Source organism: Blautia sp. MSK.20.85 (assembly GCF_013317245.1).
Lineage (GTDB): Bacteria > Bacillota > Clostridia > Lachnospirales > Lachnospiraceae > Blautia_A.
This window is the reverse complement of record NZ_JAAIUN010000007.1, coordinates 57,672-115,342: the sequence shown is the minus strand read 5'-3', so window position 1 is coordinate 115,342 and position 57,671 is coordinate 57,672. Positions and strand designations below refer to the sequence as shown.

The window sequence follows — 57,671 nt, the reverse complement described above, 5'->3', positions numbered from 1 at the left end:
CTGTTTTTATAACGGCCATATTATCATATCCTTTCTCTGCTCTTATACAAAAATAGCCCCACCATATCATCAGGTGAGACTATTTTTATCTTCATTCTCAGATCTTCGCTGCCTTACGTCCACAGCACTGTTTGTATTTCTTGCCGCTTCCGCATGGGCACGGATCGTTTGGATATACTTTATCTTCTTTTCGCTGAACCGGTTTCTTCGGGCCGGCGCTGTCATCTTTGTTTGTACCGGTTACTTTTGCAACCTGCTCACGCTCGATCTTCTGCTCTACATGAACATGATACAGCATACGTACGGTATCTTCCTGAATGGAAGTGATCATGTTGTTGAACATCTCAAATGCGTTCATCTTGTACTCAACAACCGGATCTCTCTGGCCGTATGCCATCAGGCCGATACCCTGACGGAGCATCTCCATGTCGTCGATGTGATCCATCCACTTGCTGTCGATACATTTCAGAAGAACTACTCGCTCAAGCTCACGAAGCTGCTCCGGTTCCGGGAACTCAGCCTCTTTCGCTTCATAAAGCTTCACAGCCTCTTCCTTCACGATATGTTTGATCTCGTCTTTTTTATGGCCTTTTACCTTCTCTGCAGTCAGAGGATGGATCGGAATGATCGGAGTGATCGCGGTATTGAACTCATCAAGATCCCACTCAGAAGAATCCATATCATCGGAGAAACACATGTCTGTCATGCTGTCTACGATATCTGTGATCATCTTGTAGATGGCATCACGCATGTTCTCACCGTCAAGTACCTGACGACGCTCCTCGTAGATGATCTCTCTCTGCTCATTGTTAACCTGGTCATAGTCGAGAAGATTTTTACGGATTCCGAAGTTGTTGAACTCAATCTTCTCCTGCGCTTTCTCGATGGCGTTGGAGAGCATCTTATGCTCGATCTGCTCATTCTCCTCAACACCAAGAGATGTGAACACTTTCATCAGTCTCTCGGAACCGAACAGACGCATCAGGTCATCCTCAAGGGAAATGTAGAAACGGGATTCACCCGGATCTCCCTGTCGTCCGGAACGTCCACGGAGCTGGTTATCAATACGTCTTGACTCATGACGCTCAGTACCGATAATCTTCAGACCGCCGGCCTCTCTTGCCACATCGTCAAGCTTGATATCGGTACCACGGCCTGCCATGTTGGTTGCGATGGTAACGGCATCTGCCTGTCCTGCCTGTGCTACGATCTCAGCCTCAAGCTCATGGAACTTGGCATTCAGTACGTTATGCGGGATTCCCTCTCTCTTCAGCATTCTGCTGAGAAGTTCGGAAGTTTCGATGGTAATCGTACCAACCAGTACCGGTTGATGTTTTGCGTGAGCTTCCTTAACTGCCTCTACAACGGCATTGAATTTCTCTTTCTTTGTCATGTAAACGGCATCATCAAGGTCTTTACGCTGTACCACACGGTTGGTCGGAATCTCTACAACGTCCATGCCGTAGATATCACGGAACTCTTTCTCCTCGGTAAGGGCCGTACCGGTCATACCGCCTTTTTTGTCATATTTGTTGAAGAAGTTCTGGAAGGTGATGGTTGCAAGAGTCTTACTCTCTCTTTTAACCTTAACATGCTCTTTCGCCTCAATCGCCTGATGAAGACCATCGGAATAACGACGGCCCGGCATGATACGTCCGGTAAATTCATCGACGATCAGGATCTCGTCATCTTTTACAACGTAATCCTGATCTTTGTGCATCAGGTTATGTGCACGAAGCGCAAGGATAATGTTGTGCTGGATCTCCAGATTCTCCGGATCTGCCAGGTTCTCGATATTAAAGAATTTCTCAACCTTCTTGATACCCTGCTCGGTAAGGTTGACGATCTTATCTTTCTCATTTACAACGAAGTCACCGGTCTCGATAACTTCCTCGCCCATGATGGCTGCCATCTTGGTCATCTCATGGCTGGCCTCACCACGCTCCAGCTGCTGTGCAAGGATATCGCACACCTCATAAAGCTTGGTGGACTTGCCGCTCTGTCCGGAAATGATCAGAGGTGTACGTGCCTCATCGATCAGGACGGAGTCGATCTCATCGATGATACAGTAGTGAAGATCTCTCTGAACAAGCTGTTCTTTATAGATAACCATGTTATCACGAAGGTAATCGAATCCAAGTTCGTTGTTGGTAACGTATGTGATGTCACATCCATATGCCGCACGGCGTTCTTCCGGCTTCATGTCGTTAAGTACCACGCCTACAGTCAGGCCAAGGAACTCATGGACTTTACCCATCCACTCGGCATCTCGTTTAGCCAGGTAGTCGTTGACAGTTACGATGTGGACACCTTTTCCCTCAAGGGCATTCAGGTATGCAGGAAGTGTGGAAACAAGAGTTTTACCTTCACCTGTTTTCATCTCGGCGATACGGCCCTGGTGAAGGATGATACCACCGATGATCTGTACACGGTAATGCTCCATTCCAAGCACACGCTTGGCAGCCTCACGTACGGTGGCAAATGCCTCAGGAAGAAGATCATCCAGTGTTTCGCCTTCTGCAAGACGTTTCTTATATTCTCTGGTTTTGTCCCGTAACTGCTCGTCGGTAAGCTGCTGCATCTGGGACTGATAGCTCTCGGTTTTCTCAACCAGCGGCATGATACGCTTTACCTCACGCTGGCTGCGGGTTCCAAATACTTTTGAAAAAACATTCATGTTTCTGCTCCAATCATTTTATTCGAAATAGGACATTTAAGTCTCTTATCTATCCGATTCAGGATCATTCCAGGACACTGTTCGTTCCAATCATCATAATCATTCCAGTTCTCTGTTGATATCCAGATCACATATGGTATATATTCTACCACTTTCCAGTTATAAAAACAATGAACAATTAATTAACAAATCGTGTCCGGAGCTGTTCTTCTGCCCTGAAAAAAAGCTCCGGGAATCTGCAGATTTTCCACGCAGATTCCCGGAGCTTTTCTCAGTCGTTCAATATTCAGTTTTTATAAAAGATCATTCACCCATGATCTCCTACAGAGACTTCTGCCTAAAACTCCGGCTCGATCAGTCCGTAAGTATTACCTTTACGTTTGTAAACTACGTTCACCTGCTCTGTCTCAGCATTGAAGAATACAAAGAAATTATGTCCAAGAAGCTCCATCTGTACGCATGCATCTTCCGGATACATTGGTTTGATTCCGAATTTCTTGGTACGGATGATCTTAACTTCCTCATCCTCTTCATAATCCTTATCAAGGTATGCTTTCTGGAAGTTTGTGGATTCCTGCTGCTTGTCAACGATCTTGTTCTTGTATTTACGAAGCTGACGCTCAATTACCTCTTCAACCAGATCGATGGATACATACATATCATTGCTTACCTGCTCGGAACGGATAATGTTACCTTTCACAGGGATTGTTACCTCGATCTTCTGGCGATCCTTCTCAACGCTTAAGGTTACTGAAATCTCAGTTTCAGGAGTAAAATACCTTTCAAGTTTACCAAGCTTGTCCTCAACAGCTGTTTTAAGTCCTTCTGTTACTGCTATATTCTTTCCACTAATAATAAATTTCATGACTTCCATCCCCTTTGCTGTTTTATGTTGCTATTATAACACATTAAGTTGAATTTTAACATCACTTTTCAAAAATTTTACAAATTTTTTCTAAATTTATTCAATATATTCCTGCAAAAGGATTTTTTTGTCATGAATATGCAACTATTCTACTTCATCTCTGCCAGAACTTCAAACGGTATGCTTCCGCCAAAAATATCCAGTGCACTGCCAACAGTCACGTCCAGTCTTCCCTGTCCTGCCCTTCGAAGTTCCTCAATATCTGCCATGGAGCCGACACCGCCTGCATAAGTTACCGGATGAGCTGTATACTGTCCCAGAAGTTCCGCAAGTTCTGTCTCAACACCATGAGCCTTTCCCTCCACATCCACTGCATGGACCAGAAATTCATCACAGTAACTTCCAAGCTTTTCCATCAGTTCCAGTGTCACGATCTCTTCTGTAAATTTCTGCCAGCGGTCTGTGACAATATAATAGTTACCGTCTTTTTTGCGGCAGCTTAAGTCCAGCACAAGATGTTCTTTTCCTGCTGCATTCCGGATCTTCTCCAGATTTTCCCAGGAGATCACTCCGTTTTTAAACACATAGGAGGTTACGATCACATGGCTGGCACCAGCCTCCAGATACTCTGACGCATTCTCCGGGCAGATACCGCCTCCGATCTGAAGTCCTCTGGGATATCTTTTCAGGGCAAGAAGCGCCTGGGCTTTCGTCGCTTCATAGTTGGGAGAATCTTTTCCGTTCAAAAGGATCACATGACCGCCCTTTAATCCCGCCTTCTTATAAAACTCTGCATAAAAAGCCGCATCCTGCTCTGACACAAAATTTTCTGCCGCCTGATCACCCTGATCTTTCAGGCTTCCTCCTACGATCTGTTTTACTTTTCCGTTATGTATATCAATGCATGGTCTGAATTTCATAATCCTGTCCTCCGTTTTCTTTCCATGCACTGATAATAGCATCAGAAGCAGTTTTATGCAATGCTGTGGTAAAATATCTGTAGCACCAGGTTACCTTACAGTTGCTGACCACGAAATAAACAGCAACTCTATCTGCCCTCTACCGCATTTCCTACTGCATTGCCAATATCATCCACCGCATTTCCTACGCCGTCGCCCAGGTCCTTCACACTGTCACCCAGCTCACCGGATACCGTTCCGTCATTTCCGGTTCCGTTGGCATCTGTAGTTCCAGGCGCTGCTGTTGTATTATTTCCATTTCCCGCAGGAGTCACGGTAATATTTCCACCGGCCATCTCATTGTTATCTGTGCCAGAATCTTCAATGATCCCGCCGTTGTCCATCACACCGTCATTATCTGTTTCATCTTCCATAATTCCATTTTCTGTGGCAGTATTTTCGTTTGTATTTTTTTTCTTATTTCTCTCATCATTATTTTTCTCGTCCACAGTTTCATCCGCATTATTTACCTCTGTACCACAGGCTGTAAATGTACACAGAGACAGAGTGAGCAAAGTGCCAAAAAGAATCGCCTTCCATTTTTTCATATGATCTTCTCCTTTTTCTGAAAAATTCTGTATTCCTAATATGGCACTTTTTCCAGTATTCTATCCTGGCAAAAATTTCAAAAATATTCTTTGCTATAAGGCCATATAGCGGACATTCGCATTCCGTTCCACTACATGCTCATGAATGAAATCGCTTCGCAATTTCATTCAAAAAAACGGGCTCCGCTTTTACACGAAACCCGTTTTTATTACCTGTATCATTCTGTTACGGATTAAACTGTCAACCTGTCAGGATCAGCCGATCACGTCACTCATATCGTAACGTCCTGCCGGTTTACCTGCAAGGAATTTGGCTGCTTCTACAGCACCTTTTCCAAAAATAGCCTTGGAATATGCGGTATGCTTAAACTCGATCACTTCGTCCTGGCCTGCAAAAATGATCTCATGCTCACCTACGATGGTTCCACCGCGGACTGCGGAAATACCGATCTCCTTGTCATCACGTTTTTCACGTTTCTGGCTGCGGTCATATACATAATGATACTTGTTGTCCATAGCTTCATTAATGCTGTCTGCCAGTGCAAGTGCAGTACCACTTGGTGCGTCAACTTTCAGGCGGTGATGTTTCTCAACGATCTCCATGTCAAATCCTGCAGTTGCAAGAACCTTGGCAGCATCCTGAACGAGTTTCAGAAGTGTATTGATACCAAGAGACATGTTCGCAGATTTCAGCACTGCTACTTTTTTGGATGTTTCTTCTACTTTTGCAAGCTGCTCCTCACTTAAGCCTGTGCTGCAGAGAACAACCGGAATCTGGCGTGCGGCACTGTACTCAAGAAGCTTGTCTGTTGCTTTTGCAGAAGAAAAATCAATGATCGCATCTGCCTCTACCTGGCATGCGTCAATATCAGTAAATACCGGATAGCTGTTTTTTCCCTGATCTGCAATGTCGATGCCTGCCACGATCTCTGCATCCGGATCTTTCTCCACAATGCCACTGATCACCTGACCCATATGTCCGTTGCAGCCATGCATGATGATTTTTACCATAGTATATTCTCCTTTACCTTCCGCTTACAGTCTGATTATTTTGCAAGCTTAAGGCCGAATTTCTCGATCTCTTTTGCAAGAGCTGCCTTTGTGTCTTCTTCCATCTCGCAAAGTGGCATACGAAGCGGTCCTACGTTCATTCCCATAAGGTTCATAGCTGTCTTAACAGGAATCGGGTTTACTTCGCTGAACAGTGCGTTGATCAGCGGAAGAGCTTTCAGCTGATCCTCTGTTGCTCCCTTGGTATCACCGTCGAAATATTTCATGACCATGTCATGTGTAAACTTCGGTGCAACATTGGAAAGTACGGAAATAACACCAAGTCCGCCAAGAGAAAGAATCGGAAGTACCTGATCATCGTTTCCGGAGTAAAGCTCAAGCTGTCCGTCTGCCAGAGACATCATTTTGGCGATCTGGGAAAGATCTCCGGTTGCTTCCTTGATTCCGACAATGTTCTTTACATTCTTTGCAAGGTAAGCTGCTGTAGCCGGCTGGATGTTGCAGCCTGTACGGCTCGGTACATTGTACATGATGAGCGGAGTTTCCGGAACTGCATTGGCAATTGCTGTGTAATGAGCGATAAGTCCCTTCTGTGTAGCCTTGTTATAATAAGGTGTTACAATAAGAAGAGCGTCTGCACCATAGGAAGCTGCTTCCTTGGACATCATGATTGCTGTCTCTGTACAATTGGAACCTGTTCCTGCGATTACAGGCACACGTTTGTTAACTTTGTCAATTGTGAACTTGATTGTCTGAAGGTGCTCTCCGTGTGTCAGAGTAGAAGATTCTCCTGTTGTTCCGCAGATAACGATGGCGTCTGTGCTGTTCGCGATCTGATCCTCAAGGATCTCCTCAAGTTTCTCATAATTTACCTTACCGTCTTCGTGCATAGGTGTTACGATTGCAACGCCTGTTCCTTTAAAAATTGCCATTTGTCTTCCTCCTTCTTTCTTCTGTGAACTGTTGCTTATTCCCGTTCCTGTCCGGTCAGCTCTGTTGTCATTGTGGTAACACTGTCCACATATGGCTTCAATGCTTCCGGAAGCCAGCGTCCGGTCATAACTATGTGCATACTTTCATCCTTCTGCTTAAGCATATCGATGATCGTCTCAACTGGAGCGATTCCTTTATCCATAAGCCCGAGGATTTCATCCAGCAGCAGAAAATCACACTCTCCGGTAGCAATTACCTTCCGTGCAAAATTAAGGCCGTTGAGAATATTGGTTCTCTCTTCTGTCTTTTCCTGCTCACTCAGGTCATTATAGCAGGTGTCCATTTTTTCGAAACGGAAAATCTTGAAATCAAGATTATCCAGATCCTCAAGAAAATCCAGTTCTCTGCGTTCCCTGCCCTTGAGAAACTGTATGATGATCACACTTTTTCCCTGCGCGGCAAAGCGCAAAGCCTGGCCGACAGCCAGTGTCGTCTTTCCTTTCCCGTTCCCGCAATAAACCTCTGTTATTTCTTTTTCCATGATTCTTCCTCTTACTGTTTAGTGAAACCGGTAATTCCCCATTCTTTTAATTTTTCTTATATTACCGCAGATTGGCTGGAAATGCAAGTGTTACCTTAATGTTCCCACCAATATTCCATAACCTGTCCAATGTTACTCAACATATTCCAATTTGCTCACCGAAACTTCATAGGCTATCCTTTTTTCTGTCTCATTTTCACTGATTCGTTTCATATATTCCCTGCTCTGAATTCTGCCCCAGATCAGCACATGTCCGCCTACTTCAAAAGCCGAAGCATATCTGGCATTTCTTCCCCAGCATATACATGGTATGTAATCGGATTTTCCGTAAGGACGGTTGACTGCCATCAGAAGATCCGCAATCTCCCTTCCAAGCGGAGTTTTTCTGTATACAGGCGGTTTGCAGATATACCCGTCCAGAAAAATCTGATTGACCGGTATGGATTCCTCTCCCTCTTCCACAAATTTCACTTCCCTGGCAAATACCGAAAGCACAAGTCTATTTCTCTTTTCCTCATGACGGTTATAGGACCGGAACTGTCCGTGGATTTCAATATACTCCCCAACATAGTCCTGGGTGATATCAATCAGACGCTCGGACACCATCACCGGAATCCTGTCCTCAGAATCGCTGAGACGTTTTACCAGAATATCCATCATATAAAAACCTTCTCCAAAAACCTGATGGCTGAAGGTAAATCCGGTGGCAATGCGCCCCATAACCGATACCTGATTGTTTTCAATAATTTTATCTGCCATAATAAGTAGCTCTCCTTCCTCTTCGTGTATTTCGTCTATACCAATGTATGTGCATTTGAGGTATAATATGTCTGGAAAATGAAAAACTAAAAATATTTTTTTATATCTTGTAATCTCACGAAAATGTGATAAACTGTAAATTTGGACATCATTTTTAACAAAAAGATTACTTATATATGGAAAGAAAGGATTTGGATTATATGAAGACCAAGCGTGAAGATGTTCGTAACGTGGCCATTATCGCCCATGTCGATCACGGTAAAACAACACTTGTTGACGAGCTTTTGAAACAGAGCGGTGTTTTCCGTGAGAACCAGGAAGTCCAGGAACGTGTCATGGACTCCAACGATATTGAGCGTGAGCGCGGCATTACGATTCTCTCCAAAAACACCGCAGTTCATTACAAGGGTGTAAAAATCAATATCATCGACACTCCAGGCCATGCGGACTTCGGCGGCGAGGTAGAGCGTGTGCTGAAGATGGTAGACGGCGTTATTCTTCTTGTGGACGCCTTCGAGGGTGCCATGCCTCAGACTAAATTTGTACTTCGTAAAGCTCTCGAACTGAACCTGCATGTTATTGTCTGCATCAACAAGATCGACCGTCCGGAAGCACGTCCGGAGGAAGTTGTTGACGAAGTTCTGGAACTTCTCATGGATCTGGACGCATCTGACGAGCAGCTGGACTGCCCGTTCCTGTATGCCTCCGCAAAAGCCGGCTATGCAGTTCGTAACCTTGAGGACAAGCCTGAGAATATGGCTCCGCTTTTTGAGACCATCCTTGATGCAATTCCTGCTCCGGAGGGAGATCCGGACGGAGATACACAGGTTCTTATCAGCACCATCGACTACAATGAATATGTAGGCCGTATCGGTGTCGGTAAAGTTGAGCGCGGAACCATTTCCGTGAACCAGGAGCTGATGCTTCTGAACCATCATGACCCGGACAAACACGAGCGCGTAAAGATCAGCAAGCTCTACGAATTTGACGGCCTGAACAAGGTTGAAGTCAAGAGTGCTACCATCGGAGCCATCGTTGCGATCTCCGGTATTGCAGATATCCACATTGGAGATACACTCTGTGCAGGAGATAACCCGGAGTCCATTCCGTTCCAGAAGATTTCCGAGCCTACCATCTCCATGAACTTCCTTGTAAACGACAGCCCGCTTGCAGGACAGGAAGGTAAATTTATCACTTCCCGTCACCTTCGTGACCGCCTCTACCGTGAGCTGAATACAGACGTCAGCCTTCGTGTGGAAGACACAGATACAACTGAGTGCTTCAAGGTTTCCGGCCGTGGTGAGCTTCACCTTTCCGTTCTTATTGAGAACATGCGCCGTGAAGGATATGAATTTGCAGTCAGCAAACCGGAGGTTCTCTATCATACAGACGAGCGCGGACGCAAACTGGAGCCGATCGAGATCGCATATGTTGATGTTCCGGAGGAATTTTCCGGTACCATCATCCAGAAACTCAGCGAGCGTAAAGGTGAACTTCAGGGTATGAGCACAGCAAGCGACGGAACTGTACGTCTTGAGTTCTCCATCCCTTCCCGTGGACTGATCGGATTCCGTAACGAATTCCTTACCTCCACCAAGGGTACCGGTATCCTGAACACCATGTTTGACGGATATGCACCATACAAGGGAGACTTCCCGTATCGTAAACAGGGTTCCCTCATCGCTTTCGAGGCAGGCGAGACTGTAACTTACGGTCTTTTCTCCGCTCAGGAGCGTGGTACTCTCTTCGTCGGACCTGGCGAGAAGGTTTACAGCGGTATGGTTATCGGACAGAATGGTAAGGCTGAGGATATCGAGCTGAATGTCTGCAAGACCAAGCACCTCACCAACACCCGTTCTTCTTCGGCAGACGATGCGCTGAAGCTTGTTCCGCCTAAGGTATTAAGCCTTGAGCAGGCAATCGAGTTCATCGACCAGGATGAGCTTCTTGAGGTAACTCCTAAGAGCCTTCGTATCCGTAAACGTATCCTGGATTCCAGAGATCGAAAACGTGCTGCATTCCGCAAGAGCTGATAGAATTTTGACGATTATTTATTGTTTACTGGATTCTGGCAGTGTTTTGCAGTTATAAAGGATTCGGATATATCTTTAACACGATTTACACAACTGTCATACGGGAATCATTTCCTGTATGGCAGTTTTTTTCTGGAATCATTTCCTGCATGACCGTTTCTTTCTGCAGGAAGAATCCAGGCTGCAGGATTCTCTGCCTGTGGCGAATTTCCTTGAACAACATCGGGCTTTCCTGCTCGCAGGATTCTGGCAGTTATCTCCTGCCCTGTTTTTTATTTTCAGACAAATCTATCCATTTCTTTCTGCATTCCTGAAAAAATTCTCCATATATTTTGCTTAATTGTTCTGAAAGCTCAAATAATTTCAAGTTTTTTTATCAATTATGGTTTGACGCTTTACCGTGACATGATATTTTTGTGAATTATTTATCAAAATTCTTCGTTATTTTCGTTAATTATTTATCACATTCGCTATTGACGTCTGGAATCTGTTAAATTATAATGTGTTCATGATTGATTGACAAAAGTTTAACGTTAATGTTTTAACTGCATGATACGTTTTGTCTTTTGCCAGCCCCTCATATGTGTGCATGTTTTTTGTCAGTGCTGACAAATATTTAACATGTTTTTTGTGCACAGTGCTGAATTTAAAGATTTTTTTTAAAGGATTTTTCAATAATTCAGCGTTCTGCGGAGTGAAATTTACAGTATTTTCCCCTGATTTTCTGTTCGTCATTTTGCACATAGCTGCAAAATTCAGAATTTGCGTTTTTTTCTGAATTTTGATACTATATAATCATCGAAACAGAAAATTCAATCAGATTGAATCAACCAAGCAACGCAGCGCGGGGACTTACAAAAACTCTGCAGCATCTGCCGGCATAAAAAACAGGCCCGCAGAACCACAGATCATTATCATATGAAAACAGGAGGATTCCACATGGCAAAGAAAGAAACTATCCCTACCATCATCGACACTCCAGAAGCCCTGACCGCGAAAATGGCTGCAATGAAAGAAGCACAGAAGATCTTCGCTACCTACACACAGGAGCAGGTTGACAAGATCTTTAAGGCAGCTGCTACTGCCGCCGACAAAATGCGTATCCCACTTGCCAAAATGGCCGTTGAAGAAACAGGCATGGGTATCATGGAAGATAAGGTTATCAAGAACCATTACGCAGCAGAGTATGTTTATAATGCATACAAGAACACACAGACATGTGGTGTTGTAGAAGAAGACAAGGCATACGGAATCAAGAAGATCCTGGAGCCTGTAGGACTGGTTGCCGCAGTTATCCCGACTACCAACCCGACTTCCACAGCAATCTTTAAATCTCTTATTTCTCTGAAAACACGTAACGCAATCATCATCAGCCCGCATCCGCGTGCCAAGAAGTCTACCATTGAAGCAGCGAAAGTTGTTCTGGATGCAGCTGTTGCCGCTGGTGCACCGGAAGGAATCATCGGATGGATCGATATCCCGAGCCTTGAGCTGACCAACATGGTTATGCAGAACGCAGATATCATCCTTGCAACCGGTGGTCCTGGAATGGTTAAGGCAGCTTACTCCTCCGGTAAACCTGCTGTTGGTGTTGGACCTGGAAATACACCTGCCATCATTGATGACAGTGCAGATATCCGTCTTGCAGTTAACTCCATTATCCACTCCAAGACATTTGACAATGGTATGATCTGTGCTTCCGAACAGTCCGTAACTGTTCTGGAGAGCATTTATAAAGAAGTAAAAGAAGAGTTCCTTTACAGAGGATGCTACTTCCTTAAAAAAGACGAGATCGAGAAAGTCAGAAAGACAATCCTCATCAACGGCGCTCTGAATGCCAAGATCGTAGGCCAGAAGGCAGCTACCATCGCCGAGATGGCAGGCGTTACCGTACCGGCTGAGACCAAGATCCTTATCGGTGAGGTTGAGTCCGTTGATATCAGCGAGGAATTCGCACACGAGAAACTTTCCCCTGTACTTGCCATGTACAAGGCTAAGAATTTTGACGATGCTATCGCAAAAGCTGAGCGTCTTGTTGCTGACGGCGGCTACGGCCATACATCTTCCCTCTACATCAACGTGAATGAGACAGAGAAGATGGATAAATTCGAGGCAGCTATGAAGACCTGCCGTATCCTTATCAATACGCCTTCTTCTCAGGGTGGTATCGGTGACCTTTACAACTTCAAACTTGCTCCATCCCTCACTCTTGGCTGCGGTTCCTGGGGCGGTAACTCCGTATCCGAGAACGTTGGTGTCAAGCACCTTCTGAATATCAAGACCGTTGCTGAAAGGAGAGAGAATATGCTCTGGATGAGAACACCGGAAAAGGTTTACTTTAAGAAAGGCTGTATGCCGGTTGCTCTTGACGAGCTCGGTACTGTTATGGGCAAGAAACGCTGCTTCATCGTAACAGACTCCTTCCTCTACAAGAACGGTTACACCAAACCAATCGAAGATAAACTGGATCAGATGGGCATCGTTCATACATGCTTCTCTGATGTAGCACCAGATCCATCTCTCGCTTCCGCAAAAGCCGGAGCCAAGGCTATGACAGCATTTGAGCCTGACTGCATCATCGCTCTTGGTGGTGGTTCCGCAATGGATGCCGGCAAGGTTATGTGGATGCTTTATGAGAATCCGGACGCTGACTTCTCCGATATGTCCATGGACTTCCTGGATATCCGTAAGAGAGTTTACACCTTCCCGAAGATGGGTAAAAAAGCTTACTTCGTAGCAATCCCGACATCTTCCGGTACAGGTTCCGAGGTTACACCTTTCGCCATCATCACAGATCAGGATACCGGCGTTAAATGGCCGCTGGCTGACTATGAGCTTCTTCCGGATATGGCGATCGTAGATACCAACAACATGATGAGCGCACCGAAGGGACTGACCCGTGCTTCCGGTATCGACGTTATGACACATGCAATCGAGGCTTATGTTTCCATGATGGCTTCCGATTACACAGACGGTCTTGCACTGAAAGCGATCAAACTGGTATTTGAGTATCTGCCACGTGCATATAAAGACGGCAACGATGTAGAGGCAAGAGACCATATGGCTAACGCTTCCTGCATGGCAGGTCTTGCATTCGCCAATGCATTCCTCGGTGTTAACCACTCTCTCGCTCACAAACTTGGTGCTTTCCATCACCTGCCACACGGTATCGCAAACGCAGTTGTTCTTCTGGATGTTATGCGTTACAACAGTGCTGAGGTTCCGACCAAGATGGGTACCTTCCCACAGTACCAGTATCCAAAGACACTTGCCCGCTATGCTGAGATCGGCCGTTCTGTAGGTCTTACAGGCAAGAACGATGCAGAAGTATTCGAAAAACTTCTCGCCAAACTGGATGACCTGATGAGAACAATCGAGATCATGCCTACAATCCGTGACTACGGCGTAGATGAGAAATACTTCCTGGAGACTCTGGATGAGATGTCCGAGCAGGCCTTCAATGACCAGTGCACCGGCGCTAACCCGAGATATCCACTTGTATCCGAGCTGAAAGATATCTATCTGAAGGCATACTACGGAGAAATGCCAAAGAAAGAAGAGAAAAAAGCCAAATAAATGTGGAACACCCTTCTAAGGGAAACACGGCCGGGAGTTTATTCGCTCCCGGCTGCGTTTCCTTTGCTTATTTCCCTCTTGCAAAAGATCCCCGATACAGTTCTGTATGAACAGGCTGTACCGGGGATCTCTTATATAATCGCTTTATAATTATCGTTTATTCTCGTTAATTTATTTCAGGCCATACTCTGCTGCAAGTTTCTTAAACTCCGGAAGAGAATTTACAATGGTATCATAAGATACACAGTATGCCAGTCTCACATAACCAGGGCATGCGAAGGAGCTTCCCGGTACCATGAGGATGTTATATTTCTTGCCGGCCTCGCAGAAGGCTTTTTCATCAGCTACCGGAGATTTTACGAAGAGATAGAACGCACCCTGTGGTTTGATGCACTCAAAGCCGCATTCTTTCAGGCCATTGTAAAGTGCCTGACGGTTTTTATCGTAAGCTGCAAGATCTGTCTTTGCATCTACACATTTCGCAACTACTTTCTGGATCAGGGATGGTGCATTTACGCAGCCAAGTGTACGGTTTGCGATGGTTGCAGCTGAGATCAGTTCTTCACTTCCGTCCGCCTCATCCGGGATCACCAGATATCCGATACGCTCTCCCGGAAGGGAAAGAGATTTGCTGTAAGAATATCCCACAACTGTATTGTCATAATATTTCGTCAGGTACGGAACTTCCACGCCATCGTAAGCCAGTTCACGGTATGGCTCATCGGAGATCAGGTAGATCACGGTTCCGAACTCTTTTTGTTTTGCTTCCAAAATTGCGGAAAGTTTCCTGATTGTTTCTTCTGAATATACAACTCCGGTCGGATTGTGCGGAGTATTTACGATAACTGCTTTTGTCTTCGGTGTGATCTTCTGCTCAAATTCAGCGAGATTTGGCTGGAAGGTTGTGGTATCCGAAGAGATTTCCACAAGGACACCGTCATAATTGCGGACATATGCACCGTATTCCAGAAAATATGGTGCAAAAACGATCACCTCTTCTCCCGGGTTCAGGATCGTCTTCAGAATTACGTTCAGGCCGCTTGCAGCGCCTACTGTCATGATCAGGTTCTTTGCAGAAAATTTTGTATCAAAACGTCTGTTTAAAGATTCTGCGATAGTCTGGCGTACATCTTCAAAACCTGCGTTGCTCATATATCCGTGAAGGACGGTCGGGTCCGTATTATTTACAAGATCGATAATGGCTTCACGAACACTGTCCGGCGCCGGTACACTTGGATTTCCAAGGCTGAAATCAAAAACCTTATCTGCGCCGTATTTTGCACGGAGGCGGTTTCCTTCCTCAAACATCATACGGATGGCAGAATTGTTTTTTACGTAGGGTTTCATTTTTTCTGATATCATTTCGTGTTCTCTCCTTTTATTCTGAGCAGGCTTGCTCCTCCTGATACAAGCAAGTCCCCACCCATTGCTTATTGCTTTTCACAACCCCACAGGGCTCTTCCCTGATCTGGTTTAATTTCTACATCATCATTTTCACCGTTTCCTGACAATCTTGTTTATAATTGTACCCCGTTTCCGTCTGGCGTGTCAATACTTTATCAAATTAAAGTGTATATAAAAAAATCCCTGGGAAAGTGACACACATTCCCAGGGAACTTCCTTTATTTGGTTAAACCCACATTATATACTTCTATTTCTCAACATCTGTTATCAAACTTATTGATTTCCCAGCTTCGTCCTCACACCCCACACAGCCAGCGAGCTTCCCACCAGCGCAACAACGAACCCGGCAAGGACATCTGTAGGATAATGGACACCAAGATATAATCTGGAAAATGCCACCAGCGCTGCCAGGACTACTGCCGGGATTCCGATTTTCTTGGGGAGCATCCGAAGCATTACCAGGGCAACGGCAAAGGATGCTGTGGTGTGGCCTGACGGAAAGGAGAAATCCGTTGGTTTGGCGATCAGCGGGATCAGAGCTTCGATTTCCGCAAAAGGCCTTGGCCTTGCTACTATGTTTTTGAGAAGCAGATTCGTAACGATCACTCCGAAAATCAGGGACAAAACTGCCGCATAGCCTGTTTTTCTTGTCTTTGGAACAGCAAGAAGAACAACTGCACAGAGGATCCAGAACCATCCTCCGTTTCCCAGAAATGTAACGATTTTCATAAATGGTGTCAGCATATCCGTTCTTAAATGCTGCTGGATCTGGAGAAGGATTTCTCCGTCCAGATTCTGTACTGACTGTAAAAAAGTATTCATATGTATTCCCTTCTCTTTCTGCTGCGACAGGTAGATAAAATACCCGGGCTTGTCTTCCGCCGCACATTCTTTACTGTTGATCATTATACCGTACATCTCTTGATTTTCTGAAAACGAAAACTAAATATTTTATAAATAAAACGCCCCTGCACTGTTCAAACCATCGCACAGCACAGAGGCGTCTCCTTCCCGTTACTCAAAACTTTCTATATCAACTTTTCTTTTTCTTTGCAGGATGCCTGCGCTTTGTATTTTATGCTTTACGCTCCGCGCTCTGCCTCCCGCTCCTTGTAATGATGTGCCTCCTCCAGCATCATATCTTTCACCTTCATCAGCCGGATCTGGGTACTTCTCTCGTTCTCGTCCAGCTTCATGGTGATGTATTTGATGTTTGCCTGTGCTTCCGGTATGATGACATGCTCCAGGGCGTTTACACGACGCCTTGTTTTTTCGATCTCAGAAGCCATCAGCTGACAGGCTTTTTCCACTTCTGCCAGTCGGAGCATATCCGGCAGGATATCTGCCAGAGATTTTACCGCTCCGTCCAGATCACTGGAGGTAAAAGCAAAACCATAGGAATAGATATCGTTGGCATCCGGGGTTCTTGTTTTGTATTCAAAAACAGGAATATCCACACTCATGACATTCTTTTTGCCGGTTTCCAGATAGACTTCCTGCTTGGGAGCCATCAGAGCGGTGTTCAGAGTCTCCTCCGACATTCCGGCTTTTGCAATGACAAAATTGGTGTTGGCACTTCGGATACCAGCCTCTACTTTTTTACGCAGCTCCATGTTCTCGCGCACCAGATCCAGGAACTGTCGCATCAGCTCGTCCCGCTTATCCTTCAGAAGCTTATGGCCACGGACTGCAGTCACCAGCTTCTTTTTCTGCTTCGTAAGCTCCATACGGGTAGGATTCACCTGTGTTGATGCCACAAATCATCCCCCCTTTATACTTTTCCGTAATACTGGTCAAGGAATTTGTCATCGATACGTTTCAGCTCGCTTCTCGGAAGAATGGAAAGCAGCTTCCAGCCGATGGCCAGGGTTTCCTCGATATCACGGTTTGCCTGATAGCCCTGGGAAACATATTCCTTCTCAAAAGCATCCGCAAATTTCGCATAGATCAGGTCAATGTCAGAGAGGGCAGCCTCACCAAGAATGGTCATCAGCTCTTTGGCCTCTTTACCACGGGCATATGCGGCAAACAGCTGGTTCATGGTGTTGGCATGGTCTGCTCTTGTCTTACCCTCACCGATACCTTTATCTTTCAGTCGTGACAGAGACGGAAGAACATCAATGGGCGGTGTGATTCCTTTACGGTAAAGCTCACGGCTCAGAATGATCTGTCCCTCTGTGATGTAACCGGTAAGGTCAGGGATCGGATGGGTCTTGTCATCCTCAGGCATGGTCAGGATCGGAACCATGGTGATACTTCCTGCTTTTCCTTTCTGACGGCCTGCACGCTCGTAGAGAGAAGCAAGGTCTGTATACATGTATCCGGGATATCCACGACGGCCCGGAACCTCTTTACGTGCTGCAGAAACCTCACGGAGAGCATCCGCATAGTTTGTGATATCTGTAAGGATTACAAGAACGTGCATGTCTTTTTCGAAGGCAAGATACTCTGCTGCTGTCAGTGCCATTCGCGGAGTAGCGATACGCTCAACAGCCGGGTCATTTGCCAGGTTTACAAAAAGAACAGTACGGTCTATAGCCCCAGTTTCCTTAAAGCTCTCTACGAAGAAGTTTGACTCCTCAAAAGTGATACCCATGGCAGCAAATACAACGGCGAACTGCTCGTCTTTTCCGCGAACCTTCGCCTGTCTCGCGATCTGTGCCGCAAGCTGTGCATGAGGAAGACCGGATGCGGAGAAGATCGGAAGTTTCTGCCCACGTACCAGGGTGTTCAGTCCGTCAATAGCGGATACACCGGTCTGGATAAACTCCTCCGGATAACTTCTGGCTGCCGGATTCATCGGCAGGCCATTGATATCTCTTCTCTCTTCCGGAAGGATCTCCGGACCGTCATCAATGGGACGGCCCAGTCCGTCAAAGACACGGCCCAGCATATCGCCGGATACACCAAGCTCCATGCTTCGTCCCAGAAAACGTACTTTACTGTTGGAAAGGTTGATACCTGTGGAACTCTCAAACAACTGTACCAGCGCATTGCTTCCGTCAATCTCCAGAACACGGCATCTTCTTGTTTCGCCATCGGCAAGCTCAATCTCACCCAGCTCGTCAAATGCCACATCTTCAACGCCTCGTACCAGCATCAAAGGGCCGGCAACTTCCTGTATGGTCCTATATTCTTTTGGCATTTTACAGGCCCTCCTTTCCCAGAAGTTCCGCAGTCTCTGCTGCAAGCTGGCGGGTTACCTTCTCATATTCCGCTGCCAGCTGATCTTCTTTTGTATATTTGTAACGGCCGATCTGCTCACGTACCGGCAGTTTTACGATATCATTGATATCTGCACCCTGTTTCAGCGCATCCAGGCCTGCATCATAGAATGCAAGTACCAGGCGCATCATGTTGTGCTGTTTTTCCAGAGATGTATAGGTATCGATCTCATGGAAAGAGTTCTGATGAAGGAAGTCCTCGCGGATGGAACGGGCTGCTTCCATTTTCAGGCGGTCGCCCGGAGAAAGTGCATCCATACCTACCATCTTTACGATCTCTTCCAACTCTGCCTCTTCCTGGAGAAGGGTCATCATTCTCTGACGGAGCTCCATCCAGTCCGGCGCCACATTTTCATCAAACCATCCACCTACACTGTCCAGATACAGGGAATAACTGGTCAGCCAGTTGATTGCCGGGAAGTGACGTTTGTATGCAAGGTTTGCATCCAGTCCCCAGAATACCTTCACGATTCGAAGTGTTGCCTGGGAAACAGGCTCGGAAATATCACCACCTGGAGGAGATACCGCACCGATAGCTGTCAGGGCACCTTCTCTTCCGTCTTTTCCATTACAGATCACGTGTCCGGCACGCTCGTAGAACTGTGCAAGACGGGAACCCAGATACGCCGGGTAACCTTCCTCACCTGGCATCTCCTCCAGTCGTCCGGACATCTCACGGAGAGCCTCGGCCCATCTGGAAGTGGAATCTGCCATCAGTGCTACAGAGTAACCCATATCACGGAAATACTCCGCAATGGTGATACCTGTGTAAATAGAAGCCTCACGTGCCGCAACCGGCATATCTGAGGTGTTTGCGATCAGAACAGTTCTCTCCATCAGAGACTGTCCGGTTTTCGGGTCTTTCAACTCCGGAAACTCGTTCAGAACGTCTGTCATCTCGTTTCCACGCTCACCGCAGCCGATATAAACTACGATATCTGCCTCTGCCCATTTTGCAAGCTGATGCTGGATAACGGTCTTGCCGCTTCCGAACGGGCCAGGAACTGCTGCCACACCACCCTTGGCGATTGGGAACATGGTATCAATAACACGCTGGCCTGTTACCAGAGGTTTTGCCGGCGGAAGTTTTTTCTTGTATGGACGGCCACGTCGTACCGGCCAGTGCTGCATCAGTGTCAGTTCTTTATCTCCGTCTGCCGTGGAAAGAACTGCAACGGTCTCATCTACGGTAAACTCACCGGATCTGATCTCTTTCAGAGTACCTTTCATATTGGGTGGTACCATGATCTTCTGTGTAACAACGATGGTCTCCTGAACGGTTCCGAGAACATCGCCGCCTTCCAGCTCATCTCCCACTTTTGCAACCGGGACGAAATTCCATTTTTTATCCCGCTTCAGTGCAGGTACCTCAACACCTCGTTTCAGGTTGTTGCTGCCTGCTACTTTCATAATGTCATCCAGCGGACGTTGGATTCCATCGTAAATACTTGTGATAAGGCCAGGTCCCAGTTCCACGGAAAGGGGAACTTCCATAGACTCTACCGGTTCTCCCGGGCGAAGTCCTGAAGTCTCCTCATATACCTGTATGGAAGCCTCATCTTCATGCATCTCAATAATCTCACCGATCAGACGCTGGCTGCTTACACGAACCACGTCATACATATTCGCATCTCGCATACCTTTGGCAATTACCAGCGGTCCTGCTACCTTCTTAATGGTTCCTCTGCTCATCTGAACCAATCACCTGCTTTCTTGTCACTCATTGCTGAAAAGAATATCGGAGCCAACTGCCGTCTCCACAGATTTCTTTACATTTTCAATTCCTGCGCCTGTATTTCCGGCAATTCCCGGTATCTGAATGATCGCCGGCATCAGCGCTTCACTGTATTTACTGATCTCAGCGGAAAGCTGGGCTGCCAGCTGTTCCGTAATATAAATAACCGCATATTCACCGGCTGCCAGACGGTTTAGCTTCTCTTTTCCCTCTGCGGGATCTTCCACCGGAAAGGTATCAAGGCCAAGCGCCGCAAACCCGTAAATGCTGTTATAATCACCCAAAACCGCGATCTTATACATACATTTCCCTTGCCCTTTCCCGGATAAACTCTTCCGGAAGGCCGCTGCGCTTTCCGGTGAGAATGATCCGCACCGTCTTGATCTCATTCTCACGGGCGAGCACATAGGCTACCAGCGGTCCCAGTGAAAATGAATTGTACAGCTGAGGTCGGATAGTCTCCATGATCTGGTTGTCACACCATCTCTCAAAAGCGGAAGCCGATTCCGCCAGTGCCAGAGCTCCGTCCCCGTATTTCGTTTCTGCCAGATAACTCATGATCTGATCCATTCCGCTGACTGCAACGTGGATCAGTCTTTCCTTATCCAGTGTGTCACATTCTGCCATAGCTTTTTTCATGAAGTCCGAACTTTTTCCTGTTTTGCAGGCACGGACTGCGATTCGGATATCTGCTACCGCAACTGTAGATTCCGCATACTGCCGGACGATCTCTTCTTTCGATCTCTCCCCGGCCGCTCTTATGGCATCCAGTGCCGCCCGGTCTACGATAATATCCGCAAGCTGTCCATCTCTTGTGTGCAAAAAGGTCTCATAGGCTTCTCTTGCCGCTTCCCGCATATCTTCCGGAAAACGGTCGTATTCTTTATCCTTCAGGAATTTCACCATATCCTCGCCGTCAATGGCACAGTCGCTGAAAAAAATATTCGGCGTTGTCCCATCCAGGATGCTGGCCTTCACAGCCGCTTTCAGGTTATGGAAAAGATCCTGATAAGAGAGAACGGAAAAAACAGATCGGTCCGCTACCAGCGAATCCATGATCTCCCAGATCTTTTCTCGCTCCCTGGAAAGAATGGCGTCCGCACCGGCTGCAGGATCACCGTTTCCCCAGCCCTTCTCTGTAAGGATCTGAAGGCACTGCTGCTCATCCTGACATGCCAGAAGCTGTTCGATCGCCGCCTGATTCAGAAGTCCGGTCTCCAGAACACGTATCCGCGCCACCGCATAGGCATAATCTTCACCAAACATATTTCACGCCCTCCTTTTTGCGATGGTGTTTTACGCAAACAAAATCTTTCTTACCTGATCCAGAAGTTCATCCCGTTTCTCTGCAAACATGGCATCAATGGAACAGTTTTCCTCAATGCCGCCGTATACCAGGATAAAACCTCCGTCTATATTTCTGGCTTCACCGGAAATCTCCAGTGTGCCGCCTTTTTTCTGTGCCAGGCCTTTAATCTCCTCACGGAAATTCGCCGGCATACGTTCCAGATCCTTCTTTGAAAAACAGATCTCTCCTTCTCTTGGAAGCAGATATTTCTCTGCCATACTCTTAAGGATCTCAAAATATTTTCCTTCATCCAGATTCTTCACACGGTCACAGGCATCCGCAATCACCTTCCCGATCAGCTCCTGCTTGGCTGCAAGAACTGCGGTACGTTTCTTCATATCTGCGGCGGAAGCTGTCCGCTCTTCATAGCTTTTCACCTTTGCCCTGGACTGTTCTTCCCTCTGCTGCCGGATCTTATCAGCTTTTTCTCCGGCTTCCCCGAGGATCTCCGCGGCTTTTTTCTCCGCGTCACTGATCATAACGGCTGCAGAAGCATCGGCTTCTTCAAGAATCTGGCTTACCATCTTCTCTAATCCTGTCATGATCTGCCCCTCCTGATGAATCAAACCTGAATTCCGCTGACTGCAAGAATGGAGATCAGAAGAGCCAGAATCGCATATGTCTCAACCATTGCCGGGAAAAGCATGGCTTTACCGAACTGCTCCGGCTTCTTGGCTACGATGCCGATGGAAGCTACGGAAGTTTTTCCCTGATGGATCGCGGAAAGAAGGCCTGCAATGGCGATCGGGAGACATGCCACAAAGATCATAAGTCCGGTTTCCAGAGAAATATCGGCAACACCGCCGCCCAGGATCCCGACCTTGGAAAGTGCAAGGAATGCTACCAGCAGTCCGTAAATACCCTGGGTACCAGGAAGAAGCTGAAGAAGCAGAACCTTGGCAAATTTGTCCGGATCTTCTGTTACAACACCTGCTGCTGCACGGCCGGCTGTACCAACGCCGATAGCGGAACCTATACCTGCAAGAGCTACGGAAATTGCTGCTCCCAATAATGCCCAAACGATACCACTCATAATATTAATCCTCCTTAATATCTACATATTTTGTATTTTCGCGGAAGGGGTGGAACTCTTTTCCTCCGCCCTCAAAGAATTTGCCGAAGAACTCTACGTACTGTAATCGGCAGGTGTGCACGTATGCACCCAGAAGATTGATCAGAAGGTTAAATGTATGACCAATCACAAATACAAGAATAAATACGATCCATCCAAAAATGCTGTCTCCCAGCATACTGCCCATCTGGTTCATAACTGATGCGATAACACCGGTAGCCAGTCCCAGAGCAAGAAGTCTGGAATAGGAAAGGATATCACTGACCCATCCTGTGATGTTATAAAGGTCGTAAGCTCCAAGCGCCAGACGGAGGAGCGGATTCTTCTTATCTCTTCCTGACATGAAGAGAATTCCCACTGCTCCGATAATAGCCATCCATTTGCCCACCTGTATCACTGCTGACGGAAGGTTCAGGTTCATCTGAGAAATAGAACGAAACATGCTGCTCGGGATAAAGATAAGGATCAGTCCCATAAGGAGCATGAACCAGAGTACTACATCGCAGAAAAAGTCGAGATATTTTTTGTCACGGATCAGCATGTAGCCCTTAAGTCCCATTCCAAGGAACATATGAATCAGGCCAAACAGCATGGAGAACACCAGAAGTCTCATAGGCTCATTCAACGGTGCAAACCATACCGGCTTCACAGTGACCGGTTTATGCAGATATACTCTTGAGAATACATCGATAAAATCTCCGAAATATCCGCCAAACATTACGCCCCAGAACAAAGTGGACAGTCCACAGTACATGAACAGCCGGATGGATTTCTGCATTCCGCTTTCCATTCTGGGGAATTTCAGAAGCACTCCCAGACAGACCGCAAACACGATCAGTCCGTAGGCTGCATCTGATAGCATCAGTCCGAAAAGGAATACATAGCAGGCTGTCATAATGGTGGACGGATCGATCTCTCCCTTTCCGGGAAGACCAAACGCTGCAAGAACTCCTTCTCCTGCCGCTCCGAATCTGCTGTTCTGAAGGGCAACCGGAACATTTTCTCCATCAGCATCTTCTGCTTCAAAAACAATATCGTACTTCTCCGTAAGCCGTTTCTCCATTGCGGGAACCTGTTTCTTCGGAAGATATCCTGTCACAAAAAAAGTGCTCTCTGACTGGCGGAGCTGACCTAAAACTTCATATTTCTGTGCACGGATCCGGAAGTAATCGGATACAAGCTGAAGGGAATTCTTCCTGTCATGAAGATCACGGATCTGCTCCCGGATCTGTTCGGATTCTTCCTGGATGCGCACCACTTCATTCTTAAGGTTCTCCAGTTCCTGTGCCGGAACCTCTGATACCAGCTGTGCCGGTCTTGCGAATCCCTGCATGCGGAGTGCTTCTTCCATCTCCTGTGCCTGTGTCTTCAGACAGACAACCACCAGGCTCAGCTTACCGGCATCATTTGAGATTTCCTGGATGTCAAAAGCTTCAAGCTGTGGTGCGTCCACTGCCAGCTGACTGTATACCTGGTCCAGAGTTACATTCCCGTCAATACTTCCCACAAGTACTGCAGTTTTCGCTGTTCCCTGCGAATTCATGGGGATATCCAGATCCAGCCATGGAGCAAGCGCTGCTTCCTGCTGTTCGATCTTAACTACCGCTGCGCTGTTCTCTGTGAGTTTTTTCCGATATCCCTGGATCTCTCTGGCTGTCCTCAGGATCTCTTCCTGATCCCGGATGGCTTCTTCCTCCTGCTTTCTTCCGATCAGAGGCTTTCCTGCCAGGGATGCCAGCATAGATCCCTTCTCCTTCGAAAATTCATCCAGAATCTCGATTGCCTGATCGCACAGGGATGCGTTCTTTTCGAAGATCAGTCTGGCATTCATGGTATCCATGGTCTTAAGTTCCGGGTCCAGTTCCGCCGCATCGATCTCCAATACTCCAAGTGACTGCAGTTCTTCCAATATGGCCTTACGGTTCTTCTTCATTGCGCAGATACTGATTCGCTGCATCTGCAATACTGCCATTTTCGCATTCCCCCTCTCAGAACAAACTGTCCATTACTGTCTGGATGGCCTGCTCATGCTTCGACTCCGCTTTCTTTTTCAAAGCTGCAAGCTCCTCCTCTGCCTGTCCAACGACAGTGTTCTCTGTACTGTGTGCACGTTCTTCGGCTGCTTTCATATCAGATGCCGCCTGTTCACCTGCGGTTATTTCCGCTTTTCTGATAATCTCCTCCGCCTCTTTCTCAGCTTCGCTGATGATGTTCTGTGCACGGACGGATGCGTCTTTTATTTTCTGCTGTGCTTTTGCCTCCGCCTCTTTCACTGCCTTGATCGTTTCCTGGATCATCTGATCACCGCCTCTCTGCATATCCAAATTGTACCACAACTTTTTATCTAAAACAATGTTTATTATGCAATTTAACGAAAAATATATTCTTTTTGCGTCAAAAAATCGTCAAATTCGTTATATTTTTACCATTTTTTCGCAAACTTTTTATTTGTTTATTCTGTTCATATTTTTTGTTTTTATTCACAAAAAATGTTCCACACAACACAAAAAAGCCATCTGCCAGATGAAATCACTTTTTACGTTTTCATCTGGTAAATGGCTTTTGATCTTCTGGCTTTTGATTCTCTTTACATTTGTTGCCTGTCAGTTATATATATAATTTGCGTAATCTTCGCTTCCAAGGTTTTCTGCGTCGATCCATGCAGGGTCAAGTAAAACTTTTTTCTCAATTTTTGTTTCTTTCTTCGGTGCGGTGGACTGAATGGCTGCCCACATGGTCTGATATCCCATTGCATACGGATTCTGTGAAAGAACTCCAAGCTCCTGTCCGTTTTTGATTGCTTCCTGCTGTTTGCTGGTGGCATCCACACCTACCATGGCAACTTTATTCTCACCGTTGTCTTTATTTACTTCCAGAAACATCTCGGAAACATTGGCATTGGTGCAGAAAACTCCATCCAGTGCAGGATATTTATCCAGAACTTCTTTCATCGCTTCTTTCATATCATCAACCTGATCAGAATATACAGTTTCTACAACTTTAATGTCTGTATAATTTGCGATATTATCCAGAAATCCCTTTACACGCTCCTGTGAACTCTGGGTCTTCTCCTGTGCGGAAAAAATTGCTACATTTCCCATTTTTCCAATGGCGCTTCCAAGCTTATATGCAGCGTACTTACCAATCTGTGTATTGTCTGTTCCCCGAAAAGCTCTGACCAGTTTCGTATCGCTGACATTAGAATCAAATGCGATCACAGGAATGCCGTTTTCTTTGGCAGCTTCCAGCTGTGCCTGGCAGGAATCCATGTCTCCGGCAGAAAGGCATACTACAGATGGATTCTCGGCAATTACCGCATCAAGAGTATTGATCTGACTTTCTACATCTTCCTCGTTATCCGGTCCTTCGAAAGTCATTGTGATCTGCTTGTCTTTCTTGAAGCCGTATGCCTCATTCACATCTTTGACAGCAGCTTCCATTCCTTCTTTCACTTTATCCCAGAATTCGCCTTTTTTGCATTTGCTGACAACAGCTATTCTGGCACCTTCTTCAATAGAAAGGTTATCGTCGATCTCCGGGATGAGTGGACTCTTTTTCTCTTCTGCTTTCTTGGCTTCCGGGGTTTCCTGGGCATCTGCTACAAGCGGTGCAACAAGCTTCTCTGCTTCTTCTTTCTGGCATCCTGTCAGCAGGGTTACCGTAGCCAACAAGGCTACCGACGCTACTGCAGCTCTTCTCATTTTAATCTCCTCTTCCTCGCTGGTTACTGTTCTTCATCGTCTGCATTATCCGTCTACAGTAACTTATACTTTACAAAACTCTTACATTTGGTTACTCGCTTTTTACATTATACACTTTTTCGCTTTTCCGTCCAGAGTTTTTACAGTTTTTTCACAAAATCCAGAAATGCGCTGCCCTGAGGCTCTGTCTGGAATTTCATTGGCTTTCCTGTTTTGGGATGTCTGAATTCCAGGCTGCAGGAGCAAAGGCCAAGGGATGTTCCTTTTTCACCGGCAGGATTGTATTTCCGGTCTCCAAGAAGAGGAATTCCTGCCTGAGAAAGCTGTACCCGGATCTGGTGATGACGTCCTGTTTCCAGCTTGATTCTCAGAAGCGTGCGTTTCTTTCCGTTTATTTCTTTCTGGTCAAGGACTTTATAATGGAGAATTGCCTTTTTTGCACCAGGTGTATTTTCCGGTACTGCCTGGGACATGTTCGCTCTTCCGTTTTTTTTCAGATAACTGATAAGGGTTCCTTCCTGGTCTTTCGGTGCTCCTTCGGTTACTGCCAGATAATATTTTCCGGCGCCGCCTGCCATCATCTGTTTGCTTAAGTTTCCGGCTGCTCCCGGAGTTTTTGCAAATACAAGTACACCTTCTACCGGCTGGTCAAGACGGTGAACCACTGCCAGGTATGGCATTTTTCCGGGTGCTTTCTGCGCCAGGTAATTTTTGAGGGCGCTTTCCAGGTCCATAGTTCCGATTCCTGCTGCCTGTACCGGCATTCCCGACGGTTTCCTGCATACAAGAATTTCTTTATCTTCATATAAAATATTTTCGTTGATCTGATTGTTCCACATATGTTTTCACCACTGCTGTTATTTTTGGGTTTCCTTTCTTCATGAAGTATAACGGAAGATATCGATACTGGCAACTGGTAAATATAACAATTAACATAACAGAAAATGAGACGGTCATCACTTTTTACTTTAATAATTTCAAAAATGATGACCGTCTCAACACTCTTCGTTATTCAATTTTTCTTCCTCTTTGTTTTTTGAATAATGTTTTCTGGTTATATGATTTTCTGTCAACCGAAATTTCTGATTTTATATGATTATAAAATAATTTCGATTCTCTTTATTCAATTTTATACACTTTTCTTTTTCTACGTTCTCTCTTCTTTTTTATTTCCTGCTCATAAGCGATTGATATATGTAAGTATATCTTTTCGATTATTTAGAAAGTTGTATAGGATTGAAATCGTTTTTTCCGAAGTTCGATTTCCTTTTTTGAAGAATTTCGGTGGTTATACTTCTTTCTGTTTCCTCAACAATTCTGGACTTAACTTCTTAAATTCAAAACCGTTTGTCATCTCTGTACTTCGTGATCTGCTGATTCAAATCGACCTATTGGGATTTTCTCCTCTGCAGTTCTTTAAAGTATCCTGAAAAAAGTTCCTGCCCGTTTCTTCGATCTTAATATCCTATCAGATATTCTTCTGATGCAAAGCTTCAATCCATATCCTGATGAATCTGATATGCATTTCAAAGTATCGTTCTCATCTTCACTTCTGTTCCTGGAATCTCTTCTTTCCAACGAACCGGTGAGCTGAGGGTTTTACTCTTTCGGGAAATATTTCTTTACATATTTCCTGAAATCTTTGTCTCAGGTGTGTGACAGTTGTTCAATATGAGTTACCGATTCTATATTACCTGAAATACTGATTTCCTTAACTTTCTTATTTCTCTCATCTTAACTTCAGTTAAAATATAAGTAAGATTTAAGAGGTTCTTATTTATATCTTATGAGAGAAATGATTGTGTTCTTAAGGGTTATCATTATGTGATATGTATCAGGTCTTTCTTGCAGGAAATCCGGTTCCTGTCACTCTCATATTGATGGATGTGATTGTTATGTTCCCACTGGAATCACCTTTTCCTTTCTTCATCCTTTCATGTGCATCTATGCTATGAATTGAATGAATTTCTGATTTTTTAATTTCTTTGTTTTGTTTTTTCTCTTGTTCTTTTTGATGGTCTTATAATACCATCGTTAGTTCGTTTTGTCAATACATTTTTAAATTTTTTCTTTAATATTTTTGTCATTCTTCGTTTTATGTGTATATATTTTATTATTTATTTATATTTTTTATTATTTTCTGTAAATTCTTTTTTTATCAGCCTACAGACGGTTTTTTGTGGTCTGTAACTTCCCAGTAGCCATTTTGTGTTATCTGTCATTATCCTCCCCTCTGATCCTGTCGTAAATTTCCTGGTTTGATTTAACAGAGCGCTTACCGGTAGTCTGTTTATAGGATAGCACATGTCCGATAACTGGCTTTAACTTAATCTTTTCGATAAAAATCCCCAGGCAGGTTATTGTCTGAATGACATTTCTCCTGACTGGGGATTTGTTTTTTATTTTCTACATTTATTACATTAACTTTAAGTCAAATTGCCTGAAGCAACTTACTTCCATCAAGAACAGCCACCGGTGATAATAAAAGTACCGGAAAACACCGTCCCTATTGAAGTTTAATCAGAAACGTATACTTCTCGCCTGCCTGGAGCTGGAAAGAATCTTCTGCGCAGGTCAGATCACCGTCATCTGAAACATAGTAAATCTTCTCAATTCCTTTATCGCAGTTCATAGCATAACGACCGGAAACATCCGGAACAGACTGAACCATCATCCACTTTTTTCTGCCCTCCAGCATTACGGTAGTCATATCCTCCGTCTTTATCTCAACCGGATCCTTTCTTCCGATTTCGACACTTTCCGTATCTTCAAACACCGCTCCGGTTGCCAGTTCTTTTACCACAACATGATAAGTTCTTCGAACGGTCCCTTCTGCATCCTCTTCATCCGCATGCTCTGCAGAGCATTCATAGCGCCCATCCTCTTTATCCAGCATTTTTTCCGAACCATCCGCATAGACAAGCGTCACAGAGCAGACATCCAGATCACTTAAATACTCCAAAAATGCGACCGGTACAGTCTCCAGCTCCGAATCTGGCTTCAAAATCACAGAAGTAAGAGCAACTTCTGTTGCTGCTTTGTTTTCCGTCTCTTCTTCCCCGGTCTCAGATGGTTCAGTCTGCTGCTGTGCAGCAGCAATCGACGCAGTATACCCCAGTTCCTTATATTTCTCCGCATTTGAAATCACAAGAACATAATCTGAGGAATCCTTTGTATTCAGTACAAGAGTCCTATTATTTTCATCAAAGCTCATTACATCCTATACCGAATCAGCATCCACTACTTTATTTTCTTCTGAATCAAAACGATATAAGCACACATCCTTCTGTTCCAGGGCCTGATTAAAAAAAATGGAATATTGCATTTCTGAATCGTCCCTGATATGAACAAGATAAACCTCATCATGAGAAATGAGCGAAAGCAATTCTTCCCGCTCCTGAACAGGAAGAAATTCTGAAACCGGTATAAAAACGTTTTTCTGCGGAAGAACAATTTCTACCTGAGGATTCGATGTATCCGATGCATCTGCACTGTCCGGCTGTTCCACGCTGGTCTCCCCATCATTCAGAATCTCCTCTGCTTCCTGACTGCCCACATCTTCTCCATCACTTATGTCTTCCGGTGCGATCTCGCTTACTTCTCCTACGGCACCTGCTGCCATACGGACTTTCGTTGTATGGCGGCCTGTGTTATATACATACCACGCATACGTTGCGGAAACGACCGCAAGAAGAGCGATCAGAAGGGCAAACGTACCTGTGGTGAGTCTGTTTTTTAATTTTTTTCTGCTGGAAATCTCTGACTTGTTATTCTCATCAGAAATAATAATCGGCACCTCCATTTCATTCACCTGATAATTGTGTATATTTTACAGAATTTTACATTTTTATATATTATCATACCATATTCCCGTATTTTCAGCAATTTTTCCATGACACAGTTTTTTAATTTTTTATTACATTTTGTCGAAAAAGGCCGACGATCTTCGCATCGTCGGCCTTTCGAAAAATATTCTGTATTTTATTTACGGTTGTAATTGATCAGACAGCCTTTGAGAATGATCTCTCTCTCATCGTCCGTAAGCTCGCCAAGTGTTACCTCGAACTCTTTCAGGTTGTCTCCGTCAACGGTGTAGCCTTTGATCACGTCTGCTTTTTCCTCAACTGCTTTACGGATTCCCGGGAAGAACAGGAAGTCTCCGTTCTTAAACGGAAGGTCTCCGGCAGGGATCAAAAATGGAAGCATACCCCAGTTGATCAGGTTGGAACGATATCTCTTGGTTGCATACTCATTGGCAATGTTTGCCCAGCCGCCAAGTACCTTCTGGCAGGATGCTGCCTGCTCTCTGGCAGAACCGTCGCCAGGTTTCACTGCAAAAATAGTGCTTCCTACACCAAGGTTGGTCTTGTCTACATCCGGATATGTCTTGTTGATGGTCTGGATCACCGGTTTCAGTTCCGGAACAGCTTCTGCCGGACAGTTGCCTGCCTGGATCGCCTTCTGTGCTGCCTGGATCGCCTTCGCACGGCCAACGTACTCCGGATCTTTTCTGGAGAGTGTGAACTCTGCAAGTCCGAGCGGATTGGAACGGTAAGAAGATGTCTCACCAGATGGGATCAGCTCGTCGGTTGTGGTAACCGGATCATGGATCTCGGAAACAACTTTCAGGATCAGATTGTCTGCAAGTGCAGCCATTTCCGGCCAGTCTTTGATGTTCGGTCCAAACTGGATCTCTACGCTCGGATCTGCTACGCCCTTGCTGTCAAATACACGGTTCTCATAAATAGATTTGTCAAAGTAATATTTATGCTCGGAATAGCTTCCGTCAAACTCCTCTGCAGATGTAAGGAATCCCTTGTTTGCTGCTGTAGCTGCAATGGAACGTGCATCCATAAGTGCAACAGAGGAAATCTGGCCGTTCTGGATCTTGGAGCCTTCACGGTTCGGGAAGTTTCTGGTTGTGTGACGGATACTGAACGCATTGTTTGCAGGTGTATCGCCGGCACCGAAGCATGGTCCGCAGAATGCGGTTTTGACAACTGCACCTGTTCCGATAAGTTCTGCAAGGACACCATTCTTAGCCAGCTCCATGTAGATCGGGGTACTTGCCGGATATACACTTAAGGTAAAGGCATCGTGGCCAATGTTTTTGCCTTTGAGGATGTCTGCTGCTGCACAGATGTTCTCGAATCCACCACCGGCACAGCCGGCGATGATTCCCTGCTCAACATAAAGCTTGCCATCAACTACCTTGTCTCTTAATGTGAACGGAACTTTTCCATCCAGGCTTACCTGTGCTCTCTTCTCCACGTCTGCGAGAATGTCGTCCAGGTTCGCTTTCAGTTCGTCGATGGTGTAGGTGTTGCTCGGGTGGAACGGCATTGCGATCATTGGTTTGATCTCACTGAGGTCGATCTCCACGCAGCCGTCATAGTATGCAACATTGCCTGGTTTCAGTTCTTTGTAATCTTCCGGTCTTCCGTGGATCGCATAGAACTCCTCGATCTTCGCGTCTGTCTGCCAGATGGAGGAAAGGCAGGTGGTCTCTGTTGTCATAACGTCGATTCCGATACGGAAATCTGCGCTTAAGTTGGCAACGCCTGGTCCTACGAACTCCATAACTTTGTTCTTCACATAACCATTGGCAAAAACTTCTCCAATGATGGCCAGTGCAACGTCCTGCGGTCCTACGCCCGGGCGTGGTGTGCCTTTCAGATAGATAGCTACAACGCCTGGCATATTGATGTCATAAGTCTGACAGAGAAGCTGTTTAACAAGCTCCGGTCCGCCCTCTCCCATAGCCATGGTTCCAAGTGCTCCGTATCTTGTATGGCTGTCGGAACCGAGGATCATCTTTCCGCCGCCTGCAAGCATTTCTCTTGCAAACTGATGGATAACTGCCTGATGAGGCGGTACGTAAACTCCGCCGTACTTCTTGGCACAGGTGAGTCCAAACATATGGTCATCTTCATTGATGGTTCCGCCTACTGCACAGAGAGAGTTGTGGCAGTTGGTCAGTACATATGGTACCGGGAATTTCTCAAGTCCTGAAGCTCTTGCAGTCTGGATAATTCCTACAAATGTGATATCATGGGAAGTCAGTTTGTCGAATTTGATCTGAAGTTTCTCCATGTTATCCGATTTATTGTGAGCCTTGAGAATAGAATATGCGATGGTATTCCTGGCAGCCTCTTCTTTCGCTACAGGCAGGTTCGCCTGGTTCTCAGGAATGATTTCCTGGCCGTTCTGAAGATAGACACCGGTATCGTAAAGTTTCATTTCGGTTCCTCCAATCTATTATAATTCTTTTTTCACAATTTCGTTTATTATAGAGGATTTTTACACATTAGTCAATAAAAGTGAAGCGGCCCGGTGCATTGTTTTATGTACAAAACAGGAATCCGCCCTGAACTTTACTTTCCCTGCAAAATCCGCTATACTGAAGGGCATGTCAGACGATCGATCCAAAAACTTCTGCCGGCCTGGGCAGTTACGATACGGAGGTAATATTTATGTTTCGTTTATGGGGAAAAATATGGAAAGATAATCATATGCTGCAGGACACGGTAGTCTGTGATGACAGCGATGATACCAGAACACACAAGATTTTTCACGGACTTGAGGAAATCTGCTATCAGATGGATCTGGGAAACCCGATCTGGCTGGATGCCACGGTGCGGGATTTCAAGAAACATGACAAGGCACGTTTTTATCAGGATAATTTCATTGAACATATTGAATTTGATTATCTGGAGATCCAGGTGATCGAGGAAGATTGAAGCAAACGCAGGAAAGCTACAAATGCTTATCCTGCGTTTGCTTTTTTCAGAAGTTTCCGATCTGGGAAGTATATTCATCAATGCGCTCCAGAAGCTCCTGATTGGAGTAATTCGTTTCCCTGCATATATAGGCGCAGAGCATTTCTGCGGCAAACATTCCTGCAACATAGGAATTATAGAATTCACTGCTGTCACCTCTGGCAGTCAGTACCACATCCGCGAACTTGGCTGCTTCGCAGGTAGGTTTGTCTGTCAGAAGGATAATGGAAGCCCCCTGCTTATGTACCATCTCCGCAGTGAGATACATCAGCCTGGAATACCGGGAATAGGTGATAAAAACCGCCGCATCGCCTTTCCCCAGGTCGCTGGCAAAGTCAAACATGTTCTGCCCGTGGCTTCCGTAATTGTATACGTGGGGAAGCGTCTGCCGCAGGATCGTATTCAGAAATTCCCCCACACAGGTAGATCCTCTTGAAGAAAAAATGTATTTCACCCCACTGTTGATGAGAATACTGCTGGCCTTACGGTACTGTTCTTCGGTATTACTGGCAATGGTGCTCTGTATATTGCTGAGGGTATAGGCGCATACCGTATCCTGGACTGTTGCCTTGTGCTCTTTTTTCTTGATCGCCTCAATGCGCTCCGCGGGGATGAGAATTCCGGTGTCCACATCTCTGGACTGTTCTGCATAAGTTTCCCGCAAAAAATTCTGAAAATCCGGATATCCGGTAAATCCCAGCGTCTTGGTAAGCCGGATCACGGAGGAATAACTCACATTCAATTCTCCGGCCAGCTCTGTTGATGTCATAAAACAGCATTTCTGCAGATTCTCAAGGACGTAATCCGCAACCTCTTTTTCCTTTGGTGTCAGCTGTGCTGAAATGATCAGATTCTGTAACCGATTCTCCATGAAATATCCTCCCCGTCATAATTATCACTGGTCACAGCAGTTTGGGAAACCTGCATGTTTCAGTTTTTTTATTTTATCACAGGCTTATGTGAAAACGCCCAAAAAGATATAAATATTTTTGTATATATTTTTATGAATAAAATTATTTACTTTTCAGATATAGCATGATATACTCACCTCATCAGATGAATAATATTATTCTTAAATCAAAGAGAAAAAATATTTATTTTCAAAGGAGTGGTAACAATGGCAGATAAAAAGTATAATCCTTATGACAATATGCTCTCTGTCCTGAAGCAGTCTGCAGAGGCTCTTGGTCTCAGCTACGAAGATTACGCAACACTTTGCTACCCGGAACGTGAACTTAAGGTTTCTATCCCGATCCGTATGGATGACGGCTCCATTAAGGTATTCGAGGGATACCGTGTTCAGCATTCCAGCGCACGTGGACCGTGCAAGGGCGGCATCCGTTACCATCAGAATTCCGATATGGACGAAGTAAAAGCGCTTGCAGCCTGGATGTCCTTTAAATGTGCGGTTGTAAATATTCCTTACGGCGGTGCCAAGGGTGGAATCAAAGTTGATCCGTCCAAGCTTTCCAGAGCGGAGCTTATACGTCTTACCCGTCGTTATACCACACGTATCCTTCCGATCATCGGACCAGATAAGGATATTCCTGCACCGGATGTTAATACAAATGGTGAGGTTATGGCATGGATCATGGACACTTACAGCATGTTTACCGGCCATACGGTTCCAGGTGTTGTTACCGGAAAACCCATCGAGATCGGCGGCTCCGTAGGCCGTGTGGAAGCTACCGGACGTGGCGTTACCATCATTGCCTACCAGTGCATGGAAAAAAACCACATTGATCCGGCAAAAGCATCCATCGCTGTTCAGGGTATGGGAAATGTCGGCGGAACTGCCGCTGAGATCTTTTATAAGAATGGACAGAAAGTTGTTGCGGTCAGTGATTACACCGGCGGTCTTTACTGTGAGGACGGACTTGATATTCCGGCGATCCGTAAATTTATTTCCGAAGGAAATACTCTCGATAAATACGAGGCAGAGGGCGTTTCCCATATTACCAATGACGGCCTGATCACATGCAAATGCGACGTTCTGATCCCGGCCGCCCTTGAGAACCAGATCACAGAAGATAACGCAGGACGCATCCAGGCTAAACTTATCATCGAGGCAGCCAACGGACCGACTTCTGTTGAGGCAGATGAGATCCTGAATTCCAGAGGAATCATCGTATGCCCGGATATCCTTTCCAATGCAGGCGGTGTTGTTGTCTCCTACTTCGAGTGGGTTCAGAACATCCAGAACCTTACCTGGGATCTTGATGAAGTTAACAAGATGCTTCAGAAGATCATGCTTACCGCATTTAACGAAGTTTATGCTCTCAGCCAGGAGAAGAACGTAACGCTCCGTATGGCTGCATACATGGTTGCCATCAAGAGAATCACCACTGCAGGCAAACTCCGCGGCGGCCCGATCTCCATGGGCTGATAACCAGTCCGCAGAGTCAGACAGCCAAAGAATCCTTATCTTACACAAATACACAAAAAAATCTCCGGCAGGATACCAGGAACCGTATCTGCCGGAGATTTTTTCATCATATTATATATCACACCGTAATTCCGGTATCGCCGTGTGTCATTCTCTGAACTTCCGGCGTCCACTTCTACTCCTTCATAAATTCTCTTATGATCTCCCTCATGATCTCTTCCTCCTCCGGAGAAAGCATCTTGCTGAAATGGCTTCCTGTTGCCGCAGTCTGACGGATGCTCCTTGTGATCCGATCCACGATCTCTTCCTGCAAAACGGGATCTGTCTTCTGGGGAACTGGAATTTCTTCCACCCAGGTCCGTACCTGTTCCACGTAATCTGCAAGGGAAGCCATCACAAGTTCTTCTTTGTAGGAAAAATCCAGTCCCTGTCTCAGAAGCAGCAATGTCACAGGCACAGCTGCACCAATATACAGATAAAGCATAGGCAAACCTTCCCCAGGTTCCAGCCTGCTGTTAAGGATCACAGAAAGGACCAGAAGAAACGTACATAGCAGAGACGGATACCACACAAAACGGTTCATTCTGTGCCAGAGCCTGTCTCTTGACTTCCACAGGTTCAGCCATTTTTCTTTGAGATTCTGTAATCGCTGTGTATTTCGGATCATTCTTCTGTAGGTAAGGTTTGTTGCCAGCATCCCAAGGCCACCGATACATCCCATGGATGTCATGACGTAAAGCGGAATGTTCAGCTTCATGATCATCTCCAGCATAAGCCCCTCCCTTTTCACTGCCCGCAGTACCCACACGTCATTCTGTTTTGCTTTACAACGCACCGGATACCGGTTCCGGACGCACTGCTCATTGCTTTAGGAATATTATACTTCTATATCGCCTGGCTGGAAAGAATTTTCGTTCGTCAAATGATCGCCTGGTTTTCGGTCTTTTTACATTTCCTGCAGTGCTTTGACTACATTTTCAAATTTCATGAAATGAGAAGCTTTTACAAGGATGGTGTCTCCTTTTTTTACATAGGTGTTCAGATTTTTAAGAAGGCTTTCCAGATCGTTTTCCTGGATAACTGTCAGGTCCGGATTGGTCTCGGATGCCTTTTTCGCAATGTGTGCCGCAAGCGGTCCAACACAGATGCAGGCGTCGATCTTACAGTGACCTGCATGAACGCCAACGCCTTCATGAAGTGCAACTTCGTCGGTTCCAAGCTCGCCCATATCTCCAAGAATGGCAACTCTTCTTCCAAGTCCGTCCTGCAGAACATCCAGAGATGCCTTCATGGACATGGGGTTTGCGTTGTAGCAGTCATCTACGATCAGGAACTTGTCGGTCTCGATCATATTGAATCTTCCGCTGACCGGCTCCAGGCTTTCGATACCCTTTTTGATCTGCTCTACATTCAGTCCGTAAAGTCTGCCGATGGCTGCTGCTGCCAGCGCATTGGAAACCATATGGCGTCCTGGCATTGGGATATCTACATGGAATTTCTGGAACTCTCCGTTCTCTGCCATTTTTCCCTTCAGACAGATGTCACAGCTCATTCCTTTCAATCCACGGCTCTCCACATTTTCACAGGTGACAGAAGCATTTTCTCCGTTTCCAAAAAATACCGGCCGGATACCGTTGTATTCTTTTACTGTGGAAAGCTTATCATCATCACCATTGAGTACGATATTTTTCTTCACATATTTAAAGATCTCTGTTTTTGCTTTCAGGACACCGTCTCTGTCTCCAAGATTTTCCAGATGGCAGGTTCCGATGTTTGTGATCACGCAGGTATCCGGTTTCGCGATCTTTGCAAGGCGGGTCATCTCGCCGAAGTCACTGATTCCCATTTCCAGAACCGCAATCTCATCCTCGTCACGGAGACGGAATACAGTCAGCGGAAGTCCCAGTTCATTGTTGAAATTCCCCTGGGTTTTCAGGGTGCGGTATTTCTCTTTCAGTACAGAGGCGATCACCTCTTTTGTGCTGGTTTTTCCAACACTTCCTGTGATTCCCACAACCGGAATATCAAGCTGCTCCAGATAAAACTCCGCAATGTCCTTCACTGCCTGAAGGGAAGATTCTACCTGAATGTACGGATAGTCAGCACCTTCAAGGACCCTCTCGGATAAGGTTGCAAGTGCACCTGCTTCCATCACCTGGGGAATAAAGCGGTGGGCATCCACACGCTCTCCTACTACCGGAACAAAAAGACCGCCTTTTTCTACTTTACGGCTGTCTGTTGTGATGGCAGTCACTTCTTCCTGAAGTTTTTCCTGCGGGCCATGGTAAGTACCATTGCAGACTTTTGTGATATTTTCCAATGTAAGATTTTTCATGAATAAAATCCTTTCTTTTGCCAGAAACTCCTCCTGTTGTATTTACAGCATTTCAGAGATCAACATGTTCTGAAACTGCTTCGGTCAACAGGAGGAGTTATGGTCAGATATTTTATTTGCTGTATTTTTTAAGAGAAATGCGGATCAGCTCTTCACAGAGATCCGGGTAATCAATTCCCAGAACTTTTGCTTCCTGCGGGATCAGGCTGGTCGGTGTCATTCCCGGAAGTGTGTTTGCTTCCAGGCAGTACATGTCGCCGTTTTCCTTCATCATGAAGTCAAAACGTGCGTAGCCTTCGATGCAGAGAGCTTTTGCACCGGCCTCCGCATAGTGCTGCATCTTCTCTGTCAGTTCCGGAGAAATCTCAGCCGGACAGGTCTCTACTGTGGAACCTGCCTGATATTTGTTCTTATAATCGTAGAAGCCCTGCTTCGGTGCGATCTCGATAATTGGATAAGCTTTGCCATCTACAACTGCAACAGAAAACTCCCGGCCTTTGATGTATTCCTCAACAACGACTTCATCCTCATAAGAATAGGCACCGTCAATGGCATCCTCATATTCTTTCTGGTTGTTTACAATATAAACACCTACACTGGAACCACCGCAACATGTTTTTACAACAACAGGAAATTCCATGCCAAGATCCTGGATATTTCTTGTACAGTTTTCTTTCAGCATGGAAACACCCTTGGGTGTCGGTACCTGGTCCATAAGAAAGATCTTCTTGGTGAGGCCTTTATCCATGGCAAGGGCACTGCTTAAGTATCCGGTTCCTGTGTAGCGGATTCCCAGAAGATCGAAAGTTGCCTGAACCTTTCCGTCTTCTCCGTTAGAGCCATGAAGACCCATGAATACAATGTCAGCAGCCTGACACAGTTCCAGGACATTCGGTCCGAAAAAGCTTCTTCTTGTTCGTTTGATCTCTTCGATATCATCGTCAAAGCTTCTCATATATTCCGCTGCGGAATCTACTTCATAATCTTTATCTCCGAAAGGTTCATCCCAGTCTACCGGCTCCAGGCCACAGAAAATATCTACGAGAATGGCATTGTGTCCTTTCTGACGAAGTGCCTTGCATACACCGGTTCCGGTTACGATGGAGATTTCTCTCTCTGTACTGGTTCCACCTGCCAATACAACGATATTCATACTTTCATCTCCCTTGATAATTTTATGTTTTCTTTCTTCGTATCCTTTTAATATTTCTTTTAGTCTCTTATTCATAAACTACGATCGGTACTCCTACGCTAATATTATTGTAAATGATTGCAGCCTGATCCTTCGGGGTATTTACGCACCCATGAGAACCATTGGTTATATAGATCTGTCCGCCATACTGTGAACGCCAGCTTGCATCATGGATTCCAACTCCCCCGGAAAACGGCATCCAGTATGTAACCGGCGACGCATATCCAGGTCCTTTGAGGACCGCCGGTGAACGCATGGCATCCAGCGCAAAGCATCCGGTTGGTGTGGCATGTCCCTTTCGCACACAGCCGGTAACTACCGGTGTGTCTACCAGAAGCTGTCCATCTTTATAAAATACCATTCTCTGGTTGGTCAGGTCAATTTCTACATAGGTATTTCCAATATCATTGGTATCTCTGCAAAGGCCACTGTAAGCATAAGCAGGCTGTCTTACTTCTGTAGTTCCCGCAAGGATTGCATTATAAAGCCATTCCGTCTCTGTTGTCTGGTCGATAGCCCAACCATAATCACCGCCCTGGATGGTCTTCTGACGGCCATCGTAAGTAGTAAATGTCCTGGTGCATCCAAACGTATCATATTTATAACCCAGGCTGTTTACATATGCCGCAACCTGATTTTTATCTACAGAATAATCTCCGTTTGCGTCTTTAACAAGCCAGTCCTTAATAGTATTCCGGTCAAGCTGCTCGGAACGGTCTGAAAAATCATATGTGATCACACAGCTGGTAAGCTTGTTCATCTGGTCACATTCTTTTTTCAGGGTTTTGTCGTCTTTATATACGGATGGTTTTTTATAGCAGTTGTTTTTTTCCAGGCTGACTGTTACATCTCCGGCAGAAACTGCTTTTCGGATCACTTTCTGCACTTTCTTGGTGTCCAGTGTGGTTCCTTCTTTTTCCGGCTGGATCTCATAAGACTCACCAGTGTCTTTAATGCATGCATCTACAGGTTTCTCCATCTTGTCTTTCTGCATACATTTCAGTTTTTTTACGTTTTCTGTCAGCTTGTTCTGATCTTCATAAGTGGTATCTGTTGCCAGTGTATATTTTTTCTTCTGATTAAATGCAAGGAACCATTTATAACGGTCCTGCTTTTTGATCAGTTTCCTGGCTCCGCCATCCGGTTTGTAGACCAAACCTGCTTCTTTTGCGGTAATGCTCTCTTTTCCGTTGTTTCTTGTTTCCACAGTAAGGACATATGCCTGCACTTCTTTTGCAAGAAGTTTCTCAGTTTCGTCTGCAGTTTTATAGGAGCAGTTAAAACCGTTTACCTGTGATCCCGGTAAGAAATGATCTGTAAAATAATGCACACCGTATCCATAAGCTGCTGCTGTAAAGATCAGCAGGATTATGATCAGTGCAATGATCACCTTTTTGCCGGTTTTCATTTTTTCTTTTTCCTCACCCATGATCTCTCTCCGATAGTTATGACTGCCCGGTATTACGTACGCTGAAATACCGGGCAGTCTGATGTGATCGATTTATTTCTCCAGAAGTTTTTCCACACTTACAAGTTTCACACAGAGAACAAATACCTCTGCTGCCTTGCCAAGTTCCTCAACGCTTGGATAGCTTGGTGCAATACGGATGTTGCTGTCTTTCGGATCCTTTCCATATGGATAGGTTGCTCCGGCGCCAGTCATGACAACACCTGCTTCTTTTGCTTTGGCAACAATGGCTTTCGCACAGCCTTCCATTGCATCAAAGGAAATGAAATATCCACCGTGAGGTTTCGTCCACTCACCGATTCCAAGTCCGTTAAGTTCTTTATCCAGTGTTGCAAGAACAAGCTCGAATTTCGGACGGAGAATATCTGCGTGTTTTCTCATATGCTCATGCAGTCCGTTGATATCTTTGAAGAAGCGAACGTGACGGAGCTGGTTCAGCTTGTCGTGTCCGATAGTCTGTACAGTCATATATTTGCGGAAGTCATCCAGGTTCGCTTTGGATGCAGCAACTGCTGCGATACCGGAACCAGGGAAGCTTACCTTGGAGGTAGAAGTAAATTTATAAACAATATCCGGATTGCCTGCTTTCGCACACTCATCAAGGATCTCAAGAAGGAAATCCTGATTGTCATCATAGAGATGATGAATGCTGTAAGCGTTATCCCAGTAAATACGGAAGTCCGGTGCTGCTGGTTTCAGATGTGCAAAACGCTTAACTGTTTCCTCTGAATAGGTATAACCCTGTGGATTGGAGTATTTCGGAACACACCAGATACCTTTTACTGCCGGATCTTCATTGACGTATTTCTCAACCATATCCATATCCGGGCCTTCCGGAGTCATCGGAATGTTGATCATCTCAATACCGAAGAATTCTGTAATACGGAAATGACGGTCATATCCAGGTACAGGACAGAGGAATTTCACTTTATCAAGTTTACACCACGGTGTATTTCCCATAACTCCGTGAGAATAGGAACGTGCAATGGTATCGAACATTACGTTCAGGCTGGAGTTACCATAAATGATGATGTTCTCAGGCTCTACCTCAGACATCTCGCCGAGAAGTCTCTTGGCTTCCGGGATTCCGTCGATGACACCATAGTTACGGCAGTCCACACCGGTCTCACATTTCAGATCTGCATCGCCCGCAAGTACTTCCATCATTTTCATGGAAAGATCAAGCTGATCCGGTGCCGGTTTACCACGGGACATATCCAGTGCCAGACCTTCGGCTTTGATCTCGGCGAACTCACGGTCGAGTTCTTTCTTTAAATCGAGTAGCTCTTCCCTGCTCATCTCACAATATTTTTTCATAAGTTTGCTTCTCCTCTTTTTGTGCACAGTTTCATATCTGCGGTTGCTGTGTTTCTTCTGTTAAAGACTTCTGTCTGTCAGGAATTCTCTGCAAAATCTCTTCCGCAAAAAACAGCCACAGTTTCACGGAAGCGGGAAGCCTCTGCCCCGGCAGAAAATCTCTGCGTACATTTTAGTATGTAAAAGCGCTGTTGTCAAATCTTTCGTGGAAAATTCTGCACTTCTCTTGCACAGCATCCATTTTTCCTCTATACTGGAAAAAACATTATTATGGTGTTTTATGGATTCATGTCCCGATCAGCCGGATCTGGTACAGTAATCTCCGGAAATGCTATATAAAAATGCTATATATATCTTATAAATTTACTATTATGAAAGAGGTATTGATCATCATGTGGATTGCAGATGGATGGAAAGAATATGAAGTTATTGATACATCAAAAGGAGAAAAGCTGGAGCGCTGGGGGGATTATCTTCTGGTTCGTCCGGACCCGCAGGTAATCTGGGATACTCCCCGCAAAAACCGTGGCTGGAAGCATATGAACGGACATTATCACAGAAGCAGCCGTGGCGGCGGTGAGTGGGAGTTCTTTGATCTGCCTCATCAGTGGGAGCTTCATTACAAGGACCTTACTTTTAATCTGAAGCCTTTCAGCTTCAAGCATACAGGACTTTTCCCGGAGCAGGCTGTGAACTGGGACTGGTTCGGTGAAAAGATCCGCAATGCAGGACGCCCGATCAAGGTGCTGAATCTTTTTGCCTATACCGGCGGCGCTACTCTGGCTGCAGCTGCAGCCGGCGCTTCCGTTACTCACGTGGACGCTTCCAAGGGTATGGTGAACTGGGCAAAAGAGAATGCTGCTGCTTCCGGACTTTCCGGTGCGCCGATCCGCTGGCTTGTGGATGACTGCGTGAAGTTCGTAGAGCGTGAGATCCGCAGAGGAAATCATTATGATGCGATCATTATGGACCCGCCTTCTTACGGCCGCGGACCGAAAGGGGAAATCTGGAAGATCGAGGATGCTATTCATCCGCTGATCAAACTTTGTACTAAGATCTTAAGTGATGATCCGTTATTCTTCCTTGTGAATTCTTATACTACGGGTCTTGCTCCGGCGGTGCTGACTTATATGCTGGCTACAGAACTGAAACCGTGGAAAGGTAGTGTGGAGTCACAGGAGATTGGACTTCCTGTGACAGAGAGTGGACTGGTGCTGCCTTGCGGGGCTTCTGGCAGGTGGTGTTCCTCCCGGTAGGATAAGGATTTGGGGCATCCTTATTAGCCTGCACCTTTTTTCCCTTTCTGGGACGCATTTTGTTGGGGGGCGATGGGTTTTCCCTTTCTGGGGGACACTTTGGCGTGGGCAGGTTTGCGAGAAGGGGAAGCACTCGGAGTTAGCGAAGGCCGTCTCCCCTTCTCGCGCTCTTCCCCTCCTGGCCACGCAGTTGTTCTGCGTTTTGGTTGGTGTGGGGTTGCTGGCGGGGTGATGGATTCTGCTGTGTTGGTTGTGGAGCGTTGTGCCGATTCTGAGGTTGGTGGACGGGAAGGCGGCCCTCTTGCGGGCCTGTTCCCTGGTTGGTCTATCTTTGTAGAACTTTATATTTGTTTTGGAAATATTCTGTGGAGCAGGTAGGTCTGTTCCCTGGCAGGTAATGATTCGCTACTTATTGTTTTTTGCAATTCTGCAGGGGATTTCCTTGATTCAGTTGATATTTTTATTATGAATTATGACTGATTTTTGTTGGGTATCTTTTGATGTTTTCTGATTATTTGTATTGAAACGTTTTTTTGTTGGGTCTATAATGTAGAAAAAAGGAGCGTGATTTTATGAGTACGGAAACTGCAAAAGATACCCTTCCTTTTACCTGCACGCCGGCTTATGACCGGGATGCCTGTAAGGGGTGTGTCTGTTCTACCTGCTATGAGCAGGAGTTTTGTGACCGGTGCAGCTCCTGTGTGGAGCAGGGACATCGGAAAGAGCGGTGCAATGCTTATGAGGGGGCTTATAATTACTGAGCAGCTAAAGTAATTCAGCCCCCTCACCCCAACAAAAATCGGCACAACCTCTCACCCACAACACCCCCGAATCCCGCACCCCGTCAGTGCATTTACGCCCACCACAACGCCGAACAACTGCGTGGCCAGAGGGAAGGGGTGTGGGGAGGGGAAACGGCCCAATGCCATTTAGTTAGAACATTTTGGTGAGAATTCTATCCTTATCGTCTTAACCATTTTGAAACTTAATGGATTGGAGATAAAAATGCGCAGATCCCCCCTCTCAAATGATATAATTCCCTGATCCTCCACGGAGGAAATTCCTCTCTTTTAAGGTTCGTAACGATACATTCATATTCACCGGTATCCAGCAAAAAACGCACCATTCTTAATTTCATAGGATAAACTGCCTGTTTCCCGTCTTTGTCCAGTTCCCTGTCAGGCAGCCGGAAACCATACGCGATCCCGCCTTTGCGGGAAATATCCTTTGTGCGGATAACAAAAGCCAGACCTTTTGCCATGATATGGGCAAAAACATGATAAGTTTCGTATCCCCGGTCAGCCAGTATGATCGTTTTAGCAGGGGATTTTATATTTTCCAGCATCTGGACCAGGGCACGGGATTCATTACTGACCATTGTTTTTTCGATCCGTATATCTGTATATTTTTTGTTGCAGAGATCATACAGCGCATGGAGATGGAGCTGATTGGAACCTCTTTTTCCATTGCCGGAAGGCTTACAGCTTTCCCAATCATCCGGATCATAAGAAATGTTCAGGTCGGATCCGTCACAGGCCAGAAGCTGAAATCCATCATAGGTTTGCACGGTAGGAAGTCGTTGTGTAAAATGATAAAACAGGTAACGCATAGCATCTGGAAGAAGCTTTGCCCTCTGTTGATGGAGAGCGGAAAGAGAAGGGATATCAGCAGGAAGCCTGTGCTGGAAAAAGTCATGGGATGTAGTAGAAAGAGAGCCGCCCTGCATGGTTAAAAGAGAGAGGATCATATCCCGAAAGGAAATCTTACGTTTTCTCGAAAAATCAACGCCAGGGCGAAGGACAAAAGAATCCTTCTGAAGTTCTAATTCAGAAATAGCAGACAGGAGCAATTCATAACTGGAAGCAAAAGTAGAGTTCATAAGCGAGCCTCCCCGCGAATTTCCGCTTTTCCCAAAAGCAGAACCTTTATCACAAAATCCCACAAAAAAAAACAAATTCACACATACAAAAAAAGAGACCATCAAACCAATAAAAGTCCAACAGTCTCTCAAAAAAAGAAATTTTTTACTATTTATTTTTTACTTTCTCTAACATTTCCTCAGCTCTCTCAACATCCGTCTTCTCATCCTTAGGGAGAACGATGTTCAAAATAATAGCAAACACCGCTGCCGGTACAATACCGGAACCACCGAAGATCAGACTGATAGCCTGTGGCAGATGCACAAGGATCGCTGTATTGGAACCAAGTCCATAGCCAAGACCCAGTGCAACAGAAACGATGGTAACGTTTCTTGGTCCTACCGGCCACTTGGTGATCAGCTGGATACCACTGACAACGATCGATGAGAACATCATAACAGCAGCGCCGCCCAGAACACTCTGCGGCATGATAGAGATCAGCGCAGCCAGTTTCGGGAACAGTCCACATGCGATCAGGAAGATTCCACCAGTAGCGATACAGAAACGGTTTACAACCTTATTCATGGCAACCAGACCAACGTTCTGGCTGAAGGAAGTATTCGGCAGTACACCAAACAGTGCTGCAAAGGAAGAACCAAGACCGTCACACATAACACCACCGGAAAGCTCTTTATCAGTAGCTTCTCTTCCAAGACCACCCTCTGTGATTCCGGAAATATCACCAACAGTCTCCACTGCAGTTACAATAAACATGATCAGGATCGGCACGATGGCACGTGCGTCAAATACCCATTTTACAGGCATAAGTGCAGGTACTGCAAACCATTTTGCCTGTGCAACCTTATCCCAGTTCAGAACCCAGGCTTTTGTAGCTTCTACAGTGGCACCTGTATCATCTACATATGTAAATGTTGTTGGAAGTACCAGTGCCATGATACTTACCAGAATATATCCCACGATAATACCGATGAGGATCGAAGAAAAGCTTGTGAAACCTTTTGTTCCGTGCTTCAGTGCAATGATCACGATCAGAACCACAAAACCTACGAAAAGGTTTTCCAGAGAACCGTAATCCTTTGCGGAGCTTCCGCCTCCAAAGGAGCTGATTCCCACACCGATCAGTGAAAGACCAATTGAAAGTACAACGGTACCGGTTACAACAGACGGGAAAAATTTTCTCAAAGGTTTCAGAAAGCTTCCCAGAACCGTCTCAAAAAGACCGCCGATAAAACATGCTGCCATGATCGCGCCGTAGGCTACGACACCATTTCCCATGACTCCGGCAACGCTCTGACATACGCCGATGAAACCTGAACTTGTTCCCATAACGATAGGAAGCTTGCCACCGACCGGTCCGATCGTAAAGACCTGTACAAGTGTAACAATTCCTGCGATCAGCATTGCATTCTGAAGTAATGCAACCTGAAGATCCCCTCCTGCTTCAATTCCGCAGGCTGCCGTGATGATAAGAAGCGGGGTAAGGTTACCCACAAACATGGCAAGCACGTGCTGCAGTCCAAGGGGAATTGCCACCTTAAGAGGTGGGCGTCCGTCCAGCTCATAAGGGCTGGCTGTGTTTTTCTCCTGTTTTTCCATAATGAATCCATCCTTTCTTTCCCTATGTCCTGACGATAACATAAAAAAGAAGGCAGTTATACCCACTGCTGAATATAACCGCCCTGTTATCTGTCAGTACACGTATCGTGTCTCTTCTGTTTCGACACTCTTATCTGAACTGTTATTTCAGACTCCTGAAAAACGGGTTCATTATACAGTATCCCACCATCTATATCAAGTATTAATTAACAAGTTGTTGATTTTTTTGCAGCTTTTTTCGCCTGGCTCTCATCCCAGAGCTCATCTGCCTGTTTTTTCCATACTTCTGCATAGTGGTCACATTTTGCACAGAGATGCTCCGCTGTCTCAGGAGACTGAAGGTCTGTAGATTTCGCTCCTGCACGCTCAACCATCTTGCGGAGAAGCTCCGGATTCTCAAGCATCGGACATGGACGAAGCATGTTCTTGTTGAATGGCTGTCCTTTATGATACTCCATAAAGATCGGGCTCTTCAGCGCCTCAAGAAGTGTACATTCTTTAATGTTCGCATTGGAGAAATGAATGAATACACAAGGATCCACATCTCCGTTTGCATTGATATGAAGGTAACGGCGGCCACCTGCGATACATCCGCCTACATACTCTGCATCATTCTGGAAGTCCATAGTGAAGAGAGATTTTGTGGCACGGAATCTGCGGACGCTGTCGTACATTTTGATTCTCTGCTCCGGTGTGGGAAGAAGATCTGCTGCCGCATCATTTCCAACCGGCATATAGTGGAAGAACCATGCAAAATAAGCTCCGCACTCGATCAGATGATCGAAGTACTCCTCGCTGCTTACTGCATCTACGTTTGCAGATGTGTAGCATGTGGAAACACCGAACGGAAGTCCGTGGCTCTTCAAAAGCTCCATGGCATGCATAACCTTCTGGTATACGCCATCTCCACGTCGTCCGTCTGTAGTTGCCTCTGTTCCCTCAAGGCTGATAGCCGGAACAAAGTTTTTCACACGGAGCATTTCCTGACAGAATTCTTCGTCAATAAGAGTTCCGTTTGTGAAGGAAAGGAACTCGCAGTCCGGATGCATCTCACAGATCTTAATAAGGTCTTTTTTGCGGACAAGAGGCTCACCGCCTGTGTAGATGTACATATAAGTTCCCAGCTCTTTACCCTGTTTAACAATAGAATCGATGGTCTCAAGATCCAGGTTCAGTTTGTGGCCATACTCTGCTGCCCAGCATCCTGTGCAGTGAAGGTTACATGCGCTGGTTGGGTCAAGAAGGATTGCCCACGGTACATTGCAGTCATTCTCTTCTGATACCTTTTCCTGCGTTGCGCTTCCCTTAAGACTGGCATTTACAATAAAGTTGCGGAAAAATGTCTGGCGTACGCCGGCATCCAGCTGATACATACGAAGGATCAGCTGATACCAGTTGTCCTTTGCCTCGATGGAGTGACGGATCGCATTTCTCTGTCCTGCATACCAGCCATCCGGTGTTACTTTATCAACCATTTCCATGATCTTCGGTATGTTTGTCTCCGGATCCTTCTCAAGATAATCCAGTGCTTTTGTTACGGTAGCTGCGATCGCTGCCTGTTTTGCTTTGTCTACGATTCCCATACTCTATTTCCTCCTATGTTATTATCTAAAGTGATTGGTTATTTTTATGTTTATGTTTAAAGCCGACTCTTGATGATCTTGATCGTCAGGATCCCGACCCATAGATTGAGGATCCCTTCCAGTAAAATGGAAAATCCTACCAGTGCCATCATCGTAGCTGCTGCTTCACATGGTCTGATAAAAACCAGAACTCCGATCACTCCGGTGACCAGTGCGACCAGCAGAATCTGCCACCACAGCGCCAGACCGAATCTCTTCGCATCTACAGACATCTGGATCTTAAACAGGGCATCTGCCAGGATCAGGATTCCGAACACGGAAAAAATAAGATCCACTGCGAAATTTTTTCTGGCTATCAGGATCACTCCCACTGCCATCAGCAGGATTCCGAAAGCCAGATCGAACTGAAATGCCAGACAAAAAGCATCTCGCGTGAAATATCCGCTGATCTTAATAGCTCCGTACAGGATCAGCATGATTCCCATGAGCACGCACAGCATTTTTACAGAGCTTTTGGGCCTTGCCATCAGAAAAATACCCAGCACGCAGAACAGTAATGACATGACGATGTAGATGTTTTTTACAAGCTTCAGCTGTTTCAAGTCATCCATACGTTCCCTCCTTGATAATTTTTTCTCATTTATTGTACTGAATTATACATCACTGTGTCGTTTAAAAAAACAGACAAAAAAGAGCCAGTGCCTAAATTTCAGACACCAGCTCAAAATTAACCGTTTCTTATACCTTAATAATATTCGAGGACATTCCTGTTCTACACTAAATGGATATTTTTAATCTTCATTTAGTTGAAATCATAGCTTTTATTTCAGATTTTTGTACTGACTCTCAAGGCTCTTCTCGTAAATATACTCCAGCTTATGCATATCTGACAGGATATCATAATCCATATCATGCCGTAGCCAGTCCAGGATCACTCCCACAAATACACATTTATAATACCGGCTTATAAGATGCCTATCTTCCTGATCCATTTCAAAGTCTCCGACCGCCCTGTTGATCAGCTCCTCCACCACACGCTCTGCGGCATGATCCAGATAATCGGCAAATACATCCCTCTGGATCGAGCGGTACAGATGTATCATGGCTTTTTTGTTCTTCTGAACTGCGTTGACAAGGATTTCCATACAGTCGCTGACTGATTCCGGTACTTTCTGATCCTTCAGAATGTCATTCAGCTCTTCCTTTACCATTGCTTCCACTGCATCCGGAATATCTCTGAAATGGTAGTAAAATGTATTCCTGTTTACTCCACAGCGTTCCACGATGTCCTTTACCGTGATCTTGGACAATGGTTTTTCGTTCATAAGTTCCGTCAGTGTATGCAGTATGATCTGTCTTGTAAAACCTGGCATTTTCTCTCCCCCATCACAAGCTTTCCTCGGGTTATTTCCTTATTATGTCATAAAAATAACATACTTTCAAGCAACAACATGTTCGAAAATGTCCATAAATCCCCGGAGATCTTTCTCCCGATAACTGTCCCATGACCTGGCTGAACAAGGTTTTGTCAGATCTCTTCTTTCTGTTCCTGCACTTTTTTCTCTGGCTGAACATGAACGATTCCCTCCACAACGGTATGGTTTCTGACCTGATTTACCACAATATCCAGGTTTTTCCAGCTGCATCGGAACTGTTCTCCGTCCTCCGGTACACGTTCCAGAACTCCGCAGACAAAGCCGCTGAAAGTATCATATTTTTCTACAGGAAGCTCCACATTTATGACCTCTGCCACATCATCCAGGATCGCTCCTCCCTGTATTTTCCAGATATGTTCTCCTGTCTTCTCAATATCATCCGGCTTCGGCAGATCTGTCCTGTCGTCAATATCTCCCACCAGCGTCTCCACAAGATCATGCAGAGTGACAATTCCCACAAAGCAGCCGTATTCATCCAGCACTACTGCAAAATAATCCCGTTTTTCCCTCATTTCCCGGAAGATCAGGTTGGCACGCATGGATTCCGGTACAAAAAACGGTGAATAACAGGCATGCTGCAGAACAGCTTCTCTGGATCTGTCATCCAGGCGGAAATAATCTCTGGTGTCCAGAATATGGATAATATCATCCTGATCTTCCCCGCATACCGGATAAAAGGTGTGACGATTCTCTCTGATGATCTCTTCCCATTTTTCATCGGAATCTTCCATGTAGAGAACAACCACATCTCTTCTGTGAGTACAGATTTCATCTGCGGTAGTGTCATCCAGATCAAAAACATTGCGGATCATCTCGCTCTCTTCCTGCTGGATACTGCCCTGTTCATTTCCCTCACTGAGAAGCATACGGATCTCATCTTCCGTGGCCTGATCCTCTTTTTCTTCCGGCCTGATTCCCATAAGGTGCAGCACTCCGTTGGCGGTAACTGTCAGAAGTGCCGTAGCCGGCCACACCGCAAGAAGCGCAATCTTAAGAAGTCCTGCAAGTCTCAGAGAAAGCTCATCCGGATTTTTCATCCCCAGACGTCTTGGAACCAGCTCTCCAAACAGAAGACTTACATAAGAAAGCAGTATTGTTACAATGATCATACATACGATTTTCAGAATGTTCTGTGGTACATCTGCTCCTGCCTTTATCAGTGCCGCGGTCATAGGCTGTGCAAAATATTCCGCTGCAAAAGCGCTCTGCAGAAATCCTGCCGTAGTTACCGTTACACGGATCGCTGTCATAAAATGTGCCGGCTGTTCTGTAAGCTTTATCAAAATCTGCGCCCGGTGATCTCCCTCTTCTGCCAGCTCCTTCATCTTCGCTTCATTCATGGACAGAACCGCCATTTCCGCACCTGCGAAAACAGAATTCAGAAAGATCAGGAACACCAATAAAACAATTGCCTGTATCATATTTTTATTCCCCTCAGTATAGTCGTCCGGAATTATTCCGAACCAATTATAATACAGAAAGCGGACCGTTATCATCCGCTTTCCTGTTGCTTATTCTGATTATTATTACATAAGATAGCATAACCCTTCCAGTCTGTCAAACCATCAACCTCCAACTAGCAATATACTATGATATAAAAAGCAGCAGATACATACAACAGAACGGCCTTTCATCTTCCACTCTGCTGCATGCCTATGAACATCATCGCTGCACGACCTATGTTCACTCTGCTGCTTCCTTTTCCATATGATGTTTCGGAAATTCCATCAGGATCTCAGTTCCCTGGCCCGGCTCACTGTTAAGCCACAGCCTGCCATTCAGAGTTTTTACCCCGTGTTTTACAATAGAAAGGCCAAGACCGGTTCCGCCGATTTCCTTGGAATGACTTTTATCCACCCGATAAAAACGCTCGAAAATGCGTTCCTGATCTTCTTTCGGAATCCCGATTCCCGTATCCCGCACATTTATACGAACCACATCGCCTTCATCCTTCAGCTGTACAAAAACCTCTCCACCCCTGTGGTTATATTTGATGGCATTATCACAGACATTGTAAAGAACTTCTTCCATAATGGTAGGCACCGTATCCAGCATGGTACTTCCGCCTTCCATATACATATGCACTTCCTGCTTCCTGGCAGCTTCATGAAGTGTGGAAAAAATATCATGAACCATACTGTACAGATCCAGTTCTTCCCACTGATACGGCACTCCGCCTTCATCCAGACGGGAAATCCGGATCACATCTCCAACCAGGCGGATCAGCCTCTGTGCTTCCTTGTAGATGCGCCCTGCAAAAACCTTCACATCTTCATCCTTCACAAATCCGTCCTGCATGATCTCTGCAAAGCCGGAAATAGAAGTCAGCGGTGTTTTCAGCTCGTGGGAAACATTGGCGGAAAATTCTCTGCGCAGCTGTTCCCGTTCTACTTTTTCAGTTACGTCCACCAGAAGAATTACCGCACCTTCTGTCTTGTTTTCTCTTGTGACAGGGTTGGCGATCACCTGGATATCACTGCCATCCAGACGAAGAATTTTGTCCTCATGATTTCCTTCAAGAACCTGCTCCACAACGCCCCGGAATTCTTCGGAACGGTTCAGCAGATACACACTTTCTCCTGTTCGGACTTCGTTTACCTTAAGAAGTTTTCCCACACTGGAGTTAACGGAAAGCACCATGGTGTAACGGTCGATCACAAGAAGACCTTCCTGCATGTTCTCCGTAATAATGGAAAACTCTTTCTGCTGCCTTCTGGCTGCCTCAAGCTGCAGACGGATCTGACGGTTCTGGCGGTAGATTTTGCTGATAAGAGGTTCCACCTCTTCATACACATTGATCTCCTCCGGATGTTCCAGATCCAGGTTGTTGAGAGGTTCCACCACCCTGCCGGAAAGTCTGGAGGCAAATACCGCAGAAAGAACAAGAATCAGAAACAATACGCCCAAAAGCGGCGGTACCAGCTGCCACACAAGCGCAAAAGCTGATTTCTGGGTGCTGGAGACACGAAGAACATTGCCATTGTCCAGGCGCAGCGCATAGTACATGGTCTTTTCGGAAAGCGTGGAAGACATTCTCTCATCTTCTCCTTCTCCGTTAAGCTCTGCCTCACGGATCTCTTTTCTGTGACCGTGATTCTCCATATTTTCCACATCTGCTTCATTATCATAGAGGACTTTTCCACTTTCATCCACATAGGTAATCCTGGAATCTGTGTTACTCAGCTGATCCAGATAATCTGTCCCTGCTGCTTCTACTCCTCTGGAAATGAAAACAGCTTCTTTTTTCAGCTCATTCATCAGCTGACGCTGGAATGAATGAGAAAGGATTCCAATGACAAATGCCAGTCCCAGCACAGTAACCATGGTTGAGACCAGCATAATATACTTAAATATTTTTTTACTCAAAATGATCATTCTCCGGTAAGATAATTGTCGGTGTGACTGGCACTGTTTCTGTGGACTCCCGTGATGGAGTATTCTACCCACTCCGCAATGTTTACAGCATGATCACCGATACGTTCAAAATACTTCGCAGCCATAAGAATGTCAAGCCCCAATCTTGCATCCGGGTTTCCGCTGCTTAAGATCTCAACCAGTTTTTCCTTGATCTCATTAAACGCATTATCTACCTTGTCATCATCATCGATCACCTGTCTGCAGAGTTCCAGGTCACCTTTTACAAAAGCATCGATGCTTTCTGTAACCATCCGGACAGTATCCTCTGCCATCTTCCGGATATTAATGATATCTCCGGTAACTGCTTTGTCCTCGATATGCTTGGAAAGATCCGCAATATCTGCTGCCTGATCACCGATACGCTCCATGTCGGAGATCATCTTCAGTGCAGCGGAGATGGCTCGCAGGTCACCGGCTACCGGATGCTCATGAAGAAGAAGTTTCATACAGAGATTTTCGATCTCTCTTTCCTGAGAATCGATCTCTTTTTCTGTCTCAAAGATCTTGCCAATGAGAGTCATCCCGCCTTCACCCTGAATAGCTTTGGCAGAAAGTGAAATTGCTTTTTCGCAGAGACTTCCCATGGTGATCAGTTCCACGTGAAGCTCTTCCAGCTGTCTTACAAAACGTTCTGACATAATATCAACCAAACCTTCCTGTAATATAATCCTCTGTACGCTTATCCGCCGGCATGGAGAACAGCTTGTCTGTATCCGCAAATTCCACAACCTCACCAAGAAGGAAAAATGCTGTCTTGTCGGAGATACGGGTTGCCTGCTGCATGTTATGTGTGACCATGACAATGGTGTAATCCTTTTTAAGCTCTACTGCCAGATCCTCGATCTTGGAAGTGGAGATAGGGTCCAGGGCAGATGTGGGCTCATCCATAAGAAGCACCTCCGGCTGTACTGCCAGGGCACGGGCAATGCAGAGACGCTGCTGCTGTCCGCCTGACATTCCAAGAGCACTTTTTTTCAAACGGTCCTTGACCTCATCCCAGATGGCCGCATCACGGAGAGATTTTTCCACGATCTCGTCCAGCTTCGCCTTGGAACGGATACCGTGTGTTCTCGGGCCGTATGCAATATTATCATAGATGCTCATTGGGAACGGATTGGGCTTCTGGAATACCATACCCACACGTTTACGCAGAAGATTCACGTCCATATCTCCGTAAATATCTTCCCCGTCAAGCTCTACCTTTCCTGTGATGGTACAGCCTTCCACAAGGTCATTCATACGGTTTAAAGATTTCAGAAGTGTGGATTTACCGCAGCCGCTTGGTCCGATAAATGCTGTGATCTCCTTTTCCGGGATCTCCATATTGATTCCCTTCAGGGCATGAAAGCTTCCGTAATGAAGATTCATATTGTCAATTGAAATTTTTGTATTTTCACTCATGATCGATCATTATCCTTTCGCAATTTTTCTGGCTACCAGACCGGACAGTCCGTTGATAACAAGTACAAATGCCAGAATGACTACTGCTGTTGCAGATGCCTGGTTTACATGAAGTCCCTCACTGGAAAGCACATACATGTGAAGTGCCAGGGTACGTCCGGAACCCATCAGGCTGTTTGGAACTGCCGCAACAGTACCGGAGGTATAAAGAAGTGCTGCAGTCTCACCTACCACACGTCCGATGGCCAGGATCACACCTGCCAGGATTCCAGGAACTGCGGAGGGAAGTACAATCGTAAAAATAGTACGGAGCTTGCCTGCTCCAAGTCCGAAGCTTGCCTCACGGTAAGAATCCGGAACAGATTTCAGTGCTTCCTCAGCGGTACGCATGATCAGGGGAAGTACCATGATCACCATGGTCAGGGCACCGGAAAGAAGAGACATGCCCCAGTGCAATGCAGTTACAAAGAACAGCATACCGAACAGACCATATACGATGGATGGAATACCGGAAAGTGTCTCTGCGGTAATACGGATCAGCTTTACAAAACGGCTGCCTTTTTTTGCATATTCCACAAGGAAGATCGCTGCAAAGATTCCTACCGGAGCGGCAATCGCCAGAGATACCAGTGTCATGATCAGGGTATTGATCAGTGACGGGAGAAGGGAAACGTTCTCTGAGGTATAGGTAAGGCTGAACAGACTTGCATTCAGATAGGGAATACCTTTTACAAGCACATAGCCGATCAGGAAGAACAGCAGTGCAAAAGTGATCACAGCTCCCAGCAGTGTGAGAAATGCCAGGACTCCTGCACCAGGATGTCTTGCATAAGACTTCAGCTGGTCTCCTATGGTAAGTGTATTTCTTTTTTTCATGATTGTTTCTGCCGCAGGATCTGCAGTTACTGATACGTTAGTTTGCATACTCCGCCCTCCTGTTCAGCAGTGAAAGACTTAAGTTGATGATCAGGATAAATACAAAGAGTACAACTCCTGTTGCGATCAGTGCTTCTCTGTGAAGTCCTGATGCATATCCCATCTCTGTTACGATGTTTGCAGTCATGGTACGGACACCCTGAAGAAGTCCCTTCGGCATACGTGGCTGGTTTCCAGCTACCATGATCACGGCCATGGTCTCACCGATGGCACGTCCGATCCCAAGGACAACGCCTGCCAGGATTCCGGATTTTGCTGCCGGAAGCATAACAAAGAAAATGCTTCTTTCTTTTGTTGCGCCAAGCGCAAGTGAGCCTTCATAGTAGCTTTCCGGAACGCTTCGTACTGCCGATTCCGTAACTCCGATGATCGTCGGAAGGATCATGATTCCCAGAAGGATACATGCTGCCAGCATACTGCTTCCGGTTCCTCCGAACAGCTGGCGGATCAGCGGTACCAGGAGAACCAGACCAAAATAGCCATATACGATGGATGGAACGCCTGCCATAAGCTCAATACCGGATTTCAGTGGTTTATAGATTTTTTTCGGGCAATATCTTGCCATAAATACGGATGTAAAAAGTGCGATCGGAACTCCGATAAGGATTGCTCCTGCAGTTACATAAATACTTGCCACGATCATTGGCAGGATTCCGAATTTATCGTTTGTTGGTCTCCATTCTGTTCCGAAGAGGAATTTTAAGGGACCGATCTTTCCCATTGCAGGAAGGCCGTTTGCAAAAAGGAACACACAAATAAGAAATACTGCAAGAACCGATGCACAGGCCGCAATGAGAAAAACGACCTTCATGGCCTTTTCTCCTAAATGATTCATAAGACACCTTTCTCTCTGTTCCAGTGGATATCCACTGTGCTGATATATAACGGAGCGGCTTTCCTGACCTTGTCATGATCGCCGCTCTTTGTAAGATACTTCAATCGTTTTTTATCCGGGAATTTATTTGGTCACGTCTTCCCAGTCTGTGATATCACCTGTGAAGATGGATTTTACCTGGTCACTTGAAAGCTCCTCAAGGTCATTGTCGTTGTTTACGATGACTGCGATACCATCTTTTGCGATCTCTGTAGCTTTAACACCTTTCTCTGTTTCCTCGTCCTTCAGCTCACGGGATGCCATTCCGATATCACATACACCCTCTGTTGCGCTATTGATTCCTGTTGTGGAGTCGCTGACCTGAACCTCTACTGTGATGTTTTTGTTTGTTTTCTGATATGCCTCTGCAAGCTTCTCCATTACAGGTCCTACGGAAGAAGATCCCATAACTACGACTTTGCCTTTTGCATCTCCGGCTTTGTATGCCTCTGCTTTTTCATCTACTTTGATGTAGCCTTCTTTTTCGATGATGTCCTGTCCGTCAGAGCTCATGATGTAGTTGATGAAATCCTGTGCTGCATCGCTGAGCTTGTCGCCTGTTACGATGTTGAACGGACGTGCTACCTTGTATGTATCATCTGCAACGTTCTCTGCTGTTGCCTCTGCTCCGTCGATCTTTACTGCTTTTACTGTATCGTTGAGGGAACCCAGAGATACGTATCCGATAGAGTTCTCATCGCCTGCTACTGTGGTAAGCATTACATCTGTGTTGTTTGTGATGCTTGCTTCCTGTGTTGTCATATCTACTTTCTCGCCGTCTTTTTCTTCTTCGATCCCAAACAGCTCTACGAATGCTCCACGTGTTCCGGATCCGTCCTCACGGGAAATTACGTCGATCGCTCCGGATGGTGCTGCCATTACAACGGTTCCCATTACTGTAGTTCCTATAAGTGCTGCTGTTAAAATACCTGCGATTCTTTTTTTCATGATTTTTTTCTCCTCATTTCTATGATCATTTTTACTTGCTTACTGCTTAAATACAGGTGTTATTATAGAAATGGAAGGTAAAATATAAAATCGCGGTTTTGTAAAATGTTAGTAAAAAAATGTGATATAAAAAAAAGCTGCTTGCGCAGTTTTTTTTATATGATGTACTCGTCCGCCTTCACGGATTGCCAGTTCATCAGGTCTTCCAATGTTATATGATCCACCACACCTTTGATAGCATCGTCCAGCTTTTTCCAGAGGATCTGGGTGACACAGTTCTCCTCACGTTCACAGAAGGCTCCGTTGTCGTCCAGACATTCCACAGGGGAAAGGCTTCCTTCTGTGAGACGAAGGATCATTCCGACCGTGTATTTATCCGGGGTCTGCTGCAGTGCATAGCCGCCCTGAGGGCCACGGACACTGCGGACAAAGCCTGCTTTGTTCAGGATGGATATGATCTGCTCCAGATATTTATCTGAGA

51 protein-coding genes (2 of these 51 cut by a window edge) are annotated in these 57,671 nt (G+C 45.7%); 6 read left to right on the top strand and 45 right to left on the bottom strand.

Going from position 1 to position 57,671, the window contains the following annotated elements:
* The 9 genes from G5B12_RS06040 to G5B12_RS06000 all read right to left on the bottom strand — a co-directional run.
* Positions 1-19: the start of a carbon-nitrogen hydrolase family protein gene (locus G5B12_RS06040; protein WP_174087916.1), read on the bottom strand. It extends 812 nt beyond the left edge of the window; the window shows 19 of its 831 coding nt (coding positions 1-19); the start codon lies at positions 17-19; its stop codon lies beyond the left edge, outside the window.
* Between the two features lie 78 nt (positions 20-97).
* Positions 98-2,677 (bottom strand): preprotein translocase subunit SecA, encoded by a 2,580-nt coding sequence (gene secA / locus G5B12_RS06035; protein ID WP_021975796.1) that lies wholly within the window; start codon positions 2,675-2,677, stop codon positions 98-100.
* Between the two features lie 337 nt (positions 2,678-3,014).
* On the bottom strand, positions 3,015-3,542 hold the full coding sequence (hpf, locus tag G5B12_RS06030) for a ribosome hibernation-promoting factor, HPF/YfiA family (protein WP_015526242.1): 528 nt from the start codon (positions 3,540-3,542) through the stop codon (positions 3,015-3,017).
* Between the two features lie 149 nt (positions 3,543-3,691).
* The gene (gene hisA, locus G5B12_RS06025; protein ID WP_174087915.1) at positions 3,692-4,462 is read right to left on the bottom strand and encodes a phosphoribosylformimino-5-aminoimidazole carboxamide ribotide isomerase; all 771 of its coding nucleotides are present in this window, start codon (positions 4,460-4,462) and stop codon (positions 3,692-3,694) included.
* 128 nt (positions 4,463-4,590) lie between these two features.
* Positions 4,591-5,049, bottom strand: coding sequence for a hypothetical protein (locus G5B12_RS06020; protein ID WP_021975798.1), 459 nt, complete (start codon positions 5,047-5,049; stop codon positions 4,591-4,593).
* A gap of 255 nt (positions 5,050-5,304) precedes the next feature.
* Entirely contained in the window at positions 5,305-6,060 is a 756-nt protein-coding gene (gene dapB / locus G5B12_RS06015) for a 4-hydroxy-tetrahydrodipicolinate reductase (protein WP_118061798.1), read from the bottom strand.
* 35 nt (positions 6,061-6,095) lie between these two features.
* Positions 6,096-6,992 carry a 4-hydroxy-tetrahydrodipicolinate synthase gene (dapA, locus tag G5B12_RS06010; RefSeq protein ID WP_021975800.1) on the bottom strand — a complete coding sequence of 299 codons (897 nt, stop codon included), beginning with the start codon at positions 6,990-6,992 and terminating at the stop codon, positions 6,096-6,098.
* 35 nt (positions 6,993-7,027) lie between these two features.
* The gene (locus G5B12_RS06005; protein WP_174087914.1) at positions 7,028-7,534 is read right to left on the bottom strand and encodes a cob(I)yrinic acid a,c-diamide adenosyltransferase; all 507 of its coding nucleotides are present in this window, start codon (positions 7,532-7,534) and stop codon (positions 7,028-7,030) included.
* Between the two features lie 132 nt (positions 7,535-7,666).
* Positions 7,667-8,293, bottom strand: coding sequence for a single-stranded DNA-binding protein (locus G5B12_RS06000; protein ID WP_021975802.1), 627 nt, complete (start codon positions 8,291-8,293; stop codon positions 7,667-7,669).
* A 200-nt stretch (positions 8,294-8,493) separates the two neighbouring features.
* Between G5B12_RS06000 and typA the strand changes: the two genes are divergently transcribed.
* Complete coding sequence (typA, locus tag G5B12_RS05995; protein ID WP_021975803.1) at positions 8,494-10,326, top strand: translational GTPase TypA; 1,833 nt, start codon at positions 8,494-8,496, stop codon at positions 10,324-10,326.
* Positions 10,327-10,411: 85 nt separating this feature from the next.
* Here the strand turns inward: typA and G5B12_RS05990 are convergent, their stop codons facing one another.
* Positions 10,412-10,549: a hypothetical protein gene (locus G5B12_RS05990; protein WP_174087913.1), complete on the bottom strand. Its 138-nt coding sequence runs from the start codon at positions 10,547-10,549 to the stop codon at positions 10,412-10,414.
* 716 nt (positions 10,550-11,265) lie between these two features.
* Here G5B12_RS05990 and adhE point away from each other — a divergent pair.
* Positions 11,266-13,902: a bifunctional acetaldehyde-CoA/alcohol dehydrogenase gene (adhE, locus tag G5B12_RS05985; RefSeq protein ID WP_118061794.1), complete on the top strand. Its 2,637-nt coding sequence runs from the start codon at positions 11,266-11,268 to the stop codon at positions 13,900-13,902.
* Positions 13,903-14,073: 171 nt separating this feature from the next.
* Here the strand turns inward: adhE and G5B12_RS05980 are convergent, their stop codons facing one another.
* From G5B12_RS05980 to G5B12_RS05905, 16 genes are all read right to left on the bottom strand, one after another.
* Entirely contained in the window at positions 14,074-15,264 is a 1,191-nt protein-coding gene (locus G5B12_RS05980; RefSeq protein ID WP_174087912.1) for a pyridoxal phosphate-dependent aminotransferase, read from the bottom strand.
* A gap of 315 nt (positions 15,265-15,579) precedes the next feature.
* Positions 15,580-16,128, bottom strand: coding sequence for a phosphatase PAP2 family protein (locus G5B12_RS05975; RefSeq protein ID WP_118061898.1), 549 nt, complete (start codon positions 16,126-16,128; stop codon positions 15,580-15,582).
* 260 nt (positions 16,129-16,388) lie between these two features.
* Positions 16,389-17,063, bottom strand: coding sequence for a V-type ATP synthase subunit D (locus tag G5B12_RS05970; RefSeq protein WP_021975777.1), 675 nt, complete (start codon positions 17,061-17,063; stop codon positions 16,389-16,391).
* A gap of 14 nt (positions 17,064-17,077) precedes the next feature.
* Positions 17,078-18,451, bottom strand: a complete 1,374-nt coding sequence (locus G5B12_RS05965) for a V-type ATP synthase subunit B (protein ID WP_118061791.1) — start codon at positions 18,449-18,451, stop codon at positions 17,078-17,080.
* 1 nt (position 18,452) lies between these two features.
* The gene (locus G5B12_RS05960) at positions 18,453-20,222 is read right to left on the bottom strand and encodes a V-type ATP synthase subunit A (protein WP_021977445.1); all 1,770 of its coding nucleotides are present in this window, start codon (positions 20,220-20,222) and stop codon (positions 18,453-18,455) included.
* Positions 20,223-20,246: 24 nt separating this feature from the next.
* Positions 20,247-20,567: a V-type ATP synthase subunit F gene (locus G5B12_RS05955; RefSeq protein ID WP_021977446.1), complete on the bottom strand. Its 321-nt coding sequence runs from the start codon at positions 20,565-20,567 to the stop codon at positions 20,247-20,249.
* Complete coding sequence (locus G5B12_RS05950; RefSeq protein ID WP_174087911.1) at positions 20,560-21,531, bottom strand: V0D/AC39 family V-type ATPase subunit; 972 nt, start codon at positions 21,529-21,531, stop codon at positions 20,560-20,562. Before G5B12_RS05950 ends, G5B12_RS05955 begins: the two co-directional genes overlap by 8 nt.
* Positions 21,532-21,561: 30 nt before the next feature.
* Positions 21,562-22,155 (bottom strand): V-type ATP synthase subunit E, encoded by a 594-nt coding sequence (locus G5B12_RS05945; protein ID WP_021977448.1) that lies wholly within the window; start codon positions 22,153-22,155, stop codon positions 21,562-21,564.
* A 20-nt stretch (positions 22,156-22,175) separates the two neighbouring features.
* Positions 22,176-22,646 carry a V-type ATP synthase subunit K gene (locus G5B12_RS05940; RefSeq protein WP_015526259.1) on the bottom strand — a complete coding sequence of 157 codons (471 nt, stop codon included), beginning with the start codon at positions 22,644-22,646 and terminating at the stop codon, positions 22,176-22,178.
* 4 nt (positions 22,647-22,650) lie between these two features.
* Positions 22,651-24,657, bottom strand: a complete 2,007-nt coding sequence (locus G5B12_RS05935) for a V-type ATP synthase subunit I (RefSeq protein WP_174087910.1) — start codon at positions 24,655-24,657, stop codon at positions 22,651-22,653.
* A gap of 16 nt (positions 24,658-24,673) precedes the next feature.
* Positions 24,674-24,982 carry a V-type ATPase subunit subunit G family protein gene (locus G5B12_RS05930; RefSeq protein WP_021977450.1) on the bottom strand — a complete coding sequence of 103 codons (309 nt, stop codon included), beginning with the start codon at positions 24,980-24,982 and terminating at the stop codon, positions 24,674-24,676.
* Positions 24,983-25,288: 306 nt separating this feature from the next.
* Complete coding sequence (locus G5B12_RS05925) at positions 25,289-26,386, bottom strand: substrate-binding domain-containing protein (RefSeq protein ID WP_174087909.1); 1,098 nt, start codon at positions 26,384-26,386, stop codon at positions 25,289-25,291.
* Positions 26,387-26,526: 140 nt separating this feature from the next.
* On the bottom strand, positions 26,527-27,225 hold the full coding sequence (locus G5B12_RS05920) for an RluA family pseudouridine synthase (RefSeq protein WP_174087908.1): 699 nt from the start codon (positions 27,223-27,225) through the stop codon (positions 26,527-26,529).
* A 1,667-nt stretch (positions 27,226-28,892) separates the two neighbouring features.
* The gene (locus G5B12_RS05915) at positions 28,893-29,600 is read right to left on the bottom strand and encodes a hypothetical protein (protein ID WP_174087907.1); all 708 of its coding nucleotides are present in this window, start codon (positions 29,598-29,600) and stop codon (positions 28,893-28,895) included.
* Between the two features lie 6 nt (positions 29,601-29,606).
* Entirely contained in the window at positions 29,607-30,188 is a 582-nt protein-coding gene (locus G5B12_RS05910) for a hypothetical protein (protein WP_174087906.1), read from the bottom strand.
* A 179-nt stretch (positions 30,189-30,367) separates the two neighbouring features.
* Entirely contained in the window at positions 30,368-32,626 is a 2,259-nt protein-coding gene (locus G5B12_RS05905) for a hydratase (protein WP_021977454.1), read from the bottom strand.
* 233 nt (positions 32,627-32,859) lie between these two features.
* Here G5B12_RS05905 and G5B12_RS05900 point away from each other — a divergent pair, with 233 nt between their 5' ends.
* Positions 32,860-33,126, top strand: a complete 267-nt coding sequence (locus tag G5B12_RS05900; RefSeq protein ID WP_021977455.1) for a hypothetical protein — start codon at positions 32,860-32,862, stop codon at positions 33,124-33,126.
* 46 nt (positions 33,127-33,172) lie between these two features.
* Here G5B12_RS05900 and G5B12_RS05895 read toward each other — a convergent pair whose 3' ends face one another.
* On the bottom strand, positions 33,173-34,036 hold the full coding sequence (locus G5B12_RS05895) for a MurR/RpiR family transcriptional regulator (protein ID WP_021977456.1): 864 nt from the start codon (positions 34,034-34,036) through the stop codon (positions 33,173-33,175).
* Between the two features lie 246 nt (positions 34,037-34,282).
* Here G5B12_RS05895 and G5B12_RS05890 point away from each other — a divergent pair, with 246 nt between their 5' ends.
* On the top strand, positions 34,283-35,551 hold the full coding sequence (locus tag G5B12_RS05890) for a Glu/Leu/Phe/Val family dehydrogenase (RefSeq protein WP_021977457.1): 1,269 nt from the start codon (positions 34,283-34,285) through the stop codon (positions 35,549-35,551).
* Between the two features lie 175 nt (positions 35,552-35,726).
* Here the strand turns inward: G5B12_RS05890 and G5B12_RS05885 are convergent, their stop codons facing one another.
* From G5B12_RS05885 to G5B12_RS05865, 5 genes are all read right to left on the bottom strand, one after another.
* A complete protein-coding gene (locus G5B12_RS05885) occupies positions 35,727-36,323 on the bottom strand; it encodes a hypothetical protein (protein ID WP_021977458.1) in 597 nt (198 codons plus the stop codon).
* A gap of 174 nt (positions 36,324-36,497) precedes the next feature.
* Positions 36,498-37,886: a UDP-N-acetylmuramoyl-tripeptide--D-alanyl-D-alanine ligase gene (locus G5B12_RS05880; protein ID WP_174087905.1), complete on the bottom strand. Its 1,389-nt coding sequence runs from the start codon at positions 37,884-37,886 to the stop codon at positions 36,498-36,500.
* A gap of 112 nt (positions 37,887-37,998) precedes the next feature.
* The gene (locus tag G5B12_RS05875) at positions 37,999-39,039 is read right to left on the bottom strand and encodes a D-alanine--D-alanine ligase family protein (RefSeq protein WP_118061897.1); all 1,041 of its coding nucleotides are present in this window, start codon (positions 39,037-39,039) and stop codon (positions 37,999-38,001) included.
* Between the two features lie 67 nt (positions 39,040-39,106).
* Positions 39,107-40,507, bottom strand: a complete 1,401-nt coding sequence (locus tag G5B12_RS05870; protein WP_174087904.1) for a L,D-transpeptidase family protein — start codon at positions 40,505-40,507, stop codon at positions 39,107-39,109.
* Between the two features lie 72 nt (positions 40,508-40,579).
* Complete coding sequence (locus G5B12_RS05865) at positions 40,580-41,863, bottom strand: aminotransferase class I/II-fold pyridoxal phosphate-dependent enzyme (RefSeq protein ID WP_021976072.1); 1,284 nt, start codon at positions 41,861-41,863, stop codon at positions 40,580-40,582.
* Between the two features lie 392 nt (positions 41,864-42,255).
* Between G5B12_RS05865 and G5B12_RS05860 the strand changes: the two genes are divergently transcribed.
* Positions 42,256-43,119, top strand: coding sequence for a class I SAM-dependent methyltransferase (locus G5B12_RS05860; protein ID WP_174087903.1), 864 nt, complete (start codon positions 42,256-42,258; stop codon positions 43,117-43,119).
* Between the two features lie 572 nt (positions 43,120-43,691).
* Positions 43,692-43,880 carry a hypothetical protein gene (locus G5B12_RS05855; RefSeq protein ID WP_021977016.1) on the top strand — a complete coding sequence of 63 codons (189 nt, stop codon included), beginning with the start codon at positions 43,692-43,694 and terminating at the stop codon, positions 43,878-43,880.
* A 224-nt stretch (positions 43,881-44,104) separates the two neighbouring features.
* On the opposite strand, the gene G5B12_RS05850 is transcribed toward G5B12_RS05855, so the two are convergent.
* From G5B12_RS05850 to G5B12_RS05790, 13 genes are all read right to left on the bottom strand, one after another.
* On the bottom strand, positions 44,105-44,998 hold the full coding sequence (locus G5B12_RS05850; RefSeq protein WP_174087902.1) for an IS4 family transposase: 894 nt from the start codon (positions 44,996-44,998) through the stop codon (positions 44,105-44,107).
* A gap of 148 nt (positions 44,999-45,146) precedes the next feature.
* On the bottom strand, positions 45,147-46,595 hold the full coding sequence (locus G5B12_RS05845) for a uracil-xanthine permease family protein (protein ID WP_021977014.1): 1,449 nt from the start codon (positions 46,593-46,595) through the stop codon (positions 45,147-45,149).
* 206 nt (positions 46,596-46,801) lie between these two features.
* Positions 46,802-48,178 (bottom strand): radical SAM protein, encoded by a 1,377-nt coding sequence (locus tag G5B12_RS05840; RefSeq protein WP_173771901.1) that lies wholly within the window; start codon positions 48,176-48,178, stop codon positions 46,802-46,804.
* A gap of 56 nt (positions 48,179-48,234) precedes the next feature.
* Positions 48,235-48,789, bottom strand: coding sequence for an HdeD family acid-resistance protein (locus G5B12_RS05835; protein WP_021977012.1), 555 nt, complete (start codon positions 48,787-48,789; stop codon positions 48,235-48,237).
* 210 nt (positions 48,790-48,999) lie between these two features.
* Positions 49,000-49,551 carry a TetR/AcrR family transcriptional regulator C-terminal domain-containing protein gene (locus G5B12_RS05830; protein WP_092069733.1) on the bottom strand — a complete coding sequence of 184 codons (552 nt, stop codon included), beginning with the start codon at positions 49,549-49,551 and terminating at the stop codon, positions 49,000-49,002.
* 155 nt (positions 49,552-49,706) lie between these two features.
* Positions 49,707-51,035 carry a hemolysin family protein gene (locus G5B12_RS05825; protein ID WP_243279041.1) on the bottom strand — a complete coding sequence of 443 codons (1,329 nt, stop codon included), beginning with the start codon at positions 51,033-51,035 and terminating at the stop codon, positions 49,707-49,709.
* A gap of 262 nt (positions 51,036-51,297) precedes the next feature.
* On the bottom strand, positions 51,298-52,980 hold the full coding sequence (locus tag G5B12_RS05820) for a sensor histidine kinase (RefSeq protein WP_330597628.1): 1,683 nt from the start codon (positions 52,978-52,980) through the stop codon (positions 51,298-51,300).
* A 5-nt stretch (positions 52,981-52,985) separates the two neighbouring features.
* Positions 52,986-53,669, bottom strand: coding sequence for a phosphate signaling complex protein PhoU (phoU, locus tag G5B12_RS05815; protein WP_021977009.1), 684 nt, complete (start codon positions 53,667-53,669; stop codon positions 52,986-52,988).
* Between the two features lie 4 nt (positions 53,670-53,673).
* On the bottom strand, positions 53,674-54,432 hold the full coding sequence (gene pstB / locus G5B12_RS05810; protein ID WP_015526284.1) for a phosphate ABC transporter ATP-binding protein PstB: 759 nt from the start codon (positions 54,430-54,432) through the stop codon (positions 53,674-53,676).
* A gap of 9 nt (positions 54,433-54,441) precedes the next feature.
* A complete protein-coding gene (gene pstA / locus G5B12_RS05805) occupies positions 54,442-55,356 on the bottom strand; it encodes a phosphate ABC transporter permease PstA (RefSeq protein ID WP_173771899.1) in 915 nt (304 codons plus the stop codon).
* Positions 55,346-56,203: a phosphate ABC transporter permease subunit PstC gene (pstC, locus tag G5B12_RS05800; protein WP_021652474.1), complete on the bottom strand. Its 858-nt coding sequence runs from the start codon at positions 56,201-56,203 to the stop codon at positions 55,346-55,348. Before pstC ends, pstA begins: the two co-directional genes overlap by 11 nt.
* Positions 56,204-56,326: 123 nt before the next feature.
* Complete coding sequence (locus tag G5B12_RS05795; RefSeq protein WP_021652475.1) at positions 56,327-57,190, bottom strand: substrate-binding domain-containing protein; 864 nt, start codon at positions 57,188-57,190, stop codon at positions 56,327-56,329.
* 155 nt (positions 57,191-57,345) lie between these two features.
* On the bottom strand, positions 57,346-57,671 hold the 3' portion of the coding sequence (locus tag G5B12_RS05790; RefSeq protein ID WP_021977005.1) for an RrF2 family transcriptional regulator. It continues 109 nt past the right edge of the window; 326 of the gene's 435 nt are visible here — the last part of the coding sequence; its start codon lies beyond the right edge, outside the window; its stop codon occupies positions 57,346-57,348.

Bases quoted from the DNA above. Each gene is read 5' to 3' on its own strand.
- secA (WP_021975796.1), bottom strand. From the start codon at position 2,677: ATGAATGTTTTTTCAAAAGTATTTGGAACCCGCAGCCAGCGTGAGGTA.
- hpf (WP_015526242.1), bottom strand. From the start codon at position 3,542: ATGAAATTTATTATTAGTGGAAAGAATATAGCAGTAACAGAAGGACTT.
- hisA (WP_174087915.1), bottom strand. From the start codon at position 4,462: ATGAAATTCAGACCATGCATTGATATACATAACGGAAAAGTAAAACAG.
- G5B12_RS06020 (WP_021975798.1), bottom strand. From the start codon at position 5,049: ATGAAAAAATGGAAGGCGATTCTTTTTGGCACTTTGCTCACTCTGTCT.
- dapB (WP_118061798.1), bottom strand. From the start codon at position 6,060: ATGGTAAAAATCATCATGCATGGCTGCAACGGACATATGGGTCAGGTG.
- dapA (WP_021975800.1), bottom strand. From the start codon at position 6,992: ATGGCAATTTTTAAAGGAACAGGCGTTGCAATCGTAACACCTATGCAC.
- G5B12_RS06005 (WP_174087914.1), bottom strand. From the start codon at position 7,534: ATGGAAAAAGAAATAACAGAGGTTTATTGCGGGAACGGGAAAGGAAAG.
- G5B12_RS06000 (WP_021975802.1), bottom strand. From the start codon at position 8,293: ATGGCAGATAAAATTATTGAAAACAATCAGGTATCGGTTATGGGGCGC.
- typA (WP_021975803.1), top strand. From the start codon at position 8,494: ATGAAGACCAAGCGTGAAGATGTTCGTAACGTGGCCATTATCGCCCAT.
- G5B12_RS05990 (WP_174087913.1), bottom strand. From the start codon at position 10,549: ATGTTGTTCAAGGAAATTCGCCACAGGCAGAGAATCCTGCAGCCTGGA.
- adhE (WP_118061794.1), top strand. From the start codon at position 11,266: ATGGCAAAGAAAGAAACTATCCCTACCATCATCGACACTCCAGAAGCC.
- G5B12_RS05980 (WP_174087912.1), bottom strand. From the start codon at position 15,264: ATGATATCAGAAAAAATGAAACCCTACGTAAAAAACAATTCTGCCATC.
- G5B12_RS05975 (WP_118061898.1), bottom strand. From the start codon at position 16,128: ATGAATACTTTTTTACAGTCAGTACAGAATCTGGACGGAGAAATCCTT.
- G5B12_RS05965 (WP_118061791.1), bottom strand. From the start codon at position 18,451: ATGCCAAAAGAATATAGGACCATACAGGAAGTTGCCGGCCCTTTGATG.
- G5B12_RS05960 (WP_021977445.1), bottom strand. From the start codon at position 20,222: ATGAGCAGAGGAACCATTAAGAAGGTAGCAGGACCGCTGGTAATTGCC.
- G5B12_RS05955 (WP_021977446.1), bottom strand. From the start codon at position 20,567: ATGTATAAGATCGCGGTTTTGGGTGATTATAACAGCATTTACGGGTTT.
- G5B12_RS05950 (WP_174087911.1), bottom strand. From the start codon at position 21,531: ATGTTTGGTGAAGATTATGCCTATGCGGTGGCGCGGATACGTGTTCTG.
- G5B12_RS05945 (WP_021977448.1), bottom strand. From the start codon at position 22,155: ATGACAGGATTAGAGAAGATGGTAAGCCAGATTCTTGAAGAAGCCGAT.
- G5B12_RS05940 (WP_015526259.1), bottom strand. From the start codon at position 22,646: ATGAGTGGTATCGTTTGGGCATTATTGGGAGCAGCAATTTCCGTAGCT.
- G5B12_RS05935 (WP_174087910.1), bottom strand. From the start codon at position 24,657: ATGGCAGTATTGCAGATGCAGCGAATCAGTATCTGCGCAATGAAGAAG.
- G5B12_RS05930 (WP_021977450.1), bottom strand. From the start codon at position 24,982: ATGATCCAGGAAACGATCAAGGCAGTGAAAGAGGCGGAGGCAAAAGCA.
- G5B12_RS05925 (WP_174087909.1), bottom strand. From the start codon at position 26,386: ATGAGAAGAGCTGCAGTAGCGTCGGTAGCCTTGTTGGCTACGGTAACC.
- G5B12_RS05920 (WP_174087908.1), bottom strand. From the start codon at position 27,225: ATGTGGAACAATCAGATCAACGAAAATATTTTATATGAAGATAAAGAA.
- G5B12_RS05915 (WP_174087907.1), bottom strand. From the start codon at position 29,600: ATGAGCTTTGATGAAAATAATAGGACTCTTGTACTGAATACAAAGGAT.
- G5B12_RS05910 (WP_174087906.1), bottom strand. From the start codon at position 30,188: ATGGAGGTGCCGATTATTATTTCTGATGAGAATAACAAGTCAGAGATT.
- G5B12_RS05905 (WP_021977454.1), bottom strand. From the start codon at position 32,626: ATGAAACTTTACGATACCGGTGTCTATCTTCAGAACGGCCAGGAAATC.
- G5B12_RS05900 (WP_021977455.1), top strand. From the start codon at position 32,860: ATGTTTCGTTTATGGGGAAAAATATGGAAAGATAATCATATGCTGCAG.
- G5B12_RS05895 (WP_021977456.1), bottom strand. From the start codon at position 34,036: ATGGAGAATCGGTTACAGAATCTGATCATTTCAGCACAGCTGACACCA.
- G5B12_RS05890 (WP_021977457.1), top strand. From the start codon at position 34,283: ATGGCAGATAAAAAGTATAATCCTTATGACAATATGCTCTCTGTCCTG.
- G5B12_RS05885 (WP_021977458.1), bottom strand. From the start codon at position 36,323: ATGCTGGAGATGATCATGAAGCTGAACATTCCGCTTTACGTCATGACA.
- G5B12_RS05880 (WP_174087905.1), bottom strand. From the start codon at position 37,886: ATGAAAAATCTTACATTGGAAAATATCACAAAAGTCTGCAATGGTACT.
- G5B12_RS05875 (WP_118061897.1), bottom strand. From the start codon at position 39,039: ATGAATATCGTTGTATTGGCAGGTGGAACCAGTACAGAGAGAGAAATC.
- G5B12_RS05870 (WP_174087904.1), bottom strand. From the start codon at position 40,507: ATGGGTGAGGAAAAAGAAAAAATGAAAACCGGCAAAAAGGTGATCATT.
- G5B12_RS05865 (WP_021976072.1), bottom strand. From the start codon at position 41,863: ATGAAAAAATATTGTGAGATGAGCAGGGAAGAGCTACTCGATTTAAAG.
- G5B12_RS05860 (WP_174087903.1), top strand. From the start codon at position 42,256: ATGTGGATTGCAGATGGATGGAAAGAATATGAAGTTATTGATACATCA.
- G5B12_RS05855 (WP_021977016.1), top strand. From the start codon at position 43,692: ATGAGTACGGAAACTGCAAAAGATACCCTTCCTTTTACCTGCACGCCG.
- G5B12_RS05850 (WP_174087902.1), bottom strand. From the start codon at position 44,998: ATGAACTCTACTTTTGCTTCCAGTTATGAATTGCTCCTGTCTGCTATT.
- G5B12_RS05845 (WP_021977014.1), bottom strand. From the start codon at position 46,595: ATGGAAAAACAGGAGAAAAACACAGCCAGCCCTTATGAGCTGGACGGA.
- G5B12_RS05840 (WP_173771901.1), bottom strand. From the start codon at position 48,178: ATGGGAATCGTAGACAAAGCAAAACAGGCAGCGATCGCAGCTACCGTA.
- G5B12_RS05835 (WP_021977012.1), bottom strand. From the start codon at position 48,789: ATGGATGACTTGAAACAGCTGAAGCTTGTAAAAAACATCTACATCGTC.
- G5B12_RS05830 (WP_092069733.1), bottom strand. From the start codon at position 49,551: ATGCCAGGTTTTACAAGACAGATCATACTGCATACACTGACGGAACTT.
- G5B12_RS05825 (WP_243279041.1), bottom strand. From the start codon at position 51,035: ATGATACAGGCAATTGTTTTATTGGTGTTCCTGATCTTTCTGAATTCT.
- phoU (WP_021977009.1), bottom strand. From the start codon at position 53,669: ATGTCAGAACGTTTTGTAAGACAGCTGGAAGAGCTTCACGTGGAACTG.
- pstB (WP_015526284.1), bottom strand. From the start codon at position 54,432: ATGAGTGAAAATACAAAAATTTCAATTGACAATATGAATCTTCATTAC.
- pstA (WP_173771899.1), bottom strand. From the start codon at position 55,356: ATGCAAACTAACGTATCAGTAACTGCAGATCCTGCGGCAGAAACAATC.
- pstC (WP_021652474.1), bottom strand. From the start codon at position 56,203: ATGAATCATTTAGGAGAAAAGGCCATGAAGGTCGTTTTTCTCATTGCG.
- G5B12_RS05795 (WP_021652475.1), bottom strand. From the start codon at position 57,190: ATGAAAAAAAGAATCGCAGGTATTTTAACAGCAGCACTTATAGGAACT.